The 57,671-nt window shown below is 56.2% G+C and carries 50 protein-coding genes (2 of these 50 running past the window's edge); 13 read left to right on the top strand and 37 right to left on the bottom strand.

What is annotated here, in order from left to right; translation table 11 throughout:
* Positions 1–1,683: the 3' portion of an alpha-amylase family glycosyl hydrolase gene (locus JGC47_RS00965; RefSeq protein WP_004160721.1), read on the top strand. Its footprint begins 6 nt before the window's first position; 1,683 of the gene's 1,689 nt are visible here — the last part of the coding sequence; the start codon falls outside the window, past its left edge; the stop codon is at positions 1,681–1,683.
* Between the two features lie 48 nt (positions 1,684–1,731).
* On the opposite strand, the gene bioH is transcribed toward JGC47_RS00965, so the two are convergent.
* Positions 1,732–2,508, bottom strand: coding sequence for a pimeloyl-ACP methyl ester esterase BioH (gene bioH / locus JGC47_RS00960; protein WP_004160723.1), 777 nt, complete (start codon positions 2,506–2,508; stop codon positions 1,732–1,734).
* A 35-nt stretch (positions 2,509–2,543) separates the two neighbouring features.
* Here bioH and gntX point away from each other — a divergent pair, with 35 nt between their 5' ends.
* Complete coding sequence (gene gntX / locus JGC47_RS00955) at positions 2,544–3,227, top strand: DNA utilization protein GntX (protein WP_013036286.1); 684 nt, start codon at positions 2,544–2,546, stop codon at positions 3,225–3,227.
* A 58-nt stretch (positions 3,228–3,285) separates the two neighbouring features.
* Complete coding sequence (nfuA, locus tag JGC47_RS00950) at positions 3,286–3,861, top strand: Fe-S biogenesis protein NfuA (RefSeq protein ID WP_004160732.1); 576 nt, start codon at positions 3,286–3,288, stop codon at positions 3,859–3,861.
* Positions 3,862–4,035: 174 nt separating this feature from the next.
* Here the strand turns inward: nfuA and malQ are convergent, their stop codons facing one another.
* The 5 genes from malQ to glpE form a co-directional block, all read right to left on the bottom strand.
* A complete protein-coding gene (malQ, locus tag JGC47_RS00945) occupies positions 4,036–6,105 on the bottom strand; it encodes a 4-alpha-glucanotransferase (RefSeq protein WP_004160735.1) in 2,070 nt (689 codons plus the stop codon).
* A gap of 12 nt (positions 6,106–6,117) precedes the next feature.
* Complete coding sequence (gene malP / locus JGC47_RS00940; protein ID WP_004160738.1) at positions 6,118–8,520, bottom strand: maltodextrin phosphorylase; 2,403 nt, start codon at positions 8,518–8,520, stop codon at positions 6,118–6,120.
* Between the two features lie 211 nt (positions 8,521–8,731).
* Positions 8,732–9,490, bottom strand: coding sequence for a DeoR/GlpR family transcriptional regulator (locus JGC47_RS00935; protein WP_004160740.1), 759 nt, complete (start codon positions 9,488–9,490; stop codon positions 8,732–8,734).
* Positions 9,491–9,551: 61 nt separating this feature from the next.
* Positions 9,552–10,364: a rhomboid family intramembrane serine protease GlpG gene (gene glpG, locus JGC47_RS00930; protein ID WP_004160741.1), complete on the bottom strand. Its 813-nt coding sequence runs from the start codon at positions 10,362–10,364 to the stop codon at positions 9,552–9,554.
* A gap of 114 nt (positions 10,365–10,478) precedes the next feature.
* Positions 10,479–10,802 carry a thiosulfate sulfurtransferase GlpE gene (glpE, locus tag JGC47_RS00925; RefSeq protein WP_013036287.1) on the bottom strand — a complete coding sequence of 108 codons (324 nt, stop codon included), beginning with the start codon at positions 10,800–10,802 and terminating at the stop codon, positions 10,479–10,481.
* Between the two features lie 236 nt (positions 10,803–11,038).
* On the opposite strand from glpE, the gene glpD reads away from it, so the two are divergent.
* Positions 11,039–12,544, top strand: a complete 1,506-nt coding sequence (gene glpD / locus JGC47_RS00920) for a glycerol-3-phosphate dehydrogenase (RefSeq protein ID WP_004160746.1) — start codon at positions 11,039–11,041, stop codon at positions 12,542–12,544.
* 128 nt (positions 12,545–12,672) lie between these two features.
* Here the strand turns inward: glpD and JGC47_RS00915 are convergent, their stop codons facing one another.
* From JGC47_RS00915 to JGC47_RS00860, 12 genes are all read right to left on the bottom strand, one after another.
* A complete protein-coding gene (locus JGC47_RS00915) occupies positions 12,673–13,122 on the bottom strand; it encodes a hypothetical protein (RefSeq protein WP_013036288.1) in 450 nt (149 codons plus the stop codon).
* A 364-nt stretch (positions 13,123–13,486) separates the two neighbouring features.
* A complete protein-coding gene (locus JGC47_RS00910) occupies positions 13,487–14,362 on the bottom strand; it encodes a hypothetical protein (RefSeq protein WP_004160749.1) in 876 nt (291 codons plus the stop codon).
* Positions 14,363–14,534: 172 nt separating this feature from the next.
* The gene (gene glgP, locus JGC47_RS00905) at positions 14,535–16,982 is read right to left on the bottom strand and encodes a glycogen phosphorylase (RefSeq protein ID WP_004160751.1); all 2,448 of its coding nucleotides are present in this window, start codon (positions 16,980–16,982) and stop codon (positions 14,535–14,537) included.
* Positions 16,983–17,002: 20 nt separating this feature from the next.
* Positions 17,003–18,436, bottom strand: a complete 1,434-nt coding sequence (gene glgA / locus JGC47_RS00900) for a glycogen synthase GlgA (RefSeq protein ID WP_004160752.1) — start codon at positions 18,434–18,436, stop codon at positions 17,003–17,005.
* 56 nt (positions 18,437–18,492) lie between these two features.
* Positions 18,493–19,779, bottom strand: a complete 1,287-nt coding sequence (gene glgC, locus JGC47_RS00895; RefSeq protein ID WP_004160753.1) for a glucose-1-phosphate adenylyltransferase — start codon at positions 19,777–19,779, stop codon at positions 18,493–18,495.
* A 12-nt stretch (positions 19,780–19,791) separates the two neighbouring features.
* The gene (gene glgX, locus JGC47_RS00890; RefSeq protein ID WP_004160754.1) at positions 19,792–21,768 is read right to left on the bottom strand and encodes a glycogen debranching protein GlgX; all 1,977 of its coding nucleotides are present in this window, start codon (positions 21,766–21,768) and stop codon (positions 19,792–19,794) included.
* The gene (gene glgB, locus JGC47_RS00885; protein WP_004160766.1) at positions 21,765–23,951 is read right to left on the bottom strand and encodes a 1,4-alpha-glucan branching enzyme; all 2,187 of its coding nucleotides are present in this window, start codon (positions 23,949–23,951) and stop codon (positions 21,765–21,767) included. Before glgB ends, glgX begins: the two co-directional genes overlap by 4 nt.
* 426 nt (positions 23,952–24,377) lie before the next feature.
* Positions 24,378–25,487 carry an aspartate-semialdehyde dehydrogenase gene (gene asd, locus JGC47_RS00880; protein WP_004160770.1) on the bottom strand — a complete coding sequence of 370 codons (1,110 nt, stop codon included), beginning with the start codon at positions 25,485–25,487 and terminating at the stop codon, positions 24,378–24,380.
* 187 nt (positions 25,488–25,674) lie between these two features.
* On the bottom strand, positions 25,675–27,015 hold the full coding sequence (gntU, locus tag JGC47_RS00875; RefSeq protein ID WP_004160772.1) for a gluconate transporter: 1,341 nt from the start codon (positions 27,013–27,015) through the stop codon (positions 25,675–25,677).
* Positions 27,012–27,560 carry a gluconokinase gene (gene gntK, locus JGC47_RS00870; protein ID WP_004160774.1) on the bottom strand — a complete coding sequence of 183 codons (549 nt, stop codon included), beginning with the start codon at positions 27,558–27,560 and terminating at the stop codon, positions 27,012–27,014. Before gntK ends, gntU begins: the two co-directional genes overlap by 4 nt.
* A 254-nt stretch (positions 27,561–27,814) precedes the next feature.
* Positions 27,815–28,810: a gluconate operon transcriptional repressor GntR gene (gntR, locus tag JGC47_RS00865; protein ID WP_004160777.1), complete on the bottom strand. Its 996-nt coding sequence runs from the start codon at positions 28,808–28,810 to the stop codon at positions 27,815–27,817.
* A gap of 188 nt (positions 28,811–28,998) precedes the next feature.
* On the bottom strand, positions 28,999–29,694 hold the full coding sequence (locus JGC47_RS00860; RefSeq protein WP_004160778.1) for a pirin family protein: 696 nt from the start codon (positions 29,692–29,694) through the stop codon (positions 28,999–29,001).
* 325 nt (positions 29,695–30,019) lie between these two features.
* Between JGC47_RS00860 and JGC47_RS00855 the strand changes: the two genes are divergently transcribed.
* On the top strand, positions 30,020–30,526 hold the full coding sequence (locus JGC47_RS00855; protein WP_004160779.1) for a GNAT family N-acetyltransferase: 507 nt from the start codon (positions 30,020–30,022) through the stop codon (positions 30,524–30,526).
* Positions 30,527–30,587: 61 nt separating this feature from the next.
* Here JGC47_RS00855 and ggt read toward each other — a convergent pair whose 3' ends face one another.
* Positions 30,588–32,339, bottom strand: a complete 1,752-nt coding sequence (ggt, locus tag JGC47_RS00850) for a gamma-glutamyltransferase (RefSeq protein WP_004160780.1) — start codon at positions 32,337–32,339, stop codon at positions 30,588–30,590.
* Positions 32,340–32,498: 159 nt separating this feature from the next.
* Here ggt and JGC47_RS00845 point away from each other — a divergent pair, with 159 nt between their 5' ends.
* On the top strand, positions 32,499–32,786 hold the full coding sequence (locus JGC47_RS00845; protein WP_004160781.1) for a DUF2756 domain-containing protein: 288 nt from the start codon (positions 32,499–32,501) through the stop codon (positions 32,784–32,786).
* A 72-nt stretch (positions 32,787–32,858) separates the two neighbouring features.
* Here JGC47_RS00845 and ugpQ read toward each other — a convergent pair whose 3' ends face one another.
* The 10 genes from ugpQ to JGC47_RS00795 form a co-directional block, all read right to left on the bottom strand.
* Positions 32,859–33,599: a glycerophosphodiester phosphodiesterase gene (gene ugpQ, locus JGC47_RS00840; protein ID WP_004160784.1), complete on the bottom strand. Its 741-nt coding sequence runs from the start codon at positions 33,597–33,599 to the stop codon at positions 32,859–32,861.
* Positions 33,596–34,669, bottom strand: coding sequence for a sn-glycerol-3-phosphate import ATP-binding protein UgpC (locus JGC47_RS00835; protein ID WP_004160785.1), 1,074 nt, complete (start codon positions 34,667–34,669; stop codon positions 33,596–33,598). Before JGC47_RS00835 ends, ugpQ begins: the two co-directional genes overlap by 4 nt.
* A gap of 2 nt (positions 34,670–34,671) precedes the next feature.
* Positions 34,672–35,517 carry a sn-glycerol-3-phosphate ABC transporter permease UgpE gene (ugpE, locus tag JGC47_RS00830; protein WP_004160787.1) on the bottom strand — a complete coding sequence of 282 codons (846 nt, stop codon included), beginning with the start codon at positions 35,515–35,517 and terminating at the stop codon, positions 34,672–34,674.
* Positions 35,514–36,401: a sn-glycerol-3-phosphate ABC transporter permease UgpA gene (gene ugpA / locus JGC47_RS00825; RefSeq protein ID WP_004160788.1), complete on the bottom strand. Its 888-nt coding sequence runs from the start codon at positions 36,399–36,401 to the stop codon at positions 35,514–35,516. The genes ugpE and ugpA overlap by 4 nt, the downstream gene beginning before the upstream one ends.
* An 83-nt stretch (positions 36,402–36,484) precedes the next feature.
* Positions 36,485–37,801: a sn-glycerol-3-phosphate ABC transporter substrate-binding protein UgpB gene (gene ugpB, locus JGC47_RS00820; protein WP_004160789.1), complete on the bottom strand. Its 1,317-nt coding sequence runs from the start codon at positions 37,799–37,801 to the stop codon at positions 36,485–36,487.
* A 387-nt stretch (positions 37,802–38,188) separates the two neighbouring features.
* Positions 38,189–38,902 carry a high-affinity branched-chain amino acid ABC transporter ATP-binding protein LivF gene (gene livF, locus JGC47_RS00815; protein WP_004160790.1) on the bottom strand — a complete coding sequence of 238 codons (714 nt, stop codon included), beginning with the start codon at positions 38,900–38,902 and terminating at the stop codon, positions 38,189–38,191.
* A gap of 1 nt (position 38,903) precedes the next feature.
* Positions 38,904–39,671, bottom strand: coding sequence for a high-affinity branched-chain amino acid ABC transporter ATP-binding protein LivG (gene livG / locus JGC47_RS00810; RefSeq protein ID WP_004160793.1), 768 nt, complete (start codon positions 39,669–39,671; stop codon positions 38,904–38,906).
* Positions 39,668–40,942: a high-affinity branched-chain amino acid ABC transporter permease LivM gene (locus tag JGC47_RS00805; protein ID WP_004160801.1), complete on the bottom strand. Its 1,275-nt coding sequence runs from the start codon at positions 40,940–40,942 to the stop codon at positions 39,668–39,670. Before JGC47_RS00805 ends, livG begins: the two co-directional genes overlap by 4 nt.
* Positions 40,939–41,865: a high-affinity branched-chain amino acid ABC transporter permease LivH gene (gene livH, locus JGC47_RS00800; protein ID WP_004160802.1), complete on the bottom strand. Its 927-nt coding sequence runs from the start codon at positions 41,863–41,865 to the stop codon at positions 40,939–40,941. The genes JGC47_RS00805 and livH overlap by 4 nt, the downstream gene beginning before the upstream one ends.
* Before the next feature lie 84 nt (positions 41,866–41,949).
* Complete coding sequence (locus JGC47_RS00795) at positions 41,950–43,065, bottom strand: branched-chain amino acid ABC transporter substrate-binding protein (protein WP_004160803.1); 1,116 nt, start codon at positions 43,063–43,065, stop codon at positions 41,950–41,952.
* A 494-nt stretch (positions 43,066–43,559) separates the two neighbouring features.
* Between JGC47_RS00795 and panM the strand changes: the two genes are divergently transcribed.
* The gene (panM, locus tag JGC47_RS00790) at positions 43,560–43,967 is read left to right on the top strand and encodes an aspartate 1-decarboxylase autocleavage activator PanM (RefSeq protein ID WP_004160806.1); all 408 of its coding nucleotides are present in this window, start codon (positions 43,560–43,562) and stop codon (positions 43,965–43,967) included.
* 98 nt (positions 43,968–44,065) lie between these two features.
* On the opposite strand, the gene rpoH is transcribed toward panM, so the two are convergent.
* From rpoH to ftsY, 4 genes are all read right to left on the bottom strand, one after another.
* Complete coding sequence (gene rpoH / locus JGC47_RS00785) at positions 44,066–44,920, bottom strand: RNA polymerase sigma factor RpoH (RefSeq protein ID WP_004160807.1); 855 nt, start codon at positions 44,918–44,920, stop codon at positions 44,066–44,068.
* 288 nt (positions 44,921–45,208) lie between these two features.
* Positions 45,209–46,201, bottom strand: coding sequence for a permease-like cell division protein FtsX (gene ftsX / locus JGC47_RS00780; protein WP_004160809.1), 993 nt, complete (start codon positions 46,199–46,201; stop codon positions 45,209–45,211).
* Positions 46,191–46,859, bottom strand: a complete 669-nt coding sequence (gene ftsE, locus JGC47_RS00775) for a cell division ATP-binding protein FtsE (protein ID WP_004160810.1) — start codon at positions 46,857–46,859, stop codon at positions 46,191–46,193. The genes ftsX and ftsE overlap by 11 nt, the downstream gene beginning before the upstream one ends.
* A gap of 5 nt (positions 46,860–46,864) precedes the next feature.
* Positions 46,865–48,349: a signal recognition particle-docking protein FtsY gene (gene ftsY / locus JGC47_RS00770; RefSeq protein WP_004160812.1), complete on the bottom strand. Its 1,485-nt coding sequence runs from the start codon at positions 48,347–48,349 to the stop codon at positions 46,865–46,867.
* A 159-nt stretch (positions 48,350–48,508) separates the two neighbouring features.
* Here ftsY and rsmD point away from each other — a divergent pair, with 159 nt between their 5' ends.
* From rsmD to JGC47_RS00750, 4 genes are all read left to right on the top strand, one after another.
* Positions 48,509–49,117: a 16S rRNA (guanine(966)-N(2))-methyltransferase gene (gene rsmD / locus JGC47_RS00765; protein WP_004160814.1), complete on the top strand. Its 609-nt coding sequence runs from the start codon at positions 48,509–48,511 to the stop codon at positions 49,115–49,117.
* Positions 49,107–49,376 carry a DUF1145 family protein gene (locus JGC47_RS00760; RefSeq protein WP_004160820.1) on the top strand — a complete coding sequence of 90 codons (270 nt, stop codon included), beginning with the start codon at positions 49,107–49,109 and terminating at the stop codon, positions 49,374–49,376. The genes rsmD and JGC47_RS00760 overlap by 11 nt, the downstream gene beginning before the upstream one ends.
* Before the next feature lie 113 nt (positions 49,377–49,489).
* Positions 49,490–50,116, top strand: a complete 627-nt coding sequence (locus JGC47_RS00755; RefSeq protein WP_004160854.1) for a lysoplasmalogenase — start codon at positions 49,490–49,492, stop codon at positions 50,114–50,116.
* A 92-nt stretch (positions 50,117–50,208) separates the two neighbouring features.
* Complete coding sequence (locus tag JGC47_RS00750) at positions 50,209–52,467, top strand: zinc/cadmium/mercury/lead-transporting ATPase (protein WP_004160856.1); 2,259 nt, start codon at positions 50,209–50,211, stop codon at positions 52,465–52,467.
* 21 nt (positions 52,468–52,488) lie between these two features.
* On the opposite strand, the gene tusA is transcribed toward JGC47_RS00750, so the two are convergent.
* Positions 52,489–52,734 carry a sulfurtransferase TusA gene (tusA, locus tag JGC47_RS00745; RefSeq protein ID WP_004160857.1) on the bottom strand — a complete coding sequence of 82 codons (246 nt, stop codon included), beginning with the start codon at positions 52,732–52,734 and terminating at the stop codon, positions 52,489–52,491.
* Positions 52,735–53,171: 437 nt separating this feature from the next.
* Between tusA and JGC47_RS00740 the strand changes: the two genes are divergently transcribed.
* Positions 53,172–53,837: a 7-cyano-7-deazaguanine/7-aminomethyl-7-deazaguanine transporter gene (locus JGC47_RS00740; protein ID WP_004160858.1), complete on the top strand. Its 666-nt coding sequence runs from the start codon at positions 53,172–53,174 to the stop codon at positions 53,835–53,837.
* A gap of 142 nt (positions 53,838–53,979) precedes the next feature.
* Complete coding sequence (locus tag JGC47_RS00735) at positions 53,980–54,534, top strand: DcrB family lipoprotein (protein WP_004160859.1); 555 nt, start codon at positions 53,980–53,982, stop codon at positions 54,532–54,534.
* Between the two features lie 50 nt (positions 54,535–54,584).
* Here the strand turns inward: JGC47_RS00735 and iolE are convergent, their stop codons facing one another.
* From iolE to iolD, 3 genes are all read right to left on the bottom strand, one after another.
* Positions 54,585–55,481 (bottom strand): myo-inosose-2 dehydratase, encoded by an 897-nt coding sequence (gene iolE / locus JGC47_RS00730; RefSeq protein WP_004160860.1) that lies wholly within the window; start codon positions 55,479–55,481, stop codon positions 54,585–54,587.
* A gap of 334 nt (positions 55,482–55,815) precedes the next feature.
* Positions 55,816–56,844: a bifunctional inositol 2-dehydrogenase/D-chiro-inositol 1-dehydrogenase gene (gene iolG / locus JGC47_RS00725; RefSeq protein WP_004160868.1), complete on the bottom strand. Its 1,029-nt coding sequence runs from the start codon at positions 56,842–56,844 to the stop codon at positions 55,816–55,818.
* A 98-nt stretch (positions 56,845–56,942) separates the two neighbouring features.
* Positions 56,943–57,671, bottom strand: the final stretch of a protein-coding gene (iolD, locus tag JGC47_RS00720; protein WP_004160870.1) for a 3D-(3,5/4)-trihydroxycyclohexane-1,2-dione acylhydrolase (decyclizing). The gene runs 1,212 nt beyond the window's last position; only the last 729 of its 1,941 coding nucleotides appear in the window; its start codon lies beyond the right edge, outside the window; it ends in the stop codon at positions 56,943–56,945.

Here is a 57,671-nt window from a genome sequence, read left to right as displayed (position 1 = left end):
ATTATTGATAGATTAATCAATGAGATCTATGATTCCGCTTTCCCGCCAGCACGCCTGCAACAGCTGCACGCGCTGGTTGCCGCTGCCCGCGAGCGTATTTGCCAGCCGCGCAAGGCGCACTGGGATCAGCAAGACGTGGTGCTGATCGCCTACGCGGATCAGTTTCATGAAGATAACACCCCCACCCTGGCGACCTTCTCGCGCTTCTACCGGCAACATTTACAGTCCAGCTTTAACCTCGTTCACCTGCTGCCCTTTTTTCCGTCATCGTCGGACGATGGCTTCGCGGTGATCGACTATCATCAGGTGGATCCGCCTTACGGCAGCTGGCAGGACATTGCCGAACTGCATCAGCACACGCGCCTGATGTTTGACTTCGTCTGCAACCATATGTCGGCCCACAGCGCCTGGTTCGCCCACTACCTGGCTCAGGATCCCGGCTGGGATAACTTTTTTATCAGCCGGCCACCCGCTGCTGATTTAAGCGCGGTCACCCGACCGCGCACTTCGCCGTTGCTCACGCCGTTCGTGATGGCAAACGGCGAGGCGCGCTCGGTCTGGACCACCTTCAGCGCCGACCAGGTCGACCTTAATTATGCCGATCCTGACGTGCTGCTCAGTATGGTCACCGTGCTGCTGGATTATTTACAACAGGGGGCAGATTACCTGCGGCTGGATGCGGTAGGTTACTTATGGAAAACCCCGGGTACGGCGTGCATCCATTTAGCCAAAACCCACCTGCTGGTGAAGCTGTTCCGTGCCATCATCGACGAGGTGGCCGCGGGAACGGTACTGCTGACCGAAACCAACGTGCCGCATGACGACAACATCCGCTATTTCGGCAACGGCCGTGATGAAGCGCATATGGTCTATCAGTTTCCGTTGCCGCCGCTGGTGCTGCATGCCATCCACCACGGTTCATCACGCGCATTACGCCAGTGGGCATCCTCGCTCGACGGCGGCAGCGGCAGCACCACCTTCTTTAATTTCCTCGCCTCTCATGACGGTATCGGCCTGAATCCGCTGCGCGGCATTCTGCCTGAACACGAAATCGTCGCGCTGGCGCAAGACCTGGCGCGGGAAGGCGCGCTGATCTCGTGGAAAACCAATCCTGATGGCACCACCAGCCCTTATGAAATCAACGTCACCTACCTGGACGCGCTGAGTAAAGAACGGGACGACGACGATAGCCGCCTGCAACGATTTTTACTGGCTCACGGGCTGCTGCTGGCTTTTCCCGGCGTGCCGGCGGTTTACGTGCAGAGCATTCTTGGCTCGCGCAATGACCTGGACGGCGTCAAAGTCGCCGGGATGAACCGGGCGATTAACCGCCAGAAATATGCACTGAGCGACATTGAAAAGGCGCTGGCCGCAACGGGCTCGCTGCGCCAGCGAGTATGGTATGCGCTCAGTCAACTGATTCAGGTACGCATTCGTCAGGCGGCATTCCATCCCGATAATCCCATGACGATTGGCGACAGCGATGATTCGCTGCTGGTGATGCAAAGGCAGACAAAAAATGCACAGGATACGCTGTGTTGCGTGTTCAACCTGAGCGCTAAGCCGGTCGGTTACCGTCTACCCGAACCGCGCTGGTACCGCGATGTCGCCAGCGGCGAACGGATTGATGGTAAAGAGGAGCTGGTGCTGGACGCATGGCAATTTCGCTGGCTGCAACCCTGAAACAAAACCGCAGTCGGTAGCCCGCCTGGCGACAGCGCGCCGGCTGATTTACGGGCGCAGCGTATCGCTAAACGTCATCAACTGCGCACAAAATTCCGTCGGATGGGAGATAAACGGCGCATGGGCAGCCCTGGCGATAATATGACTGCGGCTGGTGGGCCAGCTTGCATCAAGCAACGCGGCGATGTTGCGCGGCACCAGCCCGTCCAGCGCGCCATACAGGCGCAGCAGCGGCATCTGTAACCCCTGCATCGTCTGACGTAAATCGGCGGTACGCAAGATTTCCAGGCCGCCGTTGAGCACCTCTTCCGTCGGCATCGGCTGGGCCAGCACCACGCTTTTCAGCATACGTGCATCCTGGCGGGCGCTGTCGCTTCCCAGAGTTTGCAGCGCGAGAAAACGCTCAACGGTGCGCGAGAAATCCTCACTTAGTTGCTGCTGAAAGCCGCTTAAGGTTTCCACTTTGATCCCCGGCCATCCCGGCTGCGCGCAGAAGCAAGGCGAGGAAGCCACGCTTATTAACCCACTCACCCGCTGCGGATGGCTCAATGCCAGCTGGCTGGCCACCAGCCCACCAAGCGACCAACCAAGCCAGATGGCCCGCTGCGGTGCCTGCGGCAGGATGGCAGCCACCATTTCATCCGGCGTCATCGCCGGAAATCCCTGGCTGCGGCCATAGCCGGGCAAGTCCACCAGATGCAGACAAAAATGTGCGCCAAGTCGTTCGCTGATGCAATGCCAAACCGCAGCATTCAGCCCCCATCCGTGCAGCAGCACAAGATGGCGATCGCCTTGCCCAATAGTCTCCCAATAAAGCCCTGTCATGGGTTATGGTCCTGTTTTTTGCAGAAGAGATTGCCATGCTACCAATACCGCCAGGCTGTTGGCTATGCGCAATGCCGCTGGCTTTCGCCATCCACGGGCTGTGCAGCGTCTGCCTGCGTCAGCTGCTGGTACATCCCGCCTGCTGCCCGCGCTGTGGTTTACCGGCCGGGTGCAGTAGGCATCAATGCGGCCGCTGCCTGCGCCGTCCGCCGCCATGGCAGCGGCTGATTGCCGTATCGGCGTGGCAACCGCCGCTGAGCCAGCTGGTTAACCGACTCAAGTTTTACCGCGCCACCGCACTTGCGGTGATGCTGGCACGGTTATTACTGCTACGCTGGCTACAGCAGCGCCGTGAAAGCGGGCTGCAACGCCCCGATCTGCTACTCACGGTACCGCTGCATCATTACCGGGCGTGGCAACGTGGCTATAATCAGTTAGAGGAGATCGCGCAGCGGCTTGTTCGCTGGGTGCCATGCCGCTATGCGCCACAGGCCATTACGCGGGTACGTGCGGCAAAAATTCAGCACCGGCTGGGCGCGCGGGCGCGGCGTAAAAACTTGCGCGGGGCTTTTCGTCTTGAAACAGCGGTGCGGGGATATCATATCGCTCTGCTTGACGATGTGGTCACTACCGGCAGTACCGCAGCGGAAATCAGCCGCGTTTTACTGGCCAATGGCGCGGCCAGCGTTGAGATATGGTGCCTGTGCCGCACCTTGTAGAGCAGCGGTGATGGGCGTATTATAACCAACTGAATTAGTCAACTATTGAGCAATCGCCATGATCCTAATCACCGACTCTGCACAAGAGCACTTCGCAAAACTGCTGTCAAAGCAGGAAGATGGCACCCAGATTCGCGTATTCGTTATCAATCCGGGTACGCCAACCGCCGAGTGCGGCGTCTCTTACTGTCCACCTGACGCAGTAGAAGCAACCGATACTGAACTGAAGTTTGACAAGCTGTCGGCGTTTGTTGACGAGCTAAGCGCCCCTTACCTGCAAGATGCTGAAATCGACTTTGTCACCGACAATCTTGGTTCTCAACTGACGCTGAAAGCCCCCAACGCCAAAATGCGTAAAGTCAGCGACGATGCCCCGCTTATTGAGCGCGTAGAATACCTGTTACAGGCGCAGATCAACCCGCAGCTGGCCAGCCACGGCGGTAAAGTGTCTTTGATGGAAATCACCGATGATGGTTACGCTATCCTGCAATTTGGCGGCGGCTGTAACGGCTGTTCAATGGTCGATGTCACCCTGAAAGAAGGCATCGAGAAAGAGATGCTGGCCGCGTTCCCCGAGCTGAAAGGCGTGCGTGACCTGACCGAGCACCAGCGTGGTGAACATTCGTTCTACTGATATAAAGGGGGCCGGGGATACTTGCCCCCTTACGTAGCGAACTCTCCTCTGTCCGGCTGGCAGCATATCAAACCCAAAAAACCGCTCTCTTTCTGACCAGCGCCCTGCCGATATCTCATGGCAGAATGCCTGCCCCCATCGGCGCGCCCTGTTCCGGCCGCCGCAGACCGCAAGTCAGCCGCTGCGGCGTTTATTGAGATCTTTAAGCAGGCGGTTAATTCTGGCATCGGCAAACATGACCTCCTGCGTTACGCTTAGCTTGCGTCGCCAGTTCGGGTACTGGTCAGTGGTACCCGGTACGTTGACCGGCTTCTCCATATTCAGCCAGTCCTCAGGCTGCAGGCCGAGCAGCGCGCTATGACTGTCGGCGATATAGCGCTGCAGGCCGCGGTTCAAAGCCGCCGACATCGCCATCTTAGCCGCCTGTTTAGCGCAGCGTTTCGCTACGCAGCCCGCACGGTGCAGGGCATCAAGCAGCTGCTGTTTTTTGTGCGCCCGGTCGGCAAACAGTTCACTGAGTACCTGCTTATCCGGGTACAGCCCCAGCGTTTCACCCAGGGTTAAGTCCCCTGCGCTCCAGAAACCACCTAGCGTAGGCAAATCGTGGGTGGTGGCGCTGGCCATCGACTGACGTGGCCAGGCATCAGGAGAGCGGTAACGCCCCGTTTCATCCTGCTCAAAATAGAGGACCTTCCACGAGTAAATGCGGTTATCGCGCAGCTTGCTGACGATTTCAGCCGGAACCGTGCCGAGATCTTCACCAATCACCATGCACTGTTGGCGCTCGCTTTCCAGTGCGAGGATCGCCATCAGATCGTCCACCGGGTAGTGAACATAGGCCCCAAAGTTGGCGGTTTCACCGTAAGGGATCCACCACAGGCGCAGCAGCGACATCACATGGTCAATGCGCAATGCGCCGCAGTTGACCATATTTGCGCGCAGCATATCGATAAAGGGTTGATAACCCCGCGCGGTCAGTACATGCGGATCCATTGGCGGCAACCCCCAGTTCTGCCCCTGCGGGCCAAGGATATCCGGCGGCGCTCCTACCGAAGCCTGCAGGCGATACAGCTCGCGGTCACACCAGGTTTCTGCCCCGCCTTGCGCCACGCCAACCGCCAGGTCCCGGTACAGGCCAATCGGCATATGGTGCTGCTGACAGCACTGCCAGCATTCGGCGAACTGACGGTCGGCCAGCCATTGCAGCCATTGCCAGAAACGCACTTCATCAGCCTGTTCACAACGGAACCGTTGCACCGCGTCGCTGTGCCCGTGTTGATAAGCTTCCGGCCACGCCGGCCAGCCCCAGCGCTCCGCGTCTTCTTGCAGCATCTGCGCATGAAGGGCGTCATAGGCAGCCTGGTCAGCCAGGCTTTGCCCGCCATCGACAATAAACTGTTCGAATTCAATGCGGGTGGCATCCTGCTGCGTACGCTGCGAGAACTGCTGCCAGCCGAAGCGCAGCCCGCGAATTTTGAGTTCACCCACCGCGGCGTAATCCACCCAATCTGCCTGGCGCACCTTTTTCAGCCGCTGCCGGGTATTCTTCTGTCGCCACCAGCGCTGCGCGGCCTGGCTTTGCTGGAAGTCGACCACCGCAGCTACGTCGATATACATCACGTTGAGCCAGCGGCGCGATGAAGGGCTGTAAGGGCTGGCGTTTTCCGGGATGCCAGGGTACAAGGCATGGATGGGATTAAGGCCGATAAAGGATCCGCCGCGTACGGCGATCTCGCTTATCATGCGCTTCAGATCGCCGAAGTCGCCTGTCCCCCAGTTGTGCTGCGAGCGTAGGGTATAAAGCTGCACAATCGCGCCCCACAATTTGCCGCCCTGTTTGAGCACTGCCGGTTCATAACAGCGCCTGGGGGCAACAATAACCCGGCACGCCCACTGCTTCTTCCCCTGGCGAAGCAGCAGCTGATGATAGCCGTTGGGCAAGTTCGCCGGCAGCGTCAGTAGCTCTCCAGCGCATACGCTTCCCTGAAACGTCTTACCGTGCTCGCCGTGCAGCTGCCATTGATAGTCGCCTTTGCCGCCAATCTGTAGCTGCTGAACCCGTTTTTTCAGCAGCACCTTACAGGGGGGCAGCGGGGCGTTGCTGGCTTTTTGCGGCGGATTCATTGCCGCCAGCAGCTTTTCACGCGTCGCCTGACTGACGGCCTGCTCTTTACCGGCAGCATTGACCCAGGTGGGGGCAATACCAGCCGCAGCGCTAGCCTGTGCAACTTTTTTTATACTCATCGCCTTGCTCCTTTACCGTCTGGCCTGCCAGATGCGCTGCTGATAATCGCGAATTGAGCGATCGGAGCTGAACTTGCCGCTGCGGGCGGTATTGAGGATTGCCGCGTGCGTCCAGGCTTCCGGGTCACGGTACAGCGCCTCTACCTGCAACTGTGCGGCGCAGTAGCTGGCAAAATCCGCCAGCACCAGCCAGGGGTCGCCCCCTTTACCAAGGCTGTGCAGCAGCATCTCGAACGCCTGTTTGTCGCCATTGCTGAACTGGCCTGTCTCCAGCTCTTTCAACAGGCCGTCAAGATGCCTGTCCTTTTTGCGCAGCTTGATCGGATCATAGCCGCCCGCTTTCAGCGCCTTGACCTGTTCCGCCGTGTGACCAAAAATAAAGATATTTTCATCGCCCACCTGTTCGGCAATCTCAACATTGGCACCGTCCAGCGTGCCGATAGTCAGTGCGCCGTTAAGCGCCAGCTTCATATTGCCGGTGCCGGAAGCTTCATAACCTGCGGTGGAGATTTGCTCGGAGAGGTCCGCCGCCGGGATCATCAGCTCGGCGGCGCTAATACGATAATCAGGGATAAACACCACCTTCAGCCTGTCGCCAACCAGCGGGTCATGGTTGATCCTCTCAGCAACCTTATTAATGGCGTAGATGATATTTTTTGCCAGGTAGTAGCCCGGTGCGGCTTTAGCACCAAACAGAAAGACGCGCGGTACCGCGTCCAGCTGCGGGTTATCGCGCAGCCGCTTGTAGAGTGAAAGGATATGCAGCAGGCCGAGATGCTGACGTTTGTATTCATGCAGGCGCTTAATTTGCACATCGAACAGCGCCGTCGGGTTGACGATAATGCCGGTGATCCGGGCGATATACGCCGCCAGCCGCTGCTTGTTGGCCTGCTTGATTTGACGATACTGCTGACGAAACGCTTTATTACCGGCGAAGGGCTCCAGCCCCCGCAGCGCATCGAGCTGGTTCACCCATTCCACCTGTAGCGTGCTGTCGATCAGCTGCGCCAGCGCCGGATTGCACTGCTTCAACCAGCGCCGTGGCGTAATACCGTTGGTGACGTTATGGAATTTTTCTGGCCACAGCTGGTGATATTCCGGGAACAGGTCTTTCACCACCAGATCCGAATGCAGCGCCGCCACGCCGTTAACGGCAAATCCGCTGACCACACAGATATTCGCCATGCGCACCTGCTTATCATGCACCAGCGCCAGTTTCGCCCAAGCCTTTTTATCACCCGGCCACTGCTGTTCAACCTGTTGCTTAAAGCGGCGGTCGATCTCTTTGATCAGGGTAAAATGACGCGGCAGCAGGCTGCGCACCAGCCGCTCGTCCCAGCGCTCCAGCGCTTCCGGCATCAGGGTGTGATTGGTATAGGCGAAGGTCTTGCTAACAATCGCCCAGGCTTGCTCCCAGCTTAGCGAGTGTTCATCCAGCAGCACGCGCAGCATTTCAGGAATGGCAATGGTGGGATGGGTGTCGTTTAGCTGGATCGTTTCGAAGTCGGGCAGCTGCCGGATGTTGCGCCCGGCAAGATGATGGCGGCGCAGAATGTCGGCTACCGAACAGGCGCACTGGAAATACTGCTGCATCAGGCGCAGACGCTTGCCCTGCTGATGGTTGTCGTTCGGGTAAAGCACCTTCGTCAGCTTTGCAGCATCGATGCCCTGTTGCTCGGCCTGAAGGAATTTGCCGTCATTAAAAAGGGTCAGGTCGAACGGGCTGGCGTGCGTGGCCTGCCACAATCGCAGCGGCTGTACCACGCCGTTACCATAGCCGGTTACCGGTAAATCCCAGGCTTCACCGCGCACGGTAAACGCCGGTTGCCAGCAGAAACTGCCGCTGTCGTTTTTCACCACTTTACCGCCGAAACCGACATCAACATCCAGCGCGGCGTTATGGCGAAACCACGGGTAGCGCTCACGCTGCCAGTTATCAGGCGCTTCCTGTTGTTTACCGTCGGCAAACGACTGGCGGAACAGGCCGTATTGATAGTTAAGGCCGTAGCCGATGGCCGCCTGGCCCACCGTTGCCATCGAGTCAAGATAGCAGGCCGCCAGTCTTCCTAAACCGCCATTGCCCAGCGCCGGGTCTGTTTCTTCCTCCAGCAGTTCACTGAGATCGCGCTGATACCCGGCCAGCACCGCTTTCACCTCATCGTACCAGCCGAGATTAAGCAGGTTATTACCCGTCAGGCGGCCGACCAGGAATTCCATCGAGATATAGTTAACGTGACGCTGATTTTTGGCCGTTTTCGCCGCTGGCTGAGCCGCCAGCAATTCTGCCAACGCGCGGCTTATCGCCTGCCACCACTGATGTGAGGTCATCTCACTGGCGCTGACGTGGCCCAGCTGCTGCCACTGACGCGTCAGGGCAGCTTCAAAACGGGTCCTATTGAATTTCTGCTGCGGCATACCGTCCCTCGCGAATTGTTGGGTACAGCTGAAAAGGTGAGCACAAACACCTTACAGTTAAGACGGCAAAACGGAAAAAAGCTCATTGCGGAAGACAATGAGCAAAAAAAAAGCGGATGTGAGTCTCTTTTTTGGCCAGACAGCCCGACCGGTGGGGAGATAGCGGACGGCGCACTGCGCCAGGTGCAATCAGAGAAGAGTGGGCTGGCGCTTAACAAATTTCCAGATGAACGTTGTGCTGCTCAATGGTTTTCAGCACGCTGCCCGGCGGCATTTGGTCGGTAAACAGGTAGTCAATCATTCCCATATGGCCCAAATTCACCATCGCATTACGGCCAAATTTCGAATGATCGGCAACCAGCATCACGCAGCGTGAGTTATCAATAATCGCCCGCTTGGTACGCACTTCGTGATAGTCGAAGTCCAGCAGCGATCCGTCCATATCGATGCCGCTGATCCCCAGAATGCCGTAATCAAGGCGGAACTGAGAGATATAATCCAGCGTCGCCTCGCCGATAATCCCACCGTCGCGGGTGCGCACTTCACCCCCTGCCAGAATCAAACGGAAATCGGGCTTCGCCATCAGCAGTACCGCCACGTTGAGGTTATTGGTGACGATGCGCAGATTACTGTGATTCATCAGCGCATGCGCCACCGCTTCCGGCGTGGTGCCGATGTCAATAAACAGCGAGGCGCCATCCGGGATCTGGCTGGCAACGCGCCGGGCGATACGCGCTTTTTCCAGCGACCACATCATTTTGCGCTCCTGCCAGGCGCTGTTTTCCGAGGTGGAGGGTAAAGCCGCGCCGCCATGATGGCGCTGAATTCTGTTCTGCTCCGCCAGATCGTTTAAGTCGCGGCGAATGGTTTGCGGGCTGACGGCAAAATGCTCTACCAGCTCTTCGGTACTGACATATCCCTGATGCCGTACCAGGTCGATGATGGCGTCATGACGTTGTGTCTGCTTCACTCGCTTCCCCTTTTCCCGTTATCCTGCCGGCCGCCCGATATCGGTGAGCGCTATTGATAAATTAACGCCGGCGCGTATCAACAAAGGCCATCGCCAGCCCGACCAGCAGGCCGGTCACATGGGCCGCATTGGCTATTGACAAACCAAACCAGCCGAACCAGCCCACCAGCAGCCAGAGAACCGCGAAGGCCATCAGTCCGCGCGGCAAAAAGATGCCGCTGTCAGGATCGCGCTCGCCACGCAGCCAGCTATAGCCCATCAGGGCATACACCACCCCGGACAGCCCGCCAAACAGCAGGCCGCTAAATTTTGCCTGCATCCAGCCGCTAAGCAGCGCCGATATCAGCATGATAACGAACAATTTGCCCGCGCCAAGCCGCTTTTCCAGCGCCCCGCCGAGATACCAGAACCACATCAGGTTAAACAGGATATGCAGCAGTGAAAAGTGCAGCAGCGCGTGGCTGAACCAGCGCCACAGTTGATAATGCTGCGTTTCATCCGGCCATGACAGCAGGCTCATCACCGTCTGGTCACCCAGCACCTGCATCAGGATAAACACCAGCACACAGGCCGCGATCACCAACAGGCTTAGCGGCCCTGCGCGTTCGCGCAAATTAGCCAGCAGCGAAGTGTGCTGATAATGCATGCCGCTTTTAGTGGTACCGGCGTGCCAGCTGGCTGCCTGATAGCGCGCATGGTTGGGATCGCGAAAAAACTGGTTAAGTTCGTTTTCGACCACGCCGATCTGCGATTCATCATCCAGCCACAGCGTATAGCCGCCGTCTTGCTCGATGCGTAACCGGATGCCGCGCGTGGCCATATAATCAACAAACGCCTGCGCCGGGCGAAGATGAGTGAAATGGGTAATGCGCATAATTGAACGACTTCCTTTTATTCAGATACGGACACAATCGGACAACGTGGCGGCAGTATAACGGCTTCAGCCGACAAGTTGCAGGCTGCACGTTACGCTACCGCCGCTCGGGCATTATTGCGCGCTAACCTGCTGCGGGAAAGCCGTACGCCAGGCTTCGAAACCGCCGTCAATGCTATAGGCTGCCGCAAAGCCCTGATTCAGCAGATACTGCGCGGCTCCCTTACTGCTGTTACCGTGGTAGCACATGACCAACACCGGCAGGCGGAGATCGCTCTGAGAAAGGAACAGAGGCAGCGAGTCGTTGCTCAGGTGAATGGCGCCGCTGGCATGAGCGGCGGCAAAACTTTGCGCGTCGCGAATATCGACCAGCAATGCGTTGCCGTCCGCCAGTTTTTGCTGCGCCTGCAGGATGTTAATGCACTCAAATTGATCCATGATGGTTCTCGTCAAAAGCAAAATTAATGGCGAAACAGCGCCCATTGTAGCCTGGACCCGGCGCACAATAACCAGAAAAACGAATGGGTTTCAGCCTTTTTATTTGCTGCAAAGACGTTATCGGCATCACGCATCAAGGTTTTATCAGCTTAATGCTGGCGTCAATGTTGCTTTGCGACTAGTATAATGCTCGAAAACGAACATTACTGGAAATTCCGAATATCGGAGGAGATGACGTGGAAACCAAAGACCTGATCGTAATCGGCGGCGGCATTAATGGTGCCGGCATCGCGGCTGATGCCGCCGGGCGCGGGCTGTCGGTGCTGATGCTGGAGGCGCAAGATCTCGCCTGCGCCACCTCTTCCGCCAGTTCAAAACTGATCCACGGCGGCCTGCGCTATCTGGAACACTACGAATTCCGCCTGGTCGGCGAAGCGCTGGCCGAACGCGAAGTGCTGCTGAAAATGGCCCCCCATATTGCCTTTCCGATGCGCTTTTTGCTGCCACATCGCCCGCATCTGCGCCCGGCCTGGATGATCCGCATGGGCCTGTTTATGTACGATCACCTGGGCAAACGTACCAGCCTGCCGGGCAGTAAAAGCGTGCGTTTTGGCTCAGACTCGGTACTGAAGCCTGAAATCGTGCGCGGTTTCGAATATTCTGACTGCTGGGTCGATGATGCCCGTCTGGTGGTGCTTAACGCGCAACAGGTTGAAAAACGTGGCGGCGAAGTCCGCACCCGCACCCGCGTCACGCGCGCCTGGCGTGAAAATGGCCTGTGGACCGTTGAAGCCGAAGATATCGACAGCGGCAAAACCCTTACCTGGCGTGCTAAAGGTCTGGTCAATGCCGCCGGTCCGTGGGTCAAACAGCTGTTTGATGACGGCCTGAAACTCAAGTCGCCGTACGGTATACGGCTGATCAAGGGCAGCCATATCGTCGTACCGCGCGTTGGTACGCAGAAGCAAGCCTACATTCTGCAGAATGAAGATAGCCGTATTGTGTTTGTCATCCCGTGGATGGATGAGTTCTCGATTATCGGTACCACCGACGTTGAGTACAAAGGTGATGCGCATGATGTCAAAATCGATGATAACGAGATCGATTATCTGCTGAAGGTGTTTAACGCGCATTTTAAGCAAGACCTGGCCCGCGACGATATCGTCTGGAGCTACTCCGGCGTGCGCCCGCTGTGCGATGACGAGTCAGATTCTCCACAGGCCATCACCCGCGATTATACGCTGGATGTGCATGATGATGACGGCCAGGCTCCGCTGCTATCGGTGTTTGGCGGCAAGCTGACCACCTACCGCAAGCTGGCCGAACACGCGATGGAAAAACTGAGCAAATACTACCCGCAAGCGGGTGCCGCCTGGACCAAAAGCTGCGTGCTGCCGGGCGGGAACTTTGCCGGAACGCGTGACGAATATGCCGTCAGCCTGCGCCGCCGTTTCCCGTTTATCAGCGTTGAGCTGGCGCGCCACTATGCGCGTACCTACGGCAGTAACAGCGAGCAGCTGCTTAAAGGTGCTACCAGCCTGGCAGACCTGGGTGAACTGTTTGGCCACCATTTCTACGAAGCCGAACTACGCTATCTGGTAGAAAATGAGTGGGTACGTGCCACCGACGATGCCCTCTGGCGTCGTACCAAAGAAGGGATGTGGCTGAATCAGCAGCAGCAGGCAAGGGTTGGTGAATGGCTGGCGCAGCATGCCAAGCCGCTGTTATCACTGGCATCCTGATGGTTACAGGGCGGAGCAACAGATCAAGGTCCGCCCCTCAGTATTGACCTCGTGGACGAACTGCGCCACGCCAGGATGGCAGGTGAACAGAAATGAGTCTCTTTATGTTCGCTTCCTGAAAGCCGCCTTCACTTTTGCAATTGCAACAATTTCAGATCAATTGTTGCTAATTCTGCCTCAATCTCCTTTAACTCATCACATTTGTCCTTAGTAAGCCCATAGAGAGTCATTTGTTCCCCGCCCGGTACGACTTCGCCCTTGCCGGGAAAGATGCCTCTTTGCTGGCAGGAAAAGTTTATTACATCGGCTGTGGCTGCGTTTTTCTCATTAAGAAGATCCCGTCTTTCCTCAAGCTCTTTTTTCCGTGAAGCTAACAGGTTTTTTAATTCGGCATCAGGCACTTTCCCGGCAAGATCCTGAGATGATAAACTCTGTTTTTTAGTGGGTTTTTCTAATGGCTCATTAGAATTGTCTATTTCTTTCAGTTTAGCCGGCAGCTGCGAGCTGGCGCTATGTTGTTCACTATCTGTGGAAGAAAAGGTCGTTTTTTCCGCGTTTGCGGGGTGAATATTCATCATCAATCCTTAAAAATCGGAACGACATTGACAAAATTCTCATTTTTTGCAAAAGCCATTCACGGCCTGAATAATTTATTGCATACGGCTTACTGCCAGAGAATAGAATGTGGTGGATTAAGAAGGACGCCTGGCGGAATTGCCATTAATCGGGTTCCAACTCACTGGGGAGGTAAACCGCAGCAAAGTTGAATCCGATCCATTATCCCCGTTTCATCTGCATATTCTTGCGTGCTATTTTACGGCAGCAGCCATTCTGGCTATATACGGTATTTTTCCAGACAACTTCAGGAGTTTTTCCTCACTCCGTCAGCTTCCTTCCGCTGTCACTTTGCTGACAATAATCATGACCGTCTGACATTTAATACTATTCACGCCTGAATCTTTCATCGTATTGGTTAATGAGTGCCAGAGTCGACTCAGAAACAGGCTCGGGCTGGAGTACAAAGTCTGATTTAGAATCAGAAACAGAATCAGAATCAGGTTGATAAAGTGAATATTCTTTAACAGCGTTAATAATAACTTCAGCTTTTATCTGCCTGTGTTTAAAGATAGCCGATCGCTTTTCATCAAGTGCCTTAATGGCAATACGAGAATGTTTTGCCCGCAGATTTAAGACACCCCTCTGATCTTCCGGTATCAATTCACCCTGGAGAGGATGATTATCAAATTCCTTTTGAAACGCGTTTATATTCTTTGCAATTTCGCGGACTGTATTGACTTCTTCCTGACGCGCTTCATCAATCTTTGAGATGACATCCTTCTCTTCTCTTAAAGGAATTTTACGGTCTTCCAAAGACGTTTTAATCTTATACATCACTGTCGGTTCAAGAAGGCTGGAAAAAACTTTCTGAGCAATATCCTGAAGTTCTTTATCTTTATCCGTGGGTGCTTTAACTTTCGCTTCTAAAACATCCTCTATCTTCTCCACTTTATTCATTTCTGATTTTTTTTCATTGTAGATTTTCATCGAATTAATCGTTGCCGTTGATCCGCCCTTTAAAATAAGATTCTTACCAAAGGCATCTAATATTTCTTTTTGTAATTCCCCATCCCTCGTGCTTTCTGCTTTTCTTAAAAATGCATTTAATAATACAGCATCTTTGATTAGCTTCAAACCTTTTGGGGTGTTTTCGACAGCTCGCAATGCTTTTAACAGCTTCCTGGATTCATAGCCAGACATCGTTAAATCCAGCTTATTGTAAATCTTTAAGACAAAGAGATCTAAACGTGTAATATCCATGATATTTCCATAAAACCTTTACCATACTGAAAAAAAATATCTATTCTTTCAGAAAACGCCACTTATTAACATAACTCACCTGTTCCGGCTGATGAAAAGTTGGTAAGCAAAAAAGACGGATAAAGGAAAGCACCGTTAAAATGATCCCGGTGCTTAAGAATAGTAAACAAACCTATAACTGAACCGGCTCAATACCCCAAATTTCGTCGGCATATTCTTTGATGGTGCGATCGGAAGAGAAATATCCCATATTGGCGATATTATGTAGCGCACAGCGCGTCCACGCCTCCTGGTTGCGGTACAGCTTGTCCACTTTATCCTGGGTATCCACATAGCTGCGATAGTCCGCCAGCAGCTGATAGTGGTCGCCAAGGTTAACCAGGGAATCAAATATATTGCGGTAACGCCCCGGCTCCTGCGGGCTGAACACGCCGGTGGCGATTTGCGTCAGCACCTGGTGCAGTTCAGCATCCTGTTCGTAATACAAATGGGAGTTGTAGCCGTTGCTGCGCAGCTTCTCAACCTGCGGGGTGGTATTACCGAAGATAAAGATATTCTCCGCGCCGACGTGGTCGAGCATTTCAACGTTAGCCCCATCCAGCGTACCAATGGTCAGCGCCCCGTTAAGCGCGAATTTCATATTACTGGTGCCCGAGGCTTCGGTTCCGGCCAGCGAAATCTGTTCAGACAAGTCTGCTGCGGGAACGATTATCTGCGCCAGGCTGACGCTATAATTGGGAATAAACACCACCTTGAGTTTGCTCTTCACCTGCGGATCGTTATTAATCACCTGTGCGACATCGTTAATCAGGTGAATGATATGTTTCGCCATATAGTAAGCTGATGCCGCCTTACCGGCGAAGATGCTGACCCGCGGCACCCAGTTGGCATCCGGATCCGCCTTAATGCGGTTATAACGGGTGATGACATGCAGGACATTAAGCAACTGGCGTTTATACTCGTGAATACGTTTGATTTGCACATCAAACATCGCCTGCGGATCGATAACAATATCCAGCTTCTGACTGACGAATGCGGCCAGGCGCTTTTTATTTTGCAGCTTGGCATGGGCAACTTGCTCAATAAAGTTGGCAAAGTCGATATGCTGCTTCAGCTCGTCCAGCTGACTGAGTTCGGTGCGCCAGGTGCGGCCAATCGTCGTATCAAGTACGGCGGACAGCGAGGGATTAGCCAGCGCCAGCCAGCGGCGCGGGGTGATGCCGTTAGTTTTATTACAGAAGCGGCCAGGAAACAGTTTGGCAAAGTCAGCGAATAGTGATTGGACCATCAGGTTAGAATGCAGCTCGGACACGCCGTTGACCATATGGCTGGCAACCACGGCCAGCCACGCCATGCGAATGCGGCGGCCGTTGTTTTCATCGATAATTGAAATACGCGCCAGCAGCTCCCAGTCATCCGGGTAGTGATCCTGAATGGTCTTCAGAAAGTAATCATTGATATCAAAGATGATTTGCAGATGGCGCGGCAGGATCTTGCCAATCATATCCACCGGCCATGTCTCCAGCGCTTCCTGCATCAGGGTATGATTGGTGTAGGAGAACACCTGGCAGACGACTTCAAACGCATCATCCCAGCTAAATTTATGTTCATCGATCAGCACACGCATCAGCTCGGGAATGGCCAGTACCGGATGAGTATCATTCAGATGCAGCGCTATCTTATCGGCGAGGTTATCGAAGGTTTGGTGCATGGCCCAGTGGCGATGAAGAATATCCTGCACCGTGGCCGAGACGAGAAAATATTCTTGCCGCAGCCGCAGCTCGCGCCCTGAATAAGTGGAGTCATCCGGATAGAGCACGCGCGATACGTTTTCAGAATGGTTTTTATCCTCTACGGCGGCAAAGTAATCTCCCTGGTTAAATTTGCCCAGGTTAATCTCACTACTCGCCTGCGCGCCCCACAGCCGCAGCGTGTTGGTGGTATCCGTATCGTAGCCGGGAATGATCTGGTCATATGCGGTGGCCAGCACTTCTTCCGTTTCTACCCAGCGCGCGCGGCTGCCCTCGTGCTGAATACGCCCGCCAAAGCGCACTTTATAGCGGGTATTAAATCGCTGGAACTCCCACGGATTACCGTATTCAAGCCAGTAGTCCGGCGACTCTGCCTGACGGCCTTCGACAATATTCTGTTTGAACATGCCATATTCATAACGGATGCCGTAACCGCGTCCGGGCAGGCCCAGGGTTGCCAGTGAGTCAAGAAAACAGGCCGCCAGCCGCCCCAGTCCACCGTTACCCAGGCCCGGATCGCTTTCTTCCTCAATCAGCTCTTCGAGGTCGAAGCCCATCTCCTGCAGCGCTGCCCGGGTATCATCGTAAATGCCCATCGCCAGTAGCGCGTTGGATAGCGTGCGCCCGACCAGAAACTCCATCGACAGGTAATAGACCTGACGCACGTCCTGTGATAGCTGGGCGCGGTTCGAACGTAGCCAGCGCTCGACCATCCGATCGCGCACCGCCAGCAGCGTGGCGTTCAGCCACTCATGTTTATTGGCAAGAGCGGGATCTTTACCCAGGGTAAACATCAGCTTATAGGCGATAGAATGTTTCAGTGCATCAACACTGAGCGTGGGTGCGGCATAGGAGAAAGGAGCGTTCATGGCAATATCCCACTTTTTGTTTAAAACAACCGTTGATAGAGATCGCGGTAGGCTACCGCAGCTACCTGCCAGCTAAAATCCATCCCCATTGCCTGGCGCTGTACGTAGCGCCATAACGAAGGACGGGACCAGAGAACGAAAGCACGCCGGACAGCACGCAGTAACGACCAGCCATTGCTGTCCTCAAAGGAAAAACCACTGGCGATACCATCAGCCAGGTTTTCCAGTGAGCAGTCATTCACCGTATCTGCCAGCCCCCCGGTGCGCCGCACCAGCGGCAGCGTGCCGTACTTCAGGGCGTACAGCTGCGTCAGTCCGCAAGGTTCGAAGCGGCTCGGTACCAGAATGACATCGGCACCGCCCATGATGCGGTGCGAGAACGCTTCGTGATAACCAATTTGTACCCCAACCTGCCCTGGATTTTCCGCCGCTACCGCCAGAAACCCCTGCTGTAACTCGGCATCGCCCGCGCCCAGTACCACCAGCTGCCCGCCCTGTTCCAGCAGCCCGGGCAGCGCCTCCAGAACCAGATCAAGTCCTTTCTGTTTAGTTAAGCGACTCACCACGGCGAAGATCGGCGCTTTTTCGTCAATCTGCAATCCCATCGCAATCTGTAACTGCCGCTTGTTTTCCAGCTTGGCGTCCAGCACATCCCGGTTATAGCGAGCCGATAACAGCAGGTCGTGCGCCGGGTTCCAGATTGCCGGATCCACCCCGTTGAGAATGCCACTGAGCCGTCCCTCCAGCATGCGCTGTTTCAGCAGCCCTTCCATGCCGTAGCCAAACTCTGGCAGAGTGATTTCCCGGGCATAAGTCGGGCTGACCGCCGTCACATGATCGGCATAAAACAGCCCGGCCTTGAGGTAGGAGATCTGACCGTGGAATTCCAGGCCGAACACACTGAAAAAGGAGTTGGGTAGCTGGATTTGCTCCATATGACGCGCATTGAACAGGCCCTGATAGGCCAGGTTGTGTACGGTGAACACCGATTTGGCCGGCCGGCCGCGTGCCGCAAGATAGGCACAGGCCAGCCCGGCGTGCCAGTCATGCGCGTGCACCACGTCCGGCCGCCACCAGTGATCCAGCCCACAGGCCAGCTCACAGCTCATCCATCCCAGCAGCGCAAAGCGCAGATAGTTGTCGCTATACGCGTATTGTGATTCATCGTGATAGGGGCTGCCAGGTCGATCAAACAGCCCCGGCGCATCGATCAAATAGATACCGACGCCGTTAAAGTGACCAAAATGTAGCTCGACATAGCCAGCAAAGGTTTGTAGCTTCGCCACCACCTGAATTTGCGTAATGCCTTTTTTCAAATCAGGGAATGCCGGCAGCAATACCCGCGTATCGGTACCTACCGCTATTTGCGCAGCAGGTAATGCCCCTACAACATCAGCAAGCCCGCCGGTTTTCAACAGCGGGAAAAGTTCTGAACAGACGTGTAACACCTGCATTATTGGCTCCTGTAATGTGCCGAACGTGCCCTTGTACTCCGGTCATGTCCTTCCGGTTAACGCCAGCCCAGCTTTGCCAGCATGGTGGTTGTGACCAGCACGATCCCTTCTTCCGATCGATGGAAACGCCGGGCATCATCGTCCGGGTTTTCACCAATCACCGTTCCCTCAGGCAACACGCAGGCGCGGTCGATCACACAGCGGCGCAGACGGCAGCAGCGCCCCACTACCACATCCGGCAGTAATACCGACGACTCAATATTGCAGAAGGAGTTAATTCGCACCCGCGAGAACAGCACCGAGTTCACCACCACCGAACCCGAAATGAGGCAGCCCCCCGATACCAGTGAATTCATCGTCATACCGTGGCTACCGGAACGATCCTGCACAAATCTGGCGGGCGGCAACGGTTCCATATGCGTGTGGATCGGCCAGTTACCGTCGTACATATCCAGTTCCGGCATCACCGAGGCGAGGTCAAGGTTGGCTTTCCAGTAGGCCTCCAGCGTGCCGACATCGCGCCAGTAAGGTTCGGCGGTCTCATCCTGCTGCACGCAAGAGAGACTGAATGAATGCGCCAGTGCCTCGCCGCTGGCAACGATTTTTGGCAGCAGGTCCTGACCAAAATCGTGCGTCGACTGCGGCAACTGCTGGTCATGCTCCAGCAGGTCGAAAAGGTATTCGGCATCAAATGCATAGATGCCCATACTGGCCAACGCACGGCTGGCATCACCGGGCATCGATGGCGGGTTGTCAGGTTTCTCCAGGAATTCCACCACTCTGTTCTTGTCATCCACCTTCATTACGCCAAAGGCGCTGGCTTCCTCCAGCGGCACCGGCAGGCAGGCAATGGTGCAGCGTGCGCCGTTCTCAACGTGGTCGATCAGCATACGCGCATAGTCCATCTTGTAGATGTGGTCACCGGCAAGGATGACGATGTACTGCGCCCGATAGCGGCGAATAATGTCAAGATTCTGCGTGACCGCATCAGCCGTACCGCGGTACCAGTGATCGGTCGCCAGACGCTGCTGCGCGGGGAGCAGGTCGACAAACTCGTTCATCTCTTCGTTAAGAAACGACCAGCCGCGCTGGATATGCTGTACCAGCGTATGCGACTGGTACTGGGTACAGACTGCAATACGCCGGATACCCGAGTTGAGGCAGTTAGAGAGCGCGAAATCGATGATGCGATATTTTCCACCGAAATGGACCGCCGGTTTTGCCCGTTTGGCGGTTAAATCCTTCAGGCGCGTGCCACGGCCGCCCGCCAGGATCAGGGCTACAGTTTGTGTTGGTAATTGCCTTGCCAGCATCACAGGGTCGTTCTTCTCTAATTTCACCATGTCTGACTCCAGTTATGTTTTTTCCTGGAACACGCACACTCCCTGAGCGGCTCCATGCCAGACAGTTAACAAAATTGGGTTATCTTCACCGGCAAAAGGCGGAATGGCATGCCATTGACCGGGGGGTAACACCAGATCGCACACGTCTTCGGTGGCGTTAAGCGTGATAAGCCAATGTTTTGACAGCCTGATTTGCATACGATGCACGCCCTGCTCCCACTCAAGGATATTTAGCGGTCTCCCCTGGCCGTTCAGCCATTCCACGTTGCCATCTCCTTCCTGCCACCAGCCGTCCTGCTGCAGCGCGGGGATGCGGCGGCGCAGATGAATTAACGCGGCGGTAAAAGAGAACAACCCGCGATCGCCGTGCTTCCAGTCAAGCCACGCCAGCAGGTTGTCCTGACAATACGCGTTGTTGTTGCCGTGCTGGCTGTGACCGTGTTCATCACCGGCCAGTAGCATCGGCGTACCCTGCGCCAGCAGCAGGGTGGTCAACAGCGCATGCACGCTGCGCCGGCGGTACTCAATCACCAGTAACGGCGCGTGTGGCCCCTCCACCCCGTGGTTGTAGCTGTAATTGTTATTGCTGCCGTCGCGGTTATCCTCACCGTTGGCCTCGTTATGTTTATGTTCAAAGCTGACCACATCGCGCAAGGTGAAACCGTCGTGGGCGGTAATGTAATTAATGCTGCAGGAAGGCAAACGGCCTTCGTGTTTGAACAGATCGCTGGAGGCGGCAAACCGCCGGGCAAAGTCGCCGTTTGAGAGGTCGCCATGCAGCCAGTAGCGCCGGGCCGTGTCGCGGAAGTGGTCGTTCCATTCGGCAAACGGCAGCGGGAAGTTGCCTACCTGATAACCCTGTGGTCCGACATCCCACGGCTCGGCAATGATCTTGCACTGTGACAGCAGCGGATCGGCGGCTATCGCCTGGAACAGCGGCGCATCGCGCCGGTATTGCGGAGTCCGCCCTAACGTCGTCGCCAGGTCGAAACGAAAACCGTCAATGTGGCACTCTTCCACCCAGTAGTGCAGGCAGTCGATGGTGGATGCCACCGATTCAGGGTGACTGAGATTTTGCGTATTACCGCAGCCGGTCCAGTTATTGTATTTGCCGTGCTGATCCAGCCAGTAATAGTTCGGGTTGTCGATACCGCGCATCGACAGCATCGGGCCGCTTTCATCCAGCTCGGCGCTGTGGTTGAACACCACATCGAGGATCACTTCAATGCCCGCCTGGTGCAGCGCTTTGACCGCCTGCTGAAACTCTTCGCGTGGATTCTGGCCACAGGCATAGCGTGATTCCAGCGCATAACAGGCCAGCGGGTTATAGCCCCAGTAATTACTCAGTCCCAGCCGCAGCAGCCGGGGTTCGCTGGCAAAACTGGACACCGGCAGCAGCTGCAAGCTGCTGATCCCCAGACGCTGAAAATAGTCAATCATCACCGGATGGCCGAGCGCGGCATAGGTGCCGCGCATCTCTGCCGGAATGCCGGAATGCAGCCGGGTCAGACCGCGCACATGGGCTTCATAAATCACCGTGCTGCCCCACGGAATACGCGGCCAGCTGTCACCTTCCCAGTCGAAATCATCTGCCAGCACCACGCTTTTAGGTGCCAGCGGGCCGCTGTCCAGCGTATCCGGCTGTTCCTCTCCGCTTTGAAAACAGGGGCTATCGCTGACATCGCCTTCAATCCCGCGCGCACACGGGTCCAGCAGCAGCTTCGCCGGGTTAAAAAGCAGCCCTTGCTGCGGCAGCCACGGGCCGTGCACCCGATAGCCATAGCGCTGGCCGGGGCGAACGGCAGGCAGATAGCCGTGCCAGGTATCACCGCTACGTGCTGGCAGATCGAGGCGCGTTTCAACGTCATCATCATCAAACAGGCACAGCTCCACGCGCCCGGCATTCTGCGAAAACAGGGTGAAGTTAACCCCTTTGCCATCGTAGCTGGCACCACGCGGCGTGGGTTGGCCATCCCGTATCGGCATCATTCTGCCTCCCGCACCAGCCATAACGTTGACAGCGGTGGCAACGTCAGGCTCAGAGAGTGGCTGCGGTTATGGCTGCCCCAGTCATGGGTGCTGACCACACCGAGGTTGCCAATGTTGCTGCCGTGATAATGGCTGGAATCGGTATTCAGCACCTCGCGCCAGCGCCCTGCCTGTGACACGCCAAAGCGATAGTCGTGGCGCGGTACTGGCGTAAAGTTACTGGCAACAATCAGTTCGTTACCGTCACTATCGCGGCGCACAAAGACAAATACCGAGTTTTCAAAGTCATCCACCACCAGCCACTCAAACCCCGCCGGGTCAAAATCCTGCTGATATAACGGTGGATGCGCGCGGTAGGTGTGATTCAGGTCGCGCACCAGGCGCTGTACGCCGTTATGCCAGCCGTCTTCCCCTTCCAGCAAATGCCAGTCCAGGCTGGTGTCGTGGTTCCACTCTTTGCCCTGGGCGAATTCGTTGCCCATAAACAGCAGTTTTTTGCCGGGGAAACCGAACATCCAGCCGTAGTAAGCGCGCATATTGGCAAATTTCTGCCAGGCATCCCCCGGCATACGGTCGAGAATTGAACCCTTGCCGTGTACCACTTCATCGTGCGATAGCGGCAGCACAAAGTTTTCTGTGTTGCTGTACAACATGCCAAAGGTCATCAGATTGTGATGATGGCGGCGATAGATCGGGTCGAGCTTCAAATAATCCAGCGTGTCGTGCATCCAGCCGAGGTCCCATTTAAACCAGAACCCCAGCCCACCCGTTTCCGGCGGGCGCGATACGCCGTTAAAGTCCGTCGACTCTTCAGCGATGGTAATCGCACCGGGCGCGGCATGGCCGAGCGTGCGGTTGGTGTAGCGCAGAAAGGCAATGGCTTCGAGGTTTTCCCGCCCACCGAAATGATTCGGAACCCATTCGCCCTCTGCCCGACTGTAGTCACGGTAGATCATCGAAGCCACCGCATCCACGCGCAGCCCATCAATGCCAAAGCGTTCAATCCAGTACAGCGCATTGCCCGCCAGATAGTTGCTGACTTCACGGCGGCCAAAATTGTAAATCAGCGTATTCCAGTCCTGGTGGAATCCCTCACGCGGGTCGCCGTGTTCATACAGCTCGCTGCCGTCAAACTTCGCCAAGCCAAAATCATCCGTTGGAAAATGGCCGGGCACCCAGTCAAGCAGGACGTTCAGACCAGCCTGATGGGCCGCAGTAATAAACGCGCGGAAATCATCCCGCGTACCGAAACGGCGGGTGGGTGCGTACATGCCCAGCGGCTGATAGCCCCAGCTGCCGTCAAACGGGTGCTCATTGACCGGCATCAGTTCCAGGTGGGTGAAGCCCATCTCTTTGGCGTACGGCACCAGCTGCTGCGCCAGCTCCTGATAACTGAGCCAGAAATGGTTATCGGTATGCCGCCGCCAGGAGCCAAGATGCACTTCATAGATAGAGATTGGCGCATCGAAACCATTGGCGCGCTGGCGCTGCGGTGACAGCGTGGTTTTTTCAGGAATACCGCAGATCATGGAAGCGCTTTGCGGGCGCATTTGCGCTTCGAACGCGTAGGGGTCAGCCTTTAGCCGCAGCTGACCGTGAATATCAATCATTTCAAATTTATATAACTGACCATTGCGCGCGCCGGGAATAAACAGCTCCCAGATCCCCATTTCACGCCGCAGACGCATCGGGTGGCGACGTCCGTCCCAGTAGTTAAACTCCCCGACTACGGAAACACGCTGGGCGTTAGGCGCCCAGACGGCGAAGCGTGTACCAGAAACCCCATCGATCACATCCCCGTGAGCGCCCAGGGTTTCATAGGGACGCAGATGCGTCCCTTCCGCCAGCAGCCAGCCGTCCATTTCAGGCAGCAGCGGGCCAAAGCGATAGGCGTCATCAATCAGATTTTGCTGGCCGTGCCAGGTAACTGCCAGCTGGTAACGAAACGGCTTTTTACGCCCGGGGATCACCGCGTGAAAAAAACCGCGTGCGTCCAGGCATTTCAGCTGCACGCATTTATTCCCGCTGGCGGTTTCGATCACCCAGACTTCGCTGGCATCCGGCAACAGGGCGCGTACTTCCAGACCAAGGCGGGTTTGGTGCATACCCAGCAGGGAAAAGGGGTCAGCAAAGTGACCAGAGACAACAGCATTAATCACACGACGATCCACTAGCTCTGACATGACTTTCTTCCCGTGACGGTCGGCAGGCGACGGGCGATCCCCGGGTCATGGGCATCACCGATGCACTGTTCTTTATGGAGCCTTAAACACGCTGGCAGGGCTGGTAAACCTCCGGGGAAACACCGCCGCAGCGCGCAACAAACTGGCGTGACAAAAAATAGCATTCGGTACGGTGGCTTTTTTAAGCATAGCCAGGGGATAGCAATATTCAGTCTCAAATGAGACAAATATCTCTCTTTCAGATTAAGGCGATTGTCACAGGGTAAGCGTCAGCGGCTGAAGCGCAGAACCACGCGCCAAGCATGGCCGCAAGAGATGGCGCAGCTGCTGGCATTAAAAGCAGATTGAAAGCAGATTGAAAGCAGAAGTGGGCGGTAAAACGACGTACATTTTCCCCCGTACGATACGGGGGAAAAAGGAATGGGGTTAATCCACCAGCAGGCGCAGCATGCGGCGCAGCGGCTCGGCGGCACCCCAAAGCAGCTGGTCGCCAACGGTAAAGGCGGACAGGTATTCCGGCCCCATATTCAGTTTACGTAAGCGGCCAACCGGCGTATTCAGCGTGCCGGTGACCGCCGCTGGCGTCAGTTCGCGCAGAGTGATGTCTCGATCGTTTGGTACCACTTTTACCCACGGATTGTGCGCGCCCAGCAGCTGTTCAATTTCCGTCAGCGGCAGATCCTTTTTCAGCTTCAGGGTAAACGCCTGGCTGTGGCAGCGTAACGCACCCACGCGCACGCACAGCCCGTCGACCGGGACAGTCTGGGCAGTGCGCAAGATTTTGTTGGTTTCTGCCTGGCCCTTCCACTCTTCGCGCGTCTGACCGTTTTCCAGCTGCTTATCGATCCACGGGATCAGGCTGCCCGCCAGCGGCACGCCGAAATTATCGCTTGGCAGCACGCCGCTGCGGCCCATTTCGGTCACTTTGCGCTCAATATCGAGGATCGCGGAGGCCGGATTTTGCAGCTCTTTTGCCACGTTGTCGTGCAGCATGCCCATCTGGGTCAGCAGCTCGCGCATATGACGCGCCCCGCCGCCGGAAGCCGCCTGATAGGTGGCGACAGAAGCCCACTCCACCAGATTATTGGCAAACAGCCCGCCGAGCGACATCAGCATCAGGCTGACGGTGCAGTTGCCGCCAACAAAGGTTTTGATCCCGCGTTCCAGGCCATCACGGATCACCTGGTGGTTAACCGGGTCGAGAATGATAATGGCCTCATCCGCCATGCGCAGAGTGGAAGCAGCGTCAATCCAGTGACCCTGCCATCCGGCAGCGCGCAGCTCAGGATAGATGTCGCTGGTGTAATCGCCGCCCTGACAGGTGATGATGATATCCAGCGCTTTCAGCGCCTCAATGTCGCTGGCATCCTGCAAGGTCCCCGCTGGCTGCCCGCCAAACGCCGGTGCTGCCTGGCCATGCTGGGAGGTGGAGAAAAACACCGGGCGGATCACATCAAAATCACGCTCTTCGCTCATCCGCTGCATCAATACGGAACCCACCATTCCGCGCCAGCCAATCAATCCTACTGTTTTCATGTTAAACCTGCTTCGGGCGGCCTGACCTGCCAGTCACGCCGGACCTGTTAGAGTTGAAAAAATCAGGCTTAAACCTTACAAGTTGCAGAAAAAGTGGCAAGCGAATTAAATCGATAAGTCGGTTTTTTTTAGCAGCGCTGCTTATAATTCTCCAGCGGGTGACGCGAAGAGGCAGCGCCGTACGGATTTATGACAGCAGTCCGAAGGCCACCATGCCCACAATCGCCCCCACGGTGCCGAGGAGGGTTTCCATTAGCGTCCAGGTTTTCAGCGTTTGTCCTTCGGTAGCCCCGGTAAAACGGCCGAACAGCCAGAAGCCGGCATCATTGACGTGGCTGAAGATAATCGACCCGCCGGCAATGCAGATCGACAGGGCTGCCATCTGTGCGCCGGAATAGTGCAGCGGCTCAATCACCGGCATAATCAGGCCCACTGCGGTCAGACAGGCAACGGTGGCCGATCCCTGGATGATACGTACCGCACCCGCCAGCACAAAACACGCCAGCGCTACCGGTAAACCGGCCCCGGTCAGTGCATTACCCAGCGCCGGGCCGACGCCGGAATCCACCAGCACCTGCTTAAATACGCCGCCGGCGCCGATAACCAACAGGATAATGCCCGCCGGCTGTAGCGCCGCGCCGCAAATCTGCATCACGCGTTCTTTGTCCATACCCTGGCGGTAAGCAAGACCGTAGATGGCCACCAGACAGGCCAGCAGAATGGCGGTAAACGGATGGCCAATAAACTCCAGCCACTCATACAGGCTGCTGGCCGGCGTGGTAAAACGCGCGCCGATGGTCTTTAAACCTACCAGAATCAGCGGAAACAGGATCAGCGCCAGGCTGAAGCCAAACGACGGCAGCTTGCTTTCATCAAACTCCGGCTGGCTGCTTTCCGCTGGCAGCCCAAACCGCACGTGCTGACTGATAAAGCGGCCAAACAGCGGCCCGGCGATCAGCATCCCCGGAATAGCGGCACACAGCCCCAGCAGGATCATCCAGCCAAAGTCAGCATGCATCTGCGACGCCAGCAGCATCGGAGCCGGACCCGGCAGCAGGAACGCGGCGGCGGCGGCGACCCCGGCAAACAGCGGGATAACCAGCTTCACCAGGTTATCCCCGGTGCGGCGCGCCACGGCGAAGGCAATACTGATTAACAACACCACCGCGACTTCAAAAAACAGCGGCAGAGCGCAAATCAGCCCGGCGATCCCCATCGCGTAATGAGCGCGGCTTTCACCGAAGGTTTTCAGCATGCGGATGGCGATTTGGTCGACCGCCCCGGTTTCATGCAGGATTTTGCCGAACATCGCCCCGAGCGCAACGACGATAGCAAGGAAGCCGAGCGTGCCACCCATGCCTTTTTGCATGGTATCGGCGATTTTATCCAGCGGCATGCCGGAAAACAGCCCGGCCCCGATGGACACCAACATCAGCGCGACGAAAGCGTGCATACGCGCCTTCATCACCAAAAACAGCAGCAGCAGCACCGAACCTGCTGCGGTTAATACCAGCGTTGCCGTACTCATGGTGCCCTGCTTATTTGTGTGATGGCAGAATCGATGGCTTTCAGGGTTGTGGCGACAACCGCATCCAGCGACGAGTTAATATCGACAACCCGCATATCGTTTTCATCGTCACCCGGCTGCTCCAGCGTGGCAAACTGTGTAACCAGCATCTGGGGTTTAAAGAAGTGGCCTTTGCGCGCGCGCAGGCGCGATTCGATAGTGGCGAAGTCCCCTTTCAGATAAATAAAGGAGAGGTTCGGATTACCCTTGCGCAGAATATCGCGATAGCTCTTTTTCAGTGCTGAGCAGACAATCAGTGAGACCGCGTTAGTGCGCTGCATGGCAAACGCCGCATCGTTGATCGCCTGCAGCCAAGGACGACGGTCGTCGTCGTTGAGCGGGTGACCAGCGGACATTTTTTCGATGTTGACGCGCGGATGCAGGAAGTCACCGTCAAGGAAAGCGGCCTTCAGCCGATACGCCACCGCGTTGGCAACGGCAGACTTGCCGCTACCGGATACGCCCATCAACACAAACACATGATTGGACGGAGAAGATGTCGTCATTATTGTTGCTCCGGCAGAAATAAGCAGCCATGGCAGCCGCGTTGTTATCGGTAACATTGTTAGAGCGTGAATGGGTGATAGCAACAGCCTTATTGGAAAAAACTGGTAAGTGTGAAGACTGTCAAAAAAAACGCAGAATCAGATTAAGAGAGGCACAAAGAGGTAAAGCGCACGCGCAGCACTGTTATTTCACCACGCGCTCTGCACTTGTCAGTCAGCATTTGCCGTCAGGCCACAACCGGGCTGCGCCTTCATCAGATACTTTCGCCCGGAGAAATGGTAAATCCGACATCCACCGATTGATGAGTAATGCGCTCCCCACGGATGCGTGCCAGCAACAGCCTGGCCGCCTGATTGCCGATACGTTCACGCGGCGTTTGCACCGTGGCCAGCCGTGGCGTCACCACCTGAGCAATATCATGGCCGTGGAATCCGGCGATGGCCATCTGCTGTGGTACGCGCAGCCCCTGTCGCTGGCATTCAAACATCGCCCCCACCGCCAGGTCGTCGTTGGTACAGAACAGGCTGTCGGTCTGTGGATAGCGCTTTTGCGCCTCACATAACAGCATCGCCCCGGCGGAATATGACGACGCCGCTTCCATCATCACGCTCTTTGGCTCCAGCCCGGCTTCCAGCATGGCGAGGCGATAGCCCTGCTCTTTCTGCAGGGTACGTTCATCAAGGCGCGCGCCCAGATATACCGTATTCCGGTGGCCTTTTTGCAGGATAGCCCGGGTCATCTGCCGCGCCGCCTCCACGTTATCGATCCCTACCGCCATATCAAGACAGGGCGAGGTACAGTCCATCGTCTCAACCACCGGAATGCCGGAGGTTTCGATCATGCGCAAGCTGGCAGCGGTGTGGGTACGTTCGGTGAGGATCAGCCCGTCAATATTCCACGTCAGTAACGAGCGCAGCTGTAACTCTTCTTTTTCAGCGCTGTAGCCAAAATGTCCCAGCAGCGTCTGGTAGCCTGTGGCATCGGTCACGGCTTCAATACCGCGCAGCACGTCGGCAAACACCTGGTTGGTCAGTGACGGCAGCAGCACACCAATCGCCCGGCTGGTGGCGTTGGAGAGCATTTCCGGGGCGCGATTGGGAATATAGCCCAGTTCATCCAGCGCGATGGCGATCCTGCTCTGCAGCGCGGCAGAGACCCGATCGGGATGACGCAGATAACGGCTAACGGTCATTTTGGTGATGCCGATCCGGTCGGCAACGTCTTGTAATCCCAGTCTTTTTTTCTTCATTTTCTTCAGCTGGCAGGAATTTGTTAAGCGGAGTGTAACAAAAAGCGCTGAATTGACGTTAACCCGAAGCAAACCCGTGAATCAACCTCACAGATTTCACTGTTAACGCGAATGGAAAACGCTATCACACTGCGTAAACAGCAAAAAAAAGGGTGCGAACTGGCGCACCCGTCATTAAAAAATGCCATTTACACCGCTGGCAGGTCAAACACCAGGATCTCGGCAGCGCTGTCCGCGGTTACCGCCAGCGATGGCTCATCCCGGATTGCCAGGGCATCGCTGGTACTTGCCTGCTCTCCGTTGACGGTCACTTCACCTTTCACCACCTGGATCCAGATATGACGACCGGCAGCAACATCAATACTGCCCTGCTCACCCGCGCGCAGCGCCCAGCGTGACAGCGTCATATCCTGGTATACTTTCAGCGATCCTTCTCGCGCATCCGGCGAGAGCACCAGCTGGCGGCCCTGAACATCGTCAAACCGGCGCTGCTCGTAGCGCGGTTCAATCCCGCTGCGTTCCGGGATGATCCAAATCTGATACAGATGCAGCGGCACGGTTTTGCTGGCGTTGTACTCCGAATGACGCACGCCGGTGCCGGCGCTCATAATCTGGAACTCGCCTGCCGGGATCTGCTCTTTGTTGCCCATACTGTCCTGATGCTCAACGGTGCCGGACAGCACGTAGGTGAGGATTTCCATATCTTTATGGGGATGCGTACCAAACCCCTGCCCGGGGTCGATCACATCTTCGTTGATCACCCGCAGCGCCGAAAAGCCCATAAAGCTGGCATCGTAGTAATCCGCGAAGGAGAAAGTATGGTAGCTGTCCAGCCAGCCGTGATTGGCATGTCCGCGATCTTGTGCTTTGCGTAGATAAATCATGTTCCGTTCTCCTCAAGGTTTTCACCCAGTCTGAACCCGGAGAACCTGTGATGATAGCGGAGAAAATTGTCTTCTCTGTTCAAATTATTCGACGTAACGGGCGGCGGGAGGCTAACGGACAAAAAAAAGCCAGCACCCGTGCTGGCTAAAAATTTTGGAAGCAATGTGAGCAATGTCGTGCTCTTTCAGCGGGCACCGTAAGCCCGTCTGAAAGCGCATGGCAATAATAATCATTATCATTCGCAGTTGTAAAGCCATTTTTTGAATAATTTTTACTTGCCTTAATGCTCAAAGACCATGATTTTAAAGGGGATCCAAATCCATAATGAGTAGCGATATGAGTGAAACAGTGATTCGGCATGCGGTTACCGAAGATGCCGGGGCGCTGCTTCAGCTATATAGTCAGCCGGACACCATGGCCGATACGCTACAGCTCCCCCACCCCTCGCTACAAAAGTGGCAACATCGTATCAGCACGCTACCAGAGGGAACGCATATGCTGGTTGCCTGCATAGCAGATCGCATTGTCGGTCAGGTGACGGTTTACATCAACGGCCCTGCACGCCGCCGTCACACGGCCAGTTTCGGACCTGGCGTCGATAGCAATCCTCGCGGTAAGGGCGTGGCAACAGCCATGATGCGCGCCATTCTTGACCTGTGTGATAACTGGCTGGGGGTTGAACGCGTTGAGCTGCAGGTATTTGCCGATAATCAGGCGGCAATCGGACTGTATGAACGGTTTGGTTTTGCAACCGAAGGCCGCGCGCGGCGTTTTGCCGTGCGTAACGGCCAGCAGGTCGATGCGCTGTATATGGCGCGTTTCCAGCCCTGATGGGCATGCGGGGAGGTATTTATCCTCCCCGCCACCGATTACCCGAAACAGAAATGCCGCGTCAATATCCTGCCGTCAAATCATCAATGGTACGCGGATCGGAGGCACCATAACGGGTGCCGTCTGGCCCCAGCATAATGCTCTGGCTGCTGCCCATCGTCGCCATCACCTTTACGTTCTGCCCCTTTTCAGTCAGCAGTTTCAGCGTATCCGGGCTGAAGCCCTTTTCTACCCGCAGCTGGTCCGGCAGCCACTGATGGTGGAAACGCGGCGCATCGGTGGCTTCGGCGACGTTCATCCCAAAGTCGATGCTGTTAACCACCATCTGCAACACGGTAGTGATGATACGGCTGCCGCCCGGACTGCCGGTCACCAGCCAGGTCTTACCGTCTTTCACCACTATGGTGGGGGACATGGAAGAGAGCGGGCGTTTATAGGGCTGCACGGCGTTAGCTTCACCGCCCACCAGGCCATAGACGTTCGGCGTTCCCGGCTTGACAGAGAAATCATCCATTTCGTTGTTCAGCAGAATACCGCTGTTTCCGGCGACAATGCCGCTACCGAAATTAGTGTTCAGCGTGTAGGTCACCGCCACCGCGTTACCGTCTTTGTCGACTACCGAGAAATGCGTGGTCTGATCGCTTTCATACGGAGCCAGTTTGCCCGGTTTGACCTCAGAAGAAGGGCGCGTCCTGGCCACATCGATCTGCTGCGCCAGTGATTTGGCATAGGCTTTATCGATCAGTGCCTGCACGGGAACTTTAACGAAATCCGGGTCACCGAGGTATTGCGAGCGATCGGCGTAGGCGTATTTTTCCGCCTCCGCCATTACCTGCATCGCATCGGCGCTGCCGAAGCCCATTTTGGCCAAATCAAAGTTTTCCAGAATATTAAGGATCTGCACAATATGCACGCCGCCAGAGGACGGTGGCGGCATGGAAAACACCTGATAACCGCGATAGGTCCCGCCGACCGGCTTACGCTCTATCGCCCGGTAGTTCGCCAGATCGGCTTTAGCGATCAGCCCGCCGTGCTGTTCCATTTCGCCAGCGATCTCATCAGCAATTTTGCCCTTGTAGAAAGCATCCGGCCCCTGGCGAGCGATCAGTTCCAGGCTGTGGGCCAGATTGCGCTGCACCAGCTTTTCACCCTGGCGATACGGCGTACCGTCGGCCTTGAAGAAAATGGCTTTACTGTTGGCATGATCCAGCAGCACCTCTTTACCATAAACCTTGAGATCGTCGGCCAGTGAATCATTGACCACGATACCGTTACGCGCCAGATCCAGCGCCGGCTTGATCAGCTGGCTAAGCGGCAGCGTACCGTACTTTTGATTCGCCAGGGCAAACCCGGCCACGGTGCCGGGCACGCCGGAGGCCAGCGGTGAGGTCAGTGATTTTTTGCTGTCGGCGTTACCCGCCGCATCCAGGAACATATTGCGGCTGGCGCGCAACGGGGCCGTCTCACGGAAATCAATCGAGGTGGTATAACCGGACGCGGTGCGCAGCAGCATAAAGCCGCCGCCGCCCAGGTTACCGGCCTGTGGATGGGTTACGGCCAGCGCGTAGCCAACCGCCACGGCAGCATCCACCGCGTTCCCGCCCTGCTGAAGAATTTTCACGCCAACGGCGGTGGCGGTAGCATCCGCCGAGGCCACCATGCCGTGCTGTGCCCTGACCGGATGGAAGGTGTCTGTGCCAACGCCGTAAGAAACCGGCGCTGTAGCGGGCGCTGTAGCCGTCGCCCCCTGGCACATCAGCAAACCGATCAACAGCGCACCTGACAGGCGCTTTAATGAGCTTTTTGTCGTCATTTTTTTATCCTTTATATTTATTTATTTATGCTGTGCTTGAACATTGATAAATAAGCATAAAACGGAACAAAAAGCGAACGATAACCTCAATTGAGAGCGCTCCTGGAGCCAGCAAGTAACGGGTGTATTAAACTCAATAAGTCACGCGGAGGAGTAAAAATGAAAACACAATGGCTGGTCATTTTTGCCGCCATCCTGCCACTGAGCGGGATGGCTAACATGTTGAATAACGGTAATAATTCGCAGCAGCCGGGGTACAATCCCAGCACACAGCGGCTACAGCAGCAGATGCAGAACCAGCAATCGCAGCAGAAGCTGAAGCTGCAACAGGACCAGCAGCGCCAGCAGCAGGATCTGCAACGTAAACTTCAGGAACAGCGCGACAGCGCCTCACAGCGTACGCTGAATGCGCCAGCGAATTCGCCGAACGCAACGCAGTCAAACTGATCGCCGCCCACCAACCCCGTTAGCGGCTTACCGTCTACCGGCAGGGGCGGATCGCATTTTTGATCCGCCCGCTTAGTGGAAATCCGGCCCTATCTCATCAATACGATCGGTGCAGATGGCATCAACGCCCCATTGCAGCAGCTCGTGCGCACGTTCAGGCTTATTCACCGTGTACACCAGAATGCGTAAACCTCCCCGTTTCAACAGGGCAACGCGTGCTGCATTCAGCACACGGTGATTGAGATGAATCGACGTACACTCTAATGCGGTGGTCATCTCCTGCCAGCGGTTATCCCATTGATCCAGCAGCAGTCCGCGCGGCAGCTCTGGTGCCGCCTGCCGGGCGGCTTCCAGCGCCTGAAAAGAGAATGAAGACAGCAGCGGAGCCACCTGCCCCTGCCACATCACCCTTGCTGCCAGCGCCACCGCACGCCCGGTTTCGTGGTCCAGGCCGCTGGTCGGCTTAATTTCGATATTGGCCATTAGCCGGTGCTGACGACAGCGGGCTGCAACCTCGCCCAGCAGCGGCAAACGCTCATCGCTGAATACCCCGCCAAACCAGCTGCCGGCGTCCAGCTGTACCAGCTGGCTCCACGGCAGATCCCGCGCAACGCCCCGGCCATTGCTGGTGCGGTTCAGGGTCTCATCATGCAGCAGGAAAATTTCGCCGTCCTGCGACAGCCTGGCATCAAACTCAATCATCCGGTGCCCCAGCTGCGCACCAACGTCAATGGCGGCCAACGTATTTTCCGGTGCCAGTTTGCCGCCGCCGCGATGGGCGACAATCGGTGGGTAAGGCCAGCTAACCGTCATGATTCTATCCTTTGTTGGTTTTCATCAAAAAAGTGGAGCGAGCGCGGTGGCAGATCCAGCCAAAGAGTGCTGCCCATCGCCGGGCGCAGCGAGTGCGGCAAGCGTACCACCACATTGCTGCTGCCCAGGCGGCCGTGGACGAGGTTATCCGCGCCCAGCATTTCCAGTGTATCTGCCACCAGCGGAATGCCGCCGTTCTGCTGTGAGGACAGCTCAATATGCTCCGGGCGGATCCCTAACGTCAACCGCCGGTCGGCCCAGCGCGCCTTCGCGCCATCCAGCGGCAACGTTATGCCGTCATTCAGGGTAAAAGCTGAACCGTCACGGTTAATCCGGCCTTCCAGCAAATTCATTGCCGGCGCGCCAATAAAGCTGGCGACAAAGCGTGTGGCCGGACGTTGGTAGATCTCGATCGGGGTGCCAAGCTGCTCCAGCACGCCCTTATTCATCACCATCACGCGCTGCGCCAGCGTCATCGCCTCTACCTGATCGTGCGTCACATACAGGCTGGTGGTATTCAGACGGCGGTGCAGCTGTTGCAGTTCCAGGCGCATCTGTACGCGCAGGCGCGCATCAAGGTTGGACAGCGGTTCATCAAACAGGAACACCGCCGGTTCGCGCACGATGGCGCGCCCCATCGCCACGCGCTGCCGCTGCCCGCCGGAAAGTTCACGCGGGCGGCGCTGCAACAGCGCTTCCAGCTCCAGACTGCGGGCCGTTTCCAGCACACGCTGACGGATCTGCTGTTTCCCCATGCCGCGGATTTTCAGGCCCCAGGCCATATTTTCCTCCACGCTCATATGCGGGTAGAGCGCGTAGTTTTGAAACACCATGGCGATACCGCGATCTTTCGGTTCTTCTTCCGTCACGCGCCGCGTGTCGATCCAGATATCGCCGCTGGTGACAGGCTCCAGTCCGGCGACCATGCGTAGCAGCGTTGATTTACCACAGCCGGACGGACCGACTATCACCATAAACTCACCGTCACGGATGGTGACATCCAGCGGATGAATAACCGGGGTTTTCGCGTCCCAGCATTTGGTTACTGCCTGAAGCCTCAGACCTGCCATGATTATTTCTCACTCTCAACCAGACCGCGCACAAAAGCGCGCTGCATCACAAAAACAATCACCACCGGCGGGATCAGCGTTAACAGCATCGCCGCCATCACTTCGTTCCACCGGGTGGGCGATCCGCTGCTGGAGATCATGCTTTTAATCCCCGCCACCGCCGTACCGAGGGACGCATCGTTAACAATCAATAGCGGCCACAAATACTGATTCCAGCCGTAAATGAAGGTAATCACGAACAGCGCCGCCAGATTGGTTTTCGACAGCGGCAGCACCACGTCGCGGAAGAAACGCAGCGGACCGGCACCGTCGATCCGGGCGGCCTCCAGCAGCTCATCCGGCAGCGACATAAAGAACTGACGAAACAGGAAGGTAGCGGTGGCCGAAGCCATCAGCGGCAGGGTTAATCCGCTGTAGCTGTCGAGCATGTTCAGGTCGGCAATCACCTGCACCGTGGGAAAAATGCGGACTTCCACCGGCAGCATCAGGGTGATAAAGATCATCCAGAAGAACAGGTTACGCAGCGGAAAGCGGAACCACACCAGCGCGAACGCCGACAGGATGGAAACGCTGATTTTCCCCAGCGTGATGCCAAACGCCATCACCAGGCTGTTCAGCATCAGCACGCTAAATGCCGGGCCGCTGCCGTTAACGCCGTGCTGCCAGATACGACTGACGTTCTGCCATAAGTGTGAGCCGGGGATCAGCGTCATCGGCACCTGGTAAACCGCCTGGTTATCCAGCGTGGCGGCGACAAACGCCACATACAGTGGAAACAGGATGGTCAGAATACCAAGCACCAGCAGGGTATGGCTGAAGATATCCAGCCCGCGTCGATTCTCAATCATTGGTAACGCACCTTACGCTCAACAAAGCGGAACTGGATCACCGTTAGCCCGATAACCAGCAGCATCAGCACCACCGACTGCGCCGCCGATGACGACAGATCGAGACCGGCAAAGCCTTCACGATAGATTTTATAAATCAGCGTGGTGGTCGCCTGTACCGGGCCGCCACCGGTGATGGCATCGATCACCGGGAAAGTATCAAAGAAGGCGTACACCAGGTTAACCACCAGCAGGAAGAAACTGACCGGGGTGATCAGCGGCAGCGACAGGCTGAAGAAACGGCGTACCGGGCCCGCTCCGTCAATCGCCGCCGCTTCGGTCAGGGATTTGGGGATTGACTGCAGCGCGGCGAAGAAGAACAGGAAGTTATAGCTCGTCTGCTGCCAGACAGAGGCCAGCACGATCAGGAACATCGCCTGCCCGCTGTTTTGCGCATAGTTCCAGCGGTAGCCCACCTGGTTAAGCAGGTGGCTGAACAGACCGAGTCCGGGATTAAACAGAAACATCCATAATACCGCTGCCACCACCGGAGCCACGGCGTAGGGCAGCAACAGCAACGTTTGATAAGTCTTCTTCAGGCGTACAACATAGTCGACCAGCGCCGCCAGCAGCAGTGAGAAACTTATGCCGCACAGCGTGACCAGCCCGCTGAATTTCAGCGTGGTCCAGAAGGAAGCGAGGTAGTAATCGTCGGCAAACAGTCGCTCAAAGTTGTCCAGCCCAACGAAGGTGCTGGAAATGCCAAAGGGATCGATACTTTGCAGCGAGTACCACAACGCTTCCCCGGCTGGCCAGATAAAGAAAATGGCGGTGATCAGCAGCTGCGGCATTACCAGCAGCCAGGGCAGTATGCCGCCGCGAAACACGGGTCGGGGTTGAGACATTTACGGACTCTCATAGCAAAATCGCCGTGGCGATCCGTCGTGGATCGCCATGAAAAGGCAGATAAGTAAAGCGTTGCGAGCGGTTATTGGCTCTGCCGCCCGAAGCGCGCCAGCAGTTCATTACCGCGCCTGACGGCATTATCCAGCGCTGCCTGCGCAGACTGCTTGCCGGTCCACACCCCTTCCAGCTCTTCATCCACGATGGTGCGGATCTGCGGCATATTGCCGAGGCGCATTCCTTTGGTGTAAGGCAGCGGGGCTTTATTCAGCATCTGACGGGTGGCGATATCCGCGCCCGGATGCTGCTGATAGAACCCTTGCCGTTTGGTCAAATCGTAGGCGGCAGTGGTGATCGGCAGATAGCCGGTTTTCTGGTGCCATTCAGCCGCTATTTCCGGCTGGGCGAGGAACTGCATAAATTGGGCGACGCCCTTATAAGTGGCGGCATCTTTGCCTTTCATCGCCCACAGGCTGGCCCCGCCGATCATCGCATTCTGCGGCGCACTGGCCACGCTGTCGTCGTATGGCATCATGCCCACGCCGAAGTTGAATTTAGCGTATTTGCGAATGTCCGCCAGCGATCCGGAAGACGCGGTGGTCATGGCGCAGTCGCCGTTATAAAACTTGGCGGTTGGCTCATCCTTGCGCCCGAAGTAGGTGAAATCGCCCTTCTTATTCATCTCTTCCAGCATCGCGATATGGCCTGCCTGTAGCGGCTTGTTGAACACCAGGCGCGCATCGCTGCCGTCAAAACCGTTATTTTGGGTGGCTACCGGCTGACCGTGCCAGGCGCTGAAGTTCTCAATCTGGATCCAGCCCTGCCAGCCGCTGGCGTAGCCACAGGACATGCCTGCTTTACGTAGCGCAGCGCTGTCCTGTGCCAGCTGCTGCCAGGTTTTTGGCGGTTGCTCCGGGTTCAGGCCAGCTTTTTTAAAGGCATCCTTGTTGTAGTACAGCACCGGCGTGGAACTGTTAAACGGCTGCGAGATCAGCTGCCCGTTGGCATCGCTGTAGTAACCCGCCACCGCCGGGACAAACTGCTTCGCATCCAGGGTAATACCGGCGTTTTTAAACACTTCATATACCGGCACAATGGCTTTCGATGCCATCATGGTTGTCGTACCGACCTCATAGACTTGCATCATGGCCGGGGCTTTCCCCGTGCGTACCGCTGCAATGCCGGCGGCCAGACTCTGCTCGTAATTGCCTTTATAGGTAGGGACGATACGATAATCAGGGTGCGTTTCATTAAAGCGGGTTGCCAGCGCGTTAACTTCTTCCCCCAGCTCGCCTTCCATCGAATGCCAGAAGGAAATATCGGTGGTGGCCAGCGCGCTGGTGCTGAACGCCAGGCCAAGTATCACGCTAAGCGCGTTATGACGAAATGAAAAAGATGACATGTCGGTTTCCTGTACCCGCTGTTATAAGGCGCGCAAACGCGCATTGCTGTGATTTGCAGGTAACATGACACGGCAGAATGACAGAAAAATAACGTTTGTATGACCACATAGTGACAGCGAACCTCGTTACCGAACCAGAGCCGGGTTCACTGTGTTAACGGCATCACACACAGCAAAGCGCAAGGTCAAGCCAGGCGCGCTACGTCAGGCAGAAGTCTGCTGAGGAGTACAACACGGGGGGTAATACTGGCGAGGTTCGGCAGAAATGGGTTGCAAATGGCGCATACAGGGGCAAAAAAACCGCCCGGAAGGCGGCTTCTTCGTGCGGCGCTGAAGCCTGAAAACTTCATCCGCGTATTGATGACAAGCACAGACAACTTAACCCAATCATCCCCCCAGATAGGCGCTTCTCACCGCTTCATTGGCTAACAGCGCTGCGCCGCTGTCTTCCAGCACCACATGGCCATTTTCCAGCACGTAACCGCGGTCGGCCAGCTTCAGCGCCTGGTTAGCATTTTGCTCCACAAGAAAAATGGTCATGCCTTCCTGACGCAGCTGTTCGATGGTGTCGAAAATCTGCCGGATGATGATCGGTGCCAGCCCCAGCGAGGGTTCATCCAGCAGAAGCAGGCGCGGCTGGCTCATCAGCGCCCGGCCTATCGCCAGCATCTGCTGCTCGCCGCCGGACATGGTGCCGGCACGCTGCGCACTGCGCTCGTACAGGCGGGGAAACAGCTCGTAAACGCGCCTGATGCGCTGCTGGTACTGCTGGCGTTCGGCAAAGAAGCCGCCCATCGCCAGGTTTTCTTCCACCGTCATGCGGGCGAAGACGCGGCGGCCCTCCGGGACAATGGCAATGGCTTCGCGCATAATGCGCGCCGTCTGCCAGTCGGTTATATCCTTACCGTCGAAGGTCACCGACCCCTGGGTGGCGCGTGGTTCGCCGCACAGGGTGCCGAGGAGGGTGGTTTTTCCCGCCCCGTTAGCGCCAATCAGGGTGACAATTTCCCCCTGATTGATATGCAGGTTGACGTTATGCAGCGCCTGGATTTTGCCGTAGTGCGCACTGACGTTATTCAGGGACAACATGGCTTCAGTCATGTTATGCCTCCCCGAGGTAAGCGCGGATCACATCCGGGTTCTGGCGGATCTCTTCCGGTGTGCCATTGGCCAGCGGCGTGCCCTGATTCACCACGTAGATGCGGTCTGAAATCCCCATTACCAGTTTCATATCGTGTTCAATCAACAGTATCGAGACCTTGTGTTGTTGGCGCAGCTCGGCGAGCAGCTCGTCCAGCTCGTGCGTCTCTTTCGGGTTGAGACCCGCAGCCGGTTCATCCAGCATCAGGATTTGCGGGCGGGTCACCATGCAGCGGGCGATCTCCAGACGGCGCTGCTGCCCGTAAGCGAGATTACCCGCCTGGCGGTTGGCCAGCTCCAGCAGCCCGACGCGATCCAGCCAGCTGGCCGCGCGCTCCAGCGCAGCGTCTTCCGCCTGGCGGAAGCCCGGGGTTTTCAGCAGGCCGGAGAAGACGCCGCTTTTCAGGTGCTGATGTTGTGCGACCAGCAGATTCTCAATGACCGTCATTTCACGGAACAGGCGCACATGCTGGAAGGTGCGCACAATGCCCATCCGCGCGATCTTCTGCCCCGGAAGGCCCGCCAGCTGCTGGTCGCCCAGCCTGATCGAACCGCCCGATGGGCGGTAGAATCCGGTAAGACAGTTAAACACCGTGGTCTTCCCGGCACCGTTAGGGCCAATCAGCGAGACGATCTCCTGTGGATATAACTCCAGTTCGACGTTATTAACCGCCAGCAGGCCGCCAAAGCGCATCTTAAGACCATCAACGGCTAACAGAGGCTGGCTCATGGCTGTTCCTCCTGCTGCGCCTGTTGCAACTTCAGATGCGGACGTTTCATCGGCAGCAGCCCTTGCGGACGCCAGATCATCATCAATACCATCAGGCCACCCAGTACCAGCATGCTGTATTCGTTAAGGTCACGCATCAGCTCGCGTGATACCACCAGCAGCACGGCGGCGAGGATCACCGCAAACTGCGATCCCATCCCGCCCAGCACCACGATCGCCAGCACAAAGGCCGATTCGGCAAAGGTGAAGGATTCCGGGCTGACAAAGCCCTGGCGGGCGGCAAACAGGCTACCGGCGAATCCGGCGAAAGCAGCGCTGATGGTAAAGGCGGTCAGCTTGATCCGTGTCGGGCTAAGGCCCAGCGAGCGACAGGCGATTTCATCTTCACGCAGCGCTTCCCAGGCGCGCCCCAGCGGCATGCGCAGCAGGCGATTGATAACAAACAGAGTCATCACCACCAGCAGCAGCGCCACCAGATACAGGAAGATAATCCGGTCGCCCGGATCGTACTGCAGGCCAAAGAAGTGGTGGAAGGTGTCCCAACCGCCGTCGCGCACGCTGCGGTTAAACTCCAGACCAAAGAAGGTCGGTTTGGGGATCTGGCTGATGCCGTTTGGCCCACCGGTTATTTCCGTGTTGTTGAGCAGTAAAATACGCACGATCTCCCCGAAGCCAAGCGTCACAATCGCCAGGTAATCACCGCGCAGACGCAGCACCGGAAAACCGAGCAGCAGCCCAAAGGCCGCCGCGACCAGCCCGGCCAGCGGCAGGCATTGCCAGAAACCCAGCCCGTAATAGTGATTCATCAACGCGAAGGTGTAAGCGCCGATAGCATAGAAACCGCCGTAGCCAAGCACCAGCAGCCCGGACAGCCCGACCACCACATTCAGCCCCAGCCCGAGCATGACGTAAATCAGCGTCAGGGTGGCAATATCCACCGTGCCGCGAGATACCAGAAATGGCCACAGCGCAGCGGCAACGATCAGCGCCAGCAGCAGCAGCTTCTGCTTCACGGTGGAGCCATCAATGCCCGGTAGCATCAGCACCGGGGCGGACACTTTTTTCAGGCCACGGTGCAACAGCGGGCGCAGCAGCTGGAACAGAAACACCACGCCGCAGCCGAGGGCGATCCAGTTCCAGCGCACTTCTCCGGCGTTATTCACCACCAGATGCGTACCGTCAAGGTTCAGGCGCAGCCCCATAAAGAACGCCGCCAGAACCAGCAGCATCAGTGCTGATGCCACGGCGTTAAGCAGATGGAGCTTTTTCATACTTTCTCAACCTCCGGACGCCCGAGGATGCCGGTTGGCATCACCAGCAACACCACAATCAGCAGCGCAAACGACACCACGTCTTTGTATTCGGTACTGAGATAAGCCGAGGTTAGCGCTTCGGCAATGCCGAGGATCAAACCGCCCAGCATAGCACCAGGAATACTGCCTATCCCGCCGAGTACCGCTGCGGTAAAGGCTTTCATCCCGGCGAGGAAGCCGATATAGGGGTTGATCACCCCGTAGAACTGACCCAGCAGAACGCCGGCCACTGCCGCCATCGCCGCGCCGATGACGAAGGTCAGTGAGATCACCCGGTCGGTATTGATCCCCAGCAGGCTGGCCATTTTCAGGTCTTCAGCACAGGCACGACAGGCGCGCCCCATACGCGAATAGCGGATGAACAACGTCAGCGCCAGCATGGCAAGGAAGGTGACTCCCCAAATCATCAGCTGCATGGTGGAGATAGTGGCAGCAAAACCGTTACTGACGCCCAGCGTCCACTGCCCGCTGACCAGGCCCGGCAGCGCCAGATCGCGCGATCCCTGCGTCAGGCTGACGTAATTTTGTAAGAAAATCGACATGCCAATGGCCGAGATCAGAGCGATCAGGCGCTTGGAGGATCGTACCGGCTTGTACGCCACGCGCTCAATGCTCCAGCCGTAACAGGAAGCGATGACCACCGCGACCACAAAGCCGCAGCCGATCAGCAGCCAGCTGGTATCAATGCCCAGCATCATCAGCGCAGCGATGACGATAAACGAAACGTAGCTGCCGATCATATACACTTCGCCGTGGGCGAAATTGATCATGCCGATAATGCCGTACACCATGGTGTAACCGATGGCGATCAGCGCATAGGTGCTGCCCAACGTAACGCCGTTGAACATTTGTTGCAGGAAGTAGAGAAACTGCTCGGACATACTTTAAACCCTTACCTGTCCCCATTGGGGTAACAAAAAACGCCCGGCACAGTTCACCAGGCGTTATTGCCAGAAATCATCCGGTTACTTAACGGCGTCGGAAGAGCCGTCCGCATGCCATTTGAAAATGCCAAACTCAAAGCCTTTCAGATCGCCCTTTTCGTTCCAGCTCAGGTCGCCCATCACGGTCGGAACCGCCGCGCCCTCCTTCAGATTTTTGACGATATCTTCCGGCTCTTCGCTTTTGCTACGCGCCATCCCGGCGGTCAGTGACTGTAATGCCGCATAGGTGGTCCAGACAAACGGACCGGTCGGATTTTGCTTCTTCGCCTTCAGCGCATCGACGACGGCCTGGTTTGCCGGCACCTGGTCATAGCGTTTTGGCAGCGTCACCAGCATGCCTTCCGACGCCGCTCCCGCAATGTTGGACAGGGAGGAGTTGCCCACACCTTCCGGGCCCATAAACTGGGTTTTCAGGCCGGCGGCGCGCGCCTGCCGCAGGATCTGCCCCATTTCCGGGTAGTAGCCGCCAAAGTAGACGAAGTCGATATTTTCTTTCTTCAGGCGCGCCACCAGCGTGGAGAAGTCTTTATCGCCAGCGGTGATACCTTCAAACAACACCACGTTGCCGCCCGCTTTTTTCAGGCTGTCCTGCACCGAACGTGCCAGGCCTTCGCCGTACTGCTGCTTGTCGTGAACCACCGCGATGCGCTGTGGCTTAACTGCGCCAAGAATATATCTGGCCGCGGTTGGCCCCTGGTCAGAATCGAGACCGGTGGTGCGCATAATCAGTTTATAGCCACGAGAAGTGAGGTCCGGCGCAGTCGCGGCTGGGGTAATCATCAGCACGCCTTCATCTTCATAGATGTCCGATGCTGGCTGCGTCGATGAGGAACACAGATGGCCGATGACATAACGGATACCGTCATTGATCACCTTGTTGGCTACCGCCACCGCCTGTTTTGGATCGCAGGCATCGTCGTATTCCACGCCAATCAGCTTACTGCCGTTAACGCCGCCTTTAGCATTAATATCCGCAATCGCCTGTTTGGCGCCGGTGAACTCCATATCACCGTATTGCGCCACCGGGCCGGACATGGCGCCAACAATCGCCACCTTGATGTCTTTTGCCAACGCCGCGTGGCCGATTGCCAAAGCCATACAGCCTGCCAGCAACGCACTACCTTTAGAGATTTTCATCCTTACTACCCCACCTGTTGTGTTTGCGCCCTTTGAGCCTGGAACCGCAGCTGCGTTGACAACGTGCGCCACTGCGGACGATGACGTTTATCAGTTAATGGGATGCCGCCTTGCTACGGTGACAAATCTTTCGGGTCATTTATTATTTGCCGTTAAATGCGCGATAACGCTTTGTGTCTTATACAGTTAACACGCATTTCAGCATTTATTGTCAATATATGTTTAATATCAGGTCATTAAACAGGAATTTTCTGCTGTAAATCAACCTTCATATTTAGTATTGAGTGGGATTTCTCGGTCAATGCACTGGCATAAACAGGGGCTTTTTTGTCATCAAACCAGCGTTTTATACTGGATAAATAGCAACCAATATGAGCTTGCTCGGTAAAGTTTCTTACCTTCCGCAGATCCCCTTGTTTTGGTACGGAAAACAAAAGCGCTAAAGTCCGATCAACTTCGCTACAATATGCCTTTCTTCAGTACCGGATTATTCGATGAAACTGACCATCATCCGCCTGCAACTATTATCTGAGCAGGATCGCATCGATTTAAAGAAGATCTGGCCGCAGGCCGATATTGAGACGCTGGGCGCACAGCTTGATGCACATCATCAGCTGTACGCGGCGCGCTTTAATCACCGCCTGCTGGCGGCAGTCAGGGTTCAGGTGGCTGGCATACAGGCACGCTTGTCGCAGCTGGAAGTACGTGAGGTGACGCGCAGACGCGGCGTCGGTCGCTATCTGTTGGATGAAACGCTGGCGCAGAATCCGCACATTCAGCAGTGGTCGATTTGCGCAGACGGCACATCAGAACCTGCTGTAATCACCCGCTTTATGCAGAGCGCCGGATTCGTTCGCCAGGCAGATGAGTGGGTTTACAGCAGCCACGGCCCGGGTAGCTGAGAGCAAATAAGGCAGGCTAAGGCGATGCGCTTTCCCGGTGACAGAAAGCAAAAAACCGCCGAAGAGGGCGGTTTTTTTCATCAGCGGCAGCGGTCGCGTCAGGCTTCTATGGCCACGCGCAGTTTTTTCATCGCGTTCTTTTCCAGCTGACGTACGCGTTCAGCGGAAACACCGTACTGGTCGGCCAGCTCCTGCAGCGTGGTTTTGTTGTCATCGTCCAGCCAGCGGGCGCGGATAATATGCTGGCTGCGTTCGTCCAGCCCCTGCATCGCATCGCTAAGCTTATCGGCAGCGTGATCTTCCCAGTTATCTTCCTCAATGCCGTTAGCAAAGTCAGAGGACTTATCCTGTAAATAGAGCATCGGGGCCATTGAACGGCCTTCGCCCTCGTCATCAGGCGTGGGGTCAAAGGTCATGTCCTGGGCGGCCATGCGTGATTCCATTTCACGCACGTCTTTACTGCTGACGCCCAGCTCGCGCGCCACCATTTCCACCTCATCCTGGTTAAACCAGCCTAAACGCTGCTTGGCTTTACGCAGATTAAAGAACAGCTTGCGCTGTGCTTTGGTGGTTGCGACTTTCACGATGCGCCAGTTACGCAGCACGTACTCGTGAATTTCGGCTTTAATCCAGTGCACGGCAAAGGAAACCAGGCGCACACCCACTTCCGGGTTAAAACGGCGCACGGCTTTCATCAGGCCAATGTTGCCTTCCTGAATCAGGTCTGCTTGCGGCAGTCCGTAACCGGAATAGTTACGAGCAACATGAACAACAAAGCGCAGGTGAGACAGGATCAGCGTTTTAGCTGCTTCCAGATCGCCCTGGTAATGCAGCCGTTCAGCCAACGCTTTTTCCTCTTCTGCCGTCAGCATAGGCCAGGCATTAGCCGCCCGGATGTAAGAATCCAGGTTGCCTAAAGGAGCAATAGCTAAAGTTTGCATTTCTTTGGTCATTCAAACCCTCTCTTTGTTATGCATGATTGCGGTGTCGATCCCTGAACCGCCCACAAGATTACGTGAACAGACAGCAAAATAAAACACAATCTGTGCTAACGGCTTAACCATTTTCTTGTCATTAAGACGTAGGAGTTATCCACAAGTTCAATCTTATCGGTGGATATTTTATAAACTGCTTGCGTGGCGCGCGGAAATAACCGGGAAAAGTAACAGGCTGGCGACCTTCCTCTGCGGCACGGTTTCACGCAGCAGAGGAAGATTATAGCAAAAAAAGATGTGAAGGAATTACTGCGGCGTAAATCGGCGTAAATGTTGCACCGTTGCCAGCCAGGCGGCCACCCAACCAATCATGGCGGAAATTAGCACTAATAGCAGGCTTTCATCCCACGCCAGACCGTGCAACACAAAAGAGGTGCCAAACACCGATGCCACCTGGGTCACTACTGACTCCAGCCTGAACAACAGCGCCGCCGACAGCACCAGTGACAGCAAAGCCCCACTCAAACCGAGTAACGCGCCGCCATATAAGAATGGTCGCAAAATGAAACCGTCTGTTGCCCCAATCAGTTTCTGCACGTTAATCGTGTCGCGGCGGGCAAAAATGCTCAGGCGCACGCTGTTACCTATCACCAGGAACACCGCCACAATCATCAGAAGGCCGATCGCTGCCGCAACCTGGCCAACCAGCCCGGTAAGCGCCGCCAGCCGGGCAAACCAGCTGTCATCCATCTTCACTTCATCAATGCCTAGTATTCTAGACACGCGGTCGCGCAGATTATCCATAGTGGACGAATTCTGGAAATTCAGCTTCGGCGTGATTATCGCTACCGCCGGCAACGGGTTCTGCTCCAGCATATCCATCGCGCCGCCGAAGCCAGACCAGTTGCGAAACTCGCCCAGCGCTTCATCACGCGACAGATAGTTAACCTTGTCGACGCCGTCTTCTTTTTTAAGCTGCGCCACCACGTTTTCGGCCGCGGTGTCATCCAGCGTTTTACTTAGGTAAACGGTGAGCTGCGGGGCCGGATACCATTGTTCCGCCGCCTGACTGACGTTTTTCCACACCATATAGCAGACGCTGGGTAACGTCAGAGAGATGGCAATCACCATCACCGTTAGCAGCGTTGCCAGCGGCTGGCGCCACAGATCTGACAGCGAACCGTGCATCGCGTAGCGCCACTGTTCCTGCCAGCCGCCCTTGAGCGCTTTGCTTTTCGAAGGCTGCCTGTGCTGCAACGTTTTTGCCACCGAGGGGCGAGGATTGCGTTTATTGGCCACGATGACCTCCGTATAAACGTCCCTGATTCAGCGTCATCTGGCGATAGTTACGGCTGGCGATCAGCCCCATATCATGGCTGGCCATCAGTACCGTGACGCCAACGCGGTTAAACTCCTCAAACAGGCGCAAAATACCTTCAGACAGCGCCTCGTCAAGGTTACCCGTTGGTTCATCTGCCAGCAGCACCGCCGGCTTGTTCACCACCGCACGGGCAATCCCCACGCGTTGCTGCTCACCGCCGGACAGCTGGATGGGGAAGCTCTTCGCTTTGTCGAGCAGGCCGACTTTGTCCAGCGCCGCAGAAACGCGACGGCGGATATCTTCGCCACTGGCCCCGGCGATAATCAGCGGGATGGCCACATTGTCATACACTGAGCGATCCATCAGCAGATGGTGATCCTGAAAGATCATGCCGATCTGACGGCGCAAAAACGGGACTTCACGGCTTTTCAGACGGCTAATATCGTGACCGCCAAACCAGATATGCCCGGTACTCGGGCGCTCAATGCCACAGATCAGCTTCAGCAAAGTGCTTTTCCCCGCCCCGGAATGTCCGGTCAGAAACGCCATTTCGCCTGGGCGCAGATGAAAATCCACCCCCTGTAACGCTTGCCGACCGCCGAGATAAGCCTTACTGACTTCTTCAAAGCGAATCATCCTAATTAGTCCTCTCGGGCAAAAAGTGCCTCTATAAAATCGTCAGCCTTAAACGGTCGTAAATCTTCAATGCCCTCGCCAACGCCGATGTAGCGAATAGGAATAGTGAACTGATCCGCCACCGAGAAGATCACGCCACCTTTCGCCGTACCGTCCAGCTTGGTCAGGGTGATCCCGGTCAGGCCAACGGCCTCATGGAACAGTTTAGTCTGGCTGATCGCATTCTGTCCGGTGCTGGCATCGATAGTCAGCATCACCTCATGAGGCGCACTGTCGTCAAGCTTCTTCATCACGCGGGTGATTTTTTTCAGCTCTTCCATCAGATGCGCTTTATTCTGTAAACGCCCGGCCGTATCGGCGATCAGCACGTCAACATGGCGCGCTTTCGCCGCCTGAATGGCATCAAAAATCACCGAAGCGGAATCGGCACCGGTGTGCTGCGCCACCACCGGAATATGGTTGCGCTGCCCCCAAACCTGCAGCTGCTCAACGGCGGCGGCGCGGAAAGTGTCGCCGGCAGCCAGCATTACCGATTTGCCCTCGGCCTGGAACTGGCGCGCCAGCTTGCCGATGGTGGTGGTTTTCCCTACGCCGTTGACGCCAACCATCAGGATCACAAACGGCGTTTTACCGCTGATATCAAGCGGTGCTTCAACCTTAGCGAGGATTTCAGCCATATCGGTTTTCAGCAGGCCATACAGCGCTTCAGCATCGCGCAGCTGTTTGCGGCTGGCCTGATTGGTCAGGTTGCCAATGATTCGGCGGGTGGTTTCCACCCCGACATCAGCAATCAGTAATTGCTCTTCCAGCTCTTCGAACAGTTCGTCGTCGATTTTCTTGCCGCGGAACAAACTGATAAATCCGGAACCCAGATTGGTACGGGTTTTGACCAGGCTGCGCTTCAAACGCGCAAAGAAGCCTTCTTTGCCCGGGCGCTCCTGTTCCTTAGCTGGTTCTGGTTCTGATTCTGGTTCTGGTTCTGATTCTGGTTCTGATTTTGGTTCTGGTTCTGGTTCTGGTTCTGATTCTGGTTCTGATTCTGATTCTGGCGCAACAATGTCGTTTATTGCTTCGGGTTGTACCACAACAGGTTCCTGCACCACCTCTGCCGCCAGCGCCTTATCAACCGGCTCGGCGGCCAGCGCTAACGTTTCCAGCTCCGCCTCATCAATCGTTTCCGCTGCGCTTTGCTGTGCAACGGGATGCTTTTCGTCCGGGATCGCTGGCAGAACAACAGGCTCGGCTGGCGCTACAGCCTCCGGCAGTTCGGCCGCACGGCTGTCATCCGCCTGCTGTTCTGCCGGGCTTTCGGTCACCGCGACCACGTCTGCCGCTTCGCGTTCGGGGGCACCGTTAGTGGCGTTATCAGCCAGGGGCGTATCGGCAGAGGGCTGATGTTCCAACGTTTCTTTTACCTCTGCCTGCTGCGCTTTTTCGTCACGCCCCAGGCCAAGCCAGGAAAAAAAGCCACGTTTTTTATTCTTTGCCATGGTGCAACCACACTCCTCGCGGGAAAAACCGTTCTGGTAGGAAAAATAAGCTAAGTTTCATAGTCTACCACTTTCTGCAAAGCGCATTACAGCACCCTTTTACGTTTCCTCAACGTGGTTAGCCCGTTAAACTATGCAACAAATTATTAAGAGTTCAGCATGATGAATAAAAAACCCCGCAGCGGCGCAGCCGGGCAAATAAGAATTATTGGTGGGCAGTGGCGTGGCCGCAAGTTACCGGTTCCCGATAGTGCAGGCTTGCGCCCCACCACCGATCGGGTACGCGAAACGCTGTTCAACTGGCTGGCAGCGGATATTCAACAGGCAAATTGCCTCGACTGTTTTGCCGGCAGCGGTGCACTGGGCCTGGAAGCACTGTCGCGCCATGCCGCCAGCGCCACCCTGCTGGAGCTGGAGCGACCGGTGGCGCAGCAGCTGGAAAAAAACCTCGCAACCCTCGGCGCAAGGAGTGGGCGCGTGGTCAATACTAATACGTTGCAGTTCCTGACTCAGAAGGGTGAGCCACATCATCTGGTGTTTGTTGACCCGCCGTTTCGTAAAGGACTGCTTGAAGAAACTCTCACGCTGCTGGAGAGCAACGGCTGGTTGGCCGATGAAGCGCTGGTGTACGTGGAAAGCGAAGTCGAAAACGGCCATCCGCCGGTGCCGTTAAACTGGCAGCTGCATCGTGAAAAAATCGCCGGTCAGGTGGCCTGTCGCCTGTACATTCGTCATACGAACAATGAGGATAACGCAGATGTTAATTAATGCAGGCCGTCTGTTGATGGTGTTTGTTTGGGCATTTTTGCTGCTTAACGTGGTGCATCCCTTCCCGAAACCGCTGACCTATTTTGTTAACGTTGCGCTGTTCTTTATGGTGATTATGCACGGTCTGCAGCTGGTGCTGATGCGCACCACCCAGCCACAGGGATCGGATAAACTCAGTGGCCTGACCCAAGCCAAAATCTTTTTCTTTGGCGTATTTGAGCTGCTCGCCTGGCAGAAAAAGCACTTTCCCAGGCAGTAATTCCCCGCAGCCGGTTATCAGCATATAAGCGGAGCCATCTGATTGTGATATAAGCGGCCGTTAACCTACAATGAGACGGACTTTGCCGCGTTCTTCATCAACAAGGACAACATATGATCTGGTCTTTCCTTGCCGTTCTTTTTTCCGGCTGGCTGTATGTGGATGCCTGCTATCGCGGGCCGCAGTGGCAACGCTGGGTATTTAAACCGGTCACGCTGCTGTTAATGCTGGCGTGGGCCTGGCAAGCACCGGTTTTGAAAACCACTGATTACCTGATTCTGGCGGGCTTGCTGGCCACGCTGCTGGGTGATGCGCTGATGCTGCTGCCGAACAAACGCATGCTTTATGCCATCGGTGCATTCTTCCTGTCGCACCTGCTGTATACGCTGTGTTTTGCCAGCCAGATGACGTTAAGCCTGTTCTGGCCAATCCCACTGACGTTACTGATTATCGGCGCGCTGGTGATAGCCACCGTCTGGACCCGACTGGAAGAGTTACGCTGGCCGATCTCTACCTTTATCGGCATGGCGCTGTTGATGGTCTGGCTGAGTACCGAGCAGTACTTCGTCCGCCCGAGCGACGACAGTTTCACCCTGATGGTCGGGGCTGACCTGCTGCTGCTGGGAAATATCGTCTGGCTAATCAGCCACTTCCGTCGCCGTTTCAGCGCCGACAGCGCAATGATCGCCGCCTGCTACTTCGCCGGTCACTTTATGATTGTTCGCTCCCTGTGGCTGTAATCGCCCAACGCGCTTGACTCTGGAGCTAACTCCAGAGTGTAAGATGACCATCGGCGGGCAGTGTGGCCCGTCGCTACCGGTCAGGAGGCGTTATGCAGCAGCACTCTTCTTGTGGTTGTGGCCATCACCACCACGCCAGCAAACAGCACGGATGCGCGACCCGCTCGCGTCCCGTAATTAAAAAAATCGCCGCCATCAGCGTGGATGCGCCCTGCTGCGCCGACGCTGCCTGTGGTTCAGCAGATGACCCCGATGAAGAGGGCGACAGGTTAGCGCCATCCACCCGTTTCAGCTGGCAGGTGCAGGGTATGGACTGCCCGAGCTGCGCGCAAAAAGTCGAAGCCGCCGTGAAGCAACTTGCCGGCATCATCGCGGTGCGCGTGGTATTTGCCAGCGAAAAGCTGCTGGTCGATGCCAACGACGATATCCGTAGCCAGGTCGAACAGGCTGTCGCACACGTTGGCTTCCGGCTTCAGCGTAGCGATGCGGCAGCACCCGCCATTGAAGCCCGTTTCTGGCAGGAAAACCGCAGCGCGATAGTGCTGGCATTGCTGATGGCGGCCAGCTGGCTGCTCGGTATTATCCATCCTGGCGCCGGGACTTTCGCCTTTACCGTCACCACGCTGGTTGGCGTCTGGCCGGTTGCGCGCAGCGCCCTGCGCCTGATGCGCAGCGGCTCACCGTTCAGCATCGAAACCCTGATGAGCATTGCCGCCATTGGCGCCCTGTTTATCGGCGCTACCGCCGAAGCGGCGATGGTGCTGCTGCTGTTTACGTTCGGTGAACGGCTGGAGTCATTTGCCGCCGGTCGCGCGCGCAAAGGGGTGACGGCGCTGATGGCGCTGAAACCCGACCAGGCGCTACGTATTCGTTGCGGACAGCGTGAAAACGTTGCGGTAAGCGACCTGCGACCTGGTGACGTCATTGAGGTCGCCGCCGGCGGGCGTCTGCCTGCCGATGCGAAGTTGCTCAGTCCGTTTGCCAGCTTTGATGAAAGCGCCATGACCGGGGAATCTGTTCCGGTTGAGCGCCAGCAGGATGAAACTATCGCCGCCGGCAGCATGAGCATTGACCGCCTGGTCCAGCTGGAGGTTATGTCGGAACCGGGTCACAGCGCCATTGACCGCATCCTGCATCTGATTGAAGAAGCCGGGGAACGGCGCTCGCCAATCGAGCGTTTCCTCGATCGTTTTAGCCGCATTTATACCCCGATCGTCATGGTGTTGGCGCTGGCCGTGGCACTGCTGCCGCCGCTGCTGCTGGCGGAAGCCTGGCAACCGTGGATTTACAAGGGGCTAACGCTGCTGCTGATTGGCTGCCCGTGTGCACTGGTCATCTCCACTCCGGCGGCGGTGACCTCGGCACTGGCTGCCGCCGCCCGACGTGGTGCGCTGATCAAGGGCGGGGCAGCGCTGGAAAGCCTCGGCAATGTGCGCACGATCGCCTTCGATAAAACCGGCACCCTTACCGAGGGTAAACCACAGCTCACCGCCATCGTTACGCTGAATGGCAGCGATGAATCACACCTGCTGGCTACCGCCGCCGCCATTGAACAGGGTTCATCGCACCCTTTAGCGCGGGCTATCGTGGCGGCAGCCAATGCGCGTCAGCTGGCGATCCCAGCGGCGAGCGATCAGCGTGCTATGCCGGGAAGCGGCATACAGGCAATGGTAAGTGGCCGCTTACTGTCTGTAAGTTCACCGTCACAAATGGCTAAAGAACTACCATCTCTGCAGAGTAAAGCGGTTGAAGCGCTGGAAAATGGCGGCAATACCGTGGTGATACTGCACGAAGGTCAGCAGGCGCTGGCCGCCTTTGCCCTGCGTGATACGCTGCGCGCCGATGCCCGAAACGCGCTGGCAGAATTGCAGGCGCTGGGTATTCAGGCGGTGATGCTGACCGGGGACAATCCGCGCGCTGCGGCAGCCATTGCCGCCAGGCTGGGCATTGATTATCGTGCCAGCCTGTTGCCGGAAGATAAGGTCAACGCCATCACCAGGCTGCAGCAGCAGCAGACGGTGGCGATGGTGGGCGACGGGATTAACGATGCGCCAGCGATGAAAGCCGCCACTATTGGTATTGCGATGGGCAGCGGCAGCGATATCGCGCTGGAAACAGCCGATGCGGCACTGCCTCATAACCGCCTTGCCGGGCTGGCAACGATGATCCGCCTGTCGCGCGCCGCCCACGCCAATATTCGTCAGAACATTGCGCTGGCGCTGGGGTTAAAAGCCCTGTTTCTTGTCACCACGCTGCTGGGAATGACCGGATTGTGGCTGGCCGTGCTGGCAGATACTGGTGCCACGGCGTTAGTGACGGCTAACGCCCTGCGCTTACTCAGTAAGAAATAACCGGGCAGGCTCGATGAAAGGCTACAGGCCTTTTTTTATCAGATACTGATATGGCAGAACGTCGACGGCCTGAGCCACCAGCCTGTGTTCCATAAAGCGGCAAAAGCCGGGAATATCACGCGTGGTGGCCGGGTCGTCGGCGATAATCAGCAGGGTTTCGCCATCCTGCATATGTCGCACGGTTTTGCGCACCATCATAACCGGTTCCGGGCAGCGCAGCCCTTGGGTATCAAGGGTTTGGTCGGGGTTGGCAAACAGGTTGCTCATAGGGTTCTCAATAAGGCAGTAACGGACTTTGCACTATTTTAATCTCAGGCGAGGCAGGCGCAAGAGTTCAATATCACGATAACGTTTGCGCTAAAATCAAGCGTTGCATTGGCAGGCCAACACGGTAATATGCCGCAAAAGTACACATATCCACCGGATTTCGCGTTGCGGCAAGGCGGCAACTGAGCGGATCCCCGGGAGCTTACATCGGTAAGTGACCGGGGTTCGTGAGGGCAGCCAGCGCGGCTGCGGCGTGAAAGATGAAGGATGCATGTCCAAAAGATTTCGCGTCGCGGCAAGGCGGCAACTGAGCGGATCCCCGGGAGCTTACATCAGTAAGTGACCGGGGTTCGTGAGGGCAGCCAACGCGGCTGCGGCGTGAAAGATGAAGGACAGGACTGGGTTCCCTCACCCCATAACATACAAAAAGGCTCAATATGCTCGCATTCAGTTCTCGTCAGCGCCTGCACGCGCTGGTTTGGCTTTCTTTGTTTCATCTGCTGATCATCCTTTCCAGTAACTACCTGGTGCAGCTGCCGGTGACTATTTTTGGTCTGCATACCACATGGGGCGCATTCAGCTTCCCGTTTATCTTTCTGGCGACCGACCTGACGGTGCGCATTTTCGGTGCGCAGCTGGCAAGACGCATTATTCTGGCGGTGATGGTGCCGGCGCTGTTTGTCTCGTACGTGGTTTCTGCGCTGTTTTATCAGGGCGAATGGCAAGGCTTTGCGGCACTTGAGCAGATGAACCTGTTTGTTGCCCGCATCGCCTGCGCCAGCTTTATGGCCTATGCGCTCGGCCAGGTGCTGGATATCCAGGTCTTTAACCGCCTGCGCCAGAAAGCGGCATGGTGGATAGCACCCGCTGCGGCGATGTTCCTCGGCAATATTAGCGATACGCTGGCCTTCTTCTTTATCGCATTCTATCAAAGCAGCGATCCGTTTATGGCTACGCACTGGGTTGAAATTGCGTTGGTGGATTACAGCTTTAAGGTTCTGATCTGTATGCTGTTCTTCCTGCCGGCTTACGGCCTGCTGCTGAATGCGACGTTGAAGCAATTAACAGAGAAATCTAATCGTCCCCAGATGAATTTCGGCTAGTCTGATCCTGTTGATGCCTGAAGCATCAAAACCGATGGCTTCAGGTAATGATATTGTCACCACCAGCGGGTTGCTTTTACATAGCGAATACGTTTGTATCTATACCTTAGCGACATGCAACCAATTTATAAAAGGGACTATAATGCGTAACTTATTGAAATATGCTGGAATTGCGGTACTGGTGGCGGGCCTTGCAGCCTGCGATGGCAAAAATGACAAAGCCGCTGCCAGCCAGGAGGCCAGCAGCAGCCAGTCGGCGCAGAACGTCACGCTGATGGGCGGCAAACTGGGCTTTGCGTTACCACCAGGGATGAGTGATAAGAGCGGCAAACTCGGCACCCAGGCCAATAACAAACACGTTTATGCCGATGAGTCCGATCAGAAAGCGATCATTGTCATCGAGGGCGGCAGCACCAGTGAAGGGCTGGATACCCTGGCAGAACGGCTTGAAGCGCAGCAGCGTAGCCGCGATCCGCAGCTACAGGTGGTGACCAACAAAACCATCGGCGTAAACAATCTTCAGCTGCAGCAGCTGGACAGCGTGATCTCTGCCAACAATCAGTCTTCATGGTCTTCCGTAGTATTAGGCAAAATCGACGGCAAACTAATGACTCTGCAAATCACCCTGCCAGCCGATAACCAGCAACAGGCGCAGATTGAAGCAGAAAGCATTATTAACTCCATCACGCTGAAATAGCCTGACAGCCGTCGCCTTTATCTTAAGTTAAGGCCGCTTTTTGCATATAACTACAAACCGGCGTGTTGACGGATAAACCGGCGTGCTTTTAGCGCATATTCAAACGGGTTTGCCAGCGCCGGATCCTGCTCTGCTTCCACCACCATCCAGCCGCGGTAGCCACCATCGTCGAGGATTTTGAAGACCGGATCGAAATCAATCACGCCGTCGCCCGGCACGGTGAAGGTGCCTCTCTTAACGCCATCCAGAAATGACATCCGCTGCGCCTTTACGTCTGCCACCACCTCGTCACGCACATCTTTCAGATGTATATGATTAATGCGTGCAAGGTGCTGTTTCAGCATCGCCAACATGTCTTGCTGCGAGCCTTCCGAGTAGTATGCATGCCCGGTATCAAACAGCAAACAGACGTCATCATCGGTCTGTGCCATAAAGCGGTCCACCTCTTCGCGGGTTTGGATCGCGGTGCCCATATGGTGATGCAGGCTAACGGTCATCCCCCTCTCTGCCGCCAGTTTTGCCAGCTGATTGTAGCCTTCCACCGTCAGACGCCACTGTTCATCGCTGAAGTGAGGTTTCTCTTCCAGTACCGCTTTTGAGGTTCCCTGAATGCTCAGGCTCTGCTCGGAACAGCCGATAACTTTAGCCCCCATCGCATGCAGAAAATCGCGATGATTGATAAATTCATCCAGCGTTTTTTGCCGGTCGCCGTTGGCGAAATAGGTACTGAACCAGGCGTTAACGATCTCAATGCCCCGGATATCCAGCATCGGCTTCAGCACCGCCGGGTCACGCGGATATTTGCTGCCCACCTCACTGCCGGTAAAACCAGCCAGCGCCATCTCACTGACAATCTGCTGGAAGCTGTTCTCCTTGCCTAACTCCGGCATATCATCGTTGCTCCAGCCGATCGGTGCGATCGCCAGTTTGACCTTATCTTTGTCCATACTTGATCCCCAAGGTTCAGCATGCAATGTTCGCTGCCGCGCTGTTATTGGTTCAGCCGCTCGCACTCAAGCAGTTCGCGCGTTTCCACCAGCTGATTTTCATTTTTCCGCAGAACCGAACAGCGAAGAAACGATGATTGATTCGCCACCGATCGGTTAGGTACAGTTGGCAAAATCCGTCTCGCGCAGTGGCGGGATATCCACTTCCCCTTCGCCTGCCCACCCCGACATGCTGGTGAACCATTGTCGCAACACCCAAATTTTTTAATGGCTTCCACACAACAGGCACTCTTCATCAGAATTTCCGTGATAAAAGCAGTACGGTGTTTAACCGTTATCCCGCCCGCAGCGCCTGGCGATAAAACGCCGGACGCTGCGCTAATTCGATTGGCTCAACGGCACCGCTTTCCTGCGCTATCAGGCAGGCGTCCGCAGCCACCGAGGCGGCATACCCGTCCCAGGCGGATGGCCCGGTAAGTTGCCCGGCGCTGGCATCATTGATAAATGCCTGCAGTTCAACGTCGTAGGCGGCGATAAAGCGATCTTTCCAATCGCTAAGGATCGCCGTCGACAGCCGGGCATCTTTACGCATTTGTACGGCAGACGGCTCCGGCAGTTTGGCGATGCCTTTTTCACCCACCACTTCGCACTGGATATCATAGCCATATGCACAGTTGACAAAGATTTCCACGTCGATGCGAATACCTTTACGGGTTTCGAACAGCACCACCTGCGGGTCGCGCAGCCGGGCGTGTGCTTGACTCGTGGCGCGTGGGAACACGACCTGCACCGATTTGTATTCGTCTTCGGTCAGCCAGCGCAGCACATCCAGCTCGTGGATCAGGGTATTGGTGATCGCCATATCGGTGGTGTAGCTGTGCGGTACGCTGGGATTACGGTGCGCGCAGTGCAACATCAGAGGTTCACCAATTTCGCCCCGGGCGATGACGTTTTTCAGCGCGCGATAACCGCTGTCATAAGGGCGCATAAAGCCCACCTGCACCAGACGTTTACCAAACTTGATTTCAGCATCAACAATGCGGCGGCAGCCTTCAGCGCTCATCGCCAGCGGTTTTTCGCAGAATACCGGTTTGCCCGCTGCGATCGCCGCCAGGGTAAACTCTTCGTGGGTAGGATCCCAGCAGGTCACCAGCAGTGCATCAACGTTGGGTGATTTCACCACCTGGTAACCGTCGGCAAATACCTGCGCTTCAATACCAATACGGGCCAACACCGCTTTAGCTCCTTCAATGTTAATATCAGAGACGGCAACCACCTGAGCACCCTGCAACACCTTGCTGCAGCGGCGGATATGTTCCTGGCCGATAGCGCCGGTTCCGATTACACCAAGTCTTAATGTCATGGCCTTTCCTTACTGAGCAGGGGAAATCGGGCTAACCGACCGAAGCCTGATGACGAGGTTAGCGCCCGTTAGATCTGAAACGCAAAACGCATCAATGATTAATATTCACGCGCCTGATCGATATGTTTATTCAGCATCTGCGCTACCGCATCAATGCGCGACGAGTTGGAGACCTGAGCTCCGCCCACGCGCCACCAGCTGAAATATTTGTGGATCATGGTTTTTGGCAGAACTTTAATATCAATCAGCGTCGATACCGTTTCTTTCTGCGCGGCAGTCAGCGCCAAATGCAGCTGCTCAAGGGTGGTCACACGCCAGGTTTTACAGCCGTAGCCCGCCGCAATTGCTGCGAAATCAACCGGCACCAGTCCACCGTTCAGCCTGCCGCTTTCAGCATCACGGAAACGGAATTCGGTGGTGAAACTGCCCATACCGTGTTCCATTTGCAGGTTGTTAATACAGCCGTTGGCCATGTTATCCAGCAGGATGACATGAATTTTTGCGCCCTCCTGAATCGAAGTCACCAGCTCAGAATGCAGCATCATAAAGGAGCCGTCCCCGACCAGAGCGTAGACATCACGCTGCGGCTCGGCCAGCTTCACGCCCAGTGCCGCATTAACCTCATATCCCATGCAGGAGTAGCCATATTCGACGTGATAACCGTTGTCATCCGTGGTGCGCCACATGCGTTGCAGGTCGCCCGGCAGGCTACCCGCCGCCGCCACAATCACTGCATCCCTCGGCAGGTGTTCGTTGAGCGTTCCCAATACGCTGCTCTGCGTCAGAAAAGAGCCTGTCAGGCGATTAAATTCGGCGTATAGCGCTGC

Origin of the sequence: Erwinia amylovora (genome assembly GCF_017161565.1) — a bacterium.
Lineage (GTDB): Bacteria > Pseudomonadota > Gammaproteobacteria > Enterobacterales > Enterobacteriaceae > Erwinia > Erwinia amylovora.
This window is presented reverse-complemented; position numbering and strand designations above follow the sequence as displayed.

Coding starts and splice junctions, on each gene's coding strand:
- JGC47_RS00755 (WP_004160854.1), top strand. CDS start 49,490: ATGATCTGGTCTTTCCTTGCCGTTCTTTTTTCCGGCTGGCTGTATGTG.
- JGC47_RS00845 (WP_004160781.1), top strand. CDS start 32,499: ATGAAAACACAATGGCTGGTCATTTTTGCCGCCATCCTGCCACTGAGC.
- panM (WP_004160806.1), top strand. CDS start 43,560: ATGAAACTGACCATCATCCGCCTGCAACTATTATCTGAGCAGGATCGC.
- rpoH (WP_004160807.1), bottom strand. CDS start 44,920: ATGACCAAAGAAATGCAAACTTTAGCTATTGCTCCTTTAGGCAACCTG.
- livF (WP_004160790.1), bottom strand. CDS start 38,902: ATGACTGAAGCCATGTTGTCCCTGAATAACGTCAGTGCGCACTACGGC.
- glgP (WP_004160751.1), bottom strand. CDS start 16,982: ATGAACGCTCCTTTCTCCTATGCCGCACCCACGCTCAGTGTTGATGCA.
- JGC47_RS00740 (WP_004160858.1), top strand. CDS start 53,172: ATGCTCGCATTCAGTTCTCGTCAGCGCCTGCACGCGCTGGTTTGGCTT.
- gntX (WP_013036286.1), top strand. CDS start 2,544: ATGCTACCAATACCGCCAGGCTGTTGGCTATGCGCAATGCCGCTGGCT.
- glgB (WP_004160766.1), bottom strand. CDS start 23,951: ATGTCAGAGCTAGTGGATCGTCGTGTGATTAATGCTGTTGTCTCTGGT.
- JGC47_RS00915 (WP_013036288.1), bottom strand. CDS start 13,122: ATGATGAATATTCACCCCGCAAACGCGGAAAAAACGACCTTTTCTTCC.
- JGC47_RS00855 (WP_004160779.1), top strand. CDS start 30,020: ATGAGTAGCGATATGAGTGAAACAGTGATTCGGCATGCGGTTACCGAA.
- glgC (WP_004160753.1), bottom strand. CDS start 19,779: ATGGTGAAATTAGAGAAGAACGACCCTGTGATGCTGGCAAGGCAATTA.
- iolG (WP_004160868.1), bottom strand. CDS start 56,844: ATGACATTAAGACTTGGTGTAATCGGAACCGGCGCTATCGGCCAGGAA.
- JGC47_RS00760 (WP_004160820.1), top strand. CDS start 49,107: ATGTTAATTAATGCAGGCCGTCTGTTGATGGTGTTTGTTTGGGCATTT.
- glgA (WP_004160752.1), bottom strand. CDS start 18,436: ATGCAGGTGTTACACGTCTGTTCAGAACTTTTCCCGCTGTTGAAAACC.
- iolE (WP_004160860.1), bottom strand. CDS start 55,481: ATGGACAAAGATAAGGTCAAACTGGCGATCGCACCGATCGGCTGGAGC.
- asd (WP_004160770.1), bottom strand. CDS start 25,487: ATGAAAACAGTAGGATTGATTGGCTGGCGCGGAATGGTGGGTTCCGTA.
- JGC47_RS00750 (WP_004160856.1), top strand. CDS start 50,209: ATGCAGCAGCACTCTTCTTGTGGTTGTGGCCATCACCACCACGCCAGC.
- JGC47_RS00805 (WP_004160801.1), bottom strand. CDS start 40,942: ATGAAAAAGCTCCATCTGCTTAACGCCGTGGCATCAGCACTGATGCTG.
- rsmD (WP_004160814.1), top strand. CDS start 48,509: ATGATGAATAAAAAACCCCGCAGCGGCGCAGCCGGGCAAATAAGAATT.
- ftsY (WP_004160812.1), bottom strand. CDS start 48,349: ATGGCAAAGAATAAAAAACGTGGCTTTTTTTCCTGGCTTGGCCTGGGG.
- ugpE (WP_004160787.1), bottom strand. CDS start 35,517: ATGATTGAGAATCGACGCGGGCTGGATATCTTCAGCCATACCCTGCTG.
- ftsE (WP_004160810.1), bottom strand. CDS start 46,859: ATGATTCGCTTTGAAGAAGTCAGTAAGGCTTATCTCGGCGGTCGGCAA.
- gntR (WP_004160777.1), bottom strand. CDS start 28,810: ATGAAGAAAAAAAGACTGGGATTACAAGACGTTGCCGACCGGATCGGC.
- JGC47_RS00860 (WP_004160778.1), bottom strand. CDS start 29,694: ATGATTTATCTACGCAAAGCACAAGATCGCGGACATGCCAATCACGGC.
- ugpQ (WP_004160784.1), bottom strand. CDS start 33,599: ATGACGGTTAGCTGGCCTTACCCACCGATTGTCGCCCATCGCGGCGGC.
- JGC47_RS00835 (WP_004160785.1), bottom strand. CDS start 34,669: ATGGCAGGTCTGAGGCTTCAGGCAGTAACCAAATGCTGGGACGCGAAA.
- JGC47_RS00735 (WP_004160859.1), top strand. CDS start 53,980: ATGCGTAACTTATTGAAATATGCTGGAATTGCGGTACTGGTGGCGGGC.
- livG (WP_004160793.1), bottom strand. CDS start 39,671: ATGAGCCAGCCTCTGTTAGCCGTTGATGGTCTTAAGATGCGCTTTGGC.
- JGC47_RS00795 (WP_004160803.1), bottom strand. CDS start 43,065: ATGAAAATCTCTAAAGGTAGTGCGTTGCTGGCAGGCTGTATGGCTTTG.
- tusA (WP_004160857.1), bottom strand. CDS start 52,734: ATGAGCAACCTGTTTGCCAACCCCGACCAAACCCTTGATACCCAAGGG.
- malP (WP_004160738.1), bottom strand. CDS start 8,520: ATGCCGCAGCAGAAATTCAATAGGACCCGTTTTGAAGCTGCCCTGACG.
- bioH (WP_004160723.1), bottom strand. CDS start 2,508: ATGACAGGGCTTTATTGGGAGACTATTGGGCAAGGCGATCGCCATCTT.
- malQ (WP_004160735.1), bottom strand. CDS start 6,105: ATGAGTATAAAAAAAGTTGCACAGGCTAGCGCTGCGGCTGGTATTGCC.
- livH (WP_004160802.1), bottom strand. CDS start 41,865: ATGTCCGAGCAGTTTCTCTACTTCCTGCAACAAATGTTCAACGGCGTT.
- ugpB (WP_004160789.1), bottom strand. CDS start 37,801: ATGTCATCTTTTTCATTTCGTCATAACGCGCTTAGCGTGATACTTGGC.
- JGC47_RS00910 (WP_004160749.1), bottom strand. CDS start 14,362: ATGGATATTACACGTTTAGATCTCTTTGTCTTAAAGATTTACAATAAG.
- gntU (WP_004160772.1), bottom strand. CDS start 27,015: ATGAGTACGGCAACGCTGGTATTAACCGCAGCAGGTTCGGTGCTGCTG.
- nfuA (WP_004160732.1), top strand. CDS start 3,286: ATGATCCTAATCACCGACTCTGCACAAGAGCACTTCGCAAAACTGCTG.
- glgX (WP_004160754.1), bottom strand. CDS start 21,768: ATGATGCCGATACGGGATGGCCAACCCACGCCGCGTGGTGCCAGCTAC.
- ggt (WP_004160780.1), bottom strand. CDS start 32,339: ATGACGACAAAAAGCTCATTAAAGCGCCTGTCAGGTGCGCTGTTGATC.
- glpG (WP_004160741.1), bottom strand. CDS start 10,364: ATGCGCATTACCCATTTCACTCATCTTCGCCCGGCGCAGGCGTTTGTT.
- glpE (WP_013036287.1), bottom strand. CDS start 10,802: ATGGATCAATTTGAGTGCATTAACATCCTGCAGGCGCAGCAAAAACTG.
- ugpA (WP_004160788.1), bottom strand. CDS start 36,401: ATGTCTCAACCCCGACCCGTGTTTCGCGGCGGCATACTGCCCTGGCTG.
- gntK (WP_004160774.1), bottom strand. CDS start 27,560: ATGACGACATCTTCTCCGTCCAATCATGTGTTTGTGTTGATGGGCGTA.